This window comes from Mucilaginibacter sp. P25 (assembly GCF_050859465.1).
GTDB classification, from domain to species: Bacteria; Bacteroidota; Bacteroidia; order Sphingobacteriales; family Sphingobacteriaceae; genus Mucilaginibacter; species Mucilaginibacter gossypii.
The window spans coordinates 2,585,025-2,642,695 of sequence record NZ_CP193937.1 but is presented as its reverse complement, the minus strand read 5'-3'; the positions used below and the strand labels follow the sequence as shown (position 1 = coordinate 2,642,695).

General features: G+C 42.8%; 41 protein-coding genes, 2 tRNA genes, 3 rRNA genes and 3 pseudogenes (2 of these 49 cut by a window edge). 13 read left to right on the top strand and 36 right to left on the bottom strand.

Annotated features, from left to right (window positions below):
- A protein-coding gene (locus ACRQ5D_RS13725) for a transposase (protein WP_091162066.1) crosses the window boundary here: on the top strand, positions 1–1,253 show its 3' portion. It extends 142 nt beyond the left edge of the window; the window shows 1,253 of its 1,395 coding nt (coding positions 143–1,395); its start codon lies off the left edge, out of view; its stop codon occupies positions 1,251–1,253.
- Between the two features lie 221 nt (positions 1,254–1,474).
- On the opposite strand, the gene ACRQ5D_RS13720 is transcribed toward ACRQ5D_RS13725, so the two are convergent.
- From ACRQ5D_RS13720 to ACRQ5D_RS13690, 7 genes are all read right to left on the bottom strand, one after another.
- Entirely contained in the window at positions 1,475–2,542 is a 1,068-nt protein-coding gene (locus tag ACRQ5D_RS13720; protein WP_432329229.1) for an AAA family ATPase, read from the bottom strand.
- A gap of 446 nt (positions 2,543–2,988) precedes the next feature.
- Positions 2,989–3,228 (bottom strand): hypothetical protein, encoded by a 240-nt coding sequence (locus tag ACRQ5D_RS13715; protein WP_090535008.1) that lies wholly within the window; start codon positions 3,226–3,228, stop codon positions 2,989–2,991.
- 206 nt (positions 3,229–3,434) lie between these two features.
- Positions 3,435–3,546, bottom strand: a 5S ribosomal RNA gene (rrf, locus tag ACRQ5D_RS13710).
- 233 nt (positions 3,547–3,779) lie between these two features.
- Positions 3,780–6,659: ribosomal RNA gene (locus tag ACRQ5D_RS13705) — 23S ribosomal RNA — on the bottom strand.
- Between the two features lie 225 nt (positions 6,660–6,884).
- Positions 6,885–6,961, bottom strand: a tRNA-Ala gene (locus tag ACRQ5D_RS13700).
- Positions 6,962–7,046: 85 nt separating this feature from the next.
- Positions 7,047–7,121 (bottom strand) — tRNA-Ile (locus tag ACRQ5D_RS13695).
- Between the two features lie 212 nt (positions 7,122–7,333).
- A 16S ribosomal RNA gene (locus ACRQ5D_RS13690) occupies positions 7,334–8,854 on the bottom strand.
- Together the 16S, 23S and 5S rRNA genes with 2 tRNA genes alongside form the textbook arrangement of a ribosomal RNA operon.
- 1,606 nt (positions 8,855–10,460) lie before the next feature.
- On the opposite strand from ACRQ5D_RS13690, the gene ACRQ5D_RS13685 reads away from it, so the two are divergent.
- From ACRQ5D_RS13685 to ACRQ5D_RS13670, 4 genes are all read left to right on the top strand, one after another.
- Positions 10,461–11,387 carry an outer membrane protein assembly factor BamD gene (locus ACRQ5D_RS13685; RefSeq protein ID WP_091173668.1) on the top strand — a complete coding sequence of 309 codons (927 nt, stop codon included), beginning with the start codon at positions 10,461–10,463 and terminating at the stop codon, positions 11,385–11,387.
- Between the two features lie 31 nt (positions 11,388–11,418).
- Complete coding sequence (locus ACRQ5D_RS13680) at positions 11,419–11,751, top strand: DNA-directed RNA polymerase subunit omega (RefSeq protein ID WP_090529735.1); 333 nt, start codon at positions 11,419–11,421, stop codon at positions 11,749–11,751.
- Positions 11,752–11,872: 121 nt separating this feature from the next.
- Positions 11,873–13,072: a bifunctional phosphopantothenoylcysteine decarboxylase/phosphopantothenate--cysteine ligase CoaBC gene (gene coaBC / locus ACRQ5D_RS13675; protein ID WP_431199815.1), complete on the top strand. Its 1,200-nt coding sequence runs from the start codon at positions 11,873–11,875 to the stop codon at positions 13,070–13,072.
- On the top strand, positions 13,069–13,962 hold the full coding sequence (locus ACRQ5D_RS13670) for a DUF4835 family protein (protein ID WP_091173673.1): 894 nt from the start codon (positions 13,069–13,071) through the stop codon (positions 13,960–13,962). Before coaBC ends, ACRQ5D_RS13670 begins: the two co-directional genes overlap by 4 nt.
- A 354-nt stretch (positions 13,963–14,316) precedes the next feature.
- On the opposite strand, the gene ACRQ5D_RS13665 is transcribed toward ACRQ5D_RS13670, so the two are convergent.
- Together ACRQ5D_RS13665 and ACRQ5D_RS13660 are read right to left on the bottom strand one after the other, a co-directional pair.
- Positions 14,317–14,844 carry an adenine phosphoribosyltransferase gene (locus ACRQ5D_RS13665; protein ID WP_091173675.1) on the bottom strand — a complete coding sequence of 176 codons (528 nt, stop codon included), beginning with the start codon at positions 14,842–14,844 and terminating at the stop codon, positions 14,317–14,319.
- Positions 14,841–15,710 carry a helix-hairpin-helix domain-containing protein gene (locus tag ACRQ5D_RS13660; protein ID WP_091173678.1) on the bottom strand — a complete coding sequence of 290 codons (870 nt, stop codon included), beginning with the start codon at positions 15,708–15,710 and terminating at the stop codon, positions 14,841–14,843. Before ACRQ5D_RS13660 ends, ACRQ5D_RS13665 begins: the two co-directional genes overlap by 4 nt.
- Before the next feature lie 77 nt (positions 15,711–15,787).
- Between ACRQ5D_RS13660 and ACRQ5D_RS13655 the strand changes: the two are divergent.
- A pseudogene (locus ACRQ5D_RS13655) lies at positions 15,788–17,540 on the top strand (lysophospholipid acyltransferase family protein).
- A 136-nt stretch (positions 17,541–17,676) separates the two neighbouring features.
- Here the strand turns inward: ACRQ5D_RS13655 and ACRQ5D_RS13650 are convergent.
- The 8 genes and pseudogenes from ACRQ5D_RS13650 to rpsT all read right to left on the bottom strand — a co-directional run bounded on the left by ACRQ5D_RS13650 (position 17,677) and on the right by rpsT (position 28,074).
- Complete coding sequence (locus tag ACRQ5D_RS13650; protein WP_091173683.1) at positions 17,677–20,991, bottom strand: TonB-dependent receptor; 3,315 nt, start codon at positions 20,989–20,991, stop codon at positions 17,677–17,679.
- A 310-nt stretch (positions 20,992–21,301) separates the two neighbouring features.
- Positions 21,302–21,847: an Mpo1-like protein gene (locus ACRQ5D_RS13645; protein ID WP_091173688.1), complete on the bottom strand. Its 546-nt coding sequence runs from the start codon at positions 21,845–21,847 to the stop codon at positions 21,302–21,304.
- A 63-nt stretch (positions 21,848–21,910) separates the two neighbouring features.
- A complete protein-coding gene (gene rny, locus ACRQ5D_RS13640) occupies positions 21,911–23,476 on the bottom strand; it encodes a ribonuclease Y (protein ID WP_091173692.1) in 1,566 nt (521 codons plus the stop codon).
- 242 nt (positions 23,477–23,718) lie between these two features.
- Entirely contained in the window at positions 23,719–24,009 is a 291-nt protein-coding gene (locus ACRQ5D_RS13635) for a cell division protein ZapA (RefSeq protein ID WP_090529762.1), read from the bottom strand.
- A 21-nt stretch (positions 24,010–24,030) separates the two neighbouring features.
- Positions 24,031–24,321: a hypothetical protein gene (locus ACRQ5D_RS13630; RefSeq protein ID WP_091173696.1), complete on the bottom strand. Its 291-nt coding sequence runs from the start codon at positions 24,319–24,321 to the stop codon at positions 24,031–24,033.
- 80 nt (positions 24,322–24,401) lie between these two features.
- Positions 24,402–26,802: pseudogene (gene pheT, locus ACRQ5D_RS13625) on the bottom strand (phenylalanine--tRNA ligase subunit beta).
- Positions 26,803–27,037: 235 nt separating this feature from the next.
- A complete protein-coding gene (gene radC / locus ACRQ5D_RS13620) occupies positions 27,038–27,736 on the bottom strand; it encodes a RadC family protein (protein WP_091173703.1) in 699 nt (232 codons plus the stop codon).
- 83 nt (positions 27,737–27,819) lie between these two features.
- A complete protein-coding gene (rpsT, locus tag ACRQ5D_RS13615) occupies positions 27,820–28,074 on the bottom strand; it encodes a 30S ribosomal protein S20 (RefSeq protein ID WP_090529771.1) in 255 nt (84 codons plus the stop codon).
- Positions 28,075–28,320: 246 nt separating this feature from the next.
- Here rpsT and ACRQ5D_RS13610 point away from each other — a divergent pair, with 246 nt between their 5' ends.
- The 3 genes from ACRQ5D_RS13610 to ACRQ5D_RS13600 are packed head-to-tail and all read left to right on the top strand — an operon-like array spanning position 28,321 to position 31,335.
- Positions 28,321–28,638, top strand: coding sequence for a hypothetical protein (locus ACRQ5D_RS13610; protein ID WP_143020859.1), 318 nt, complete (start codon positions 28,321–28,323; stop codon positions 28,636–28,638).
- 37 nt (positions 28,639–28,675) lie between these two features.
- Positions 28,676–30,379: a MutS-related protein gene (locus ACRQ5D_RS13605; RefSeq protein ID WP_432329223.1), complete on the top strand. Its 1,704-nt coding sequence runs from the start codon at positions 28,676–28,678 to the stop codon at positions 30,377–30,379.
- Positions 30,376–31,335 carry a zinc dependent phospholipase C family protein gene (locus ACRQ5D_RS13600; RefSeq protein WP_432329221.1) on the top strand — a complete coding sequence of 320 codons (960 nt, stop codon included), beginning with the start codon at positions 30,376–30,378 and terminating at the stop codon, positions 31,333–31,335. Before ACRQ5D_RS13605 ends, ACRQ5D_RS13600 begins: the two co-directional genes overlap by 4 nt.
- A gap of 36 nt (positions 31,336–31,371) precedes the next feature.
- Here the strand turns inward: ACRQ5D_RS13600 and ACRQ5D_RS13595 are convergent, their stop codons facing one another.
- The gene (locus ACRQ5D_RS13595; RefSeq protein ID WP_431199808.1) at positions 31,372–31,539 is read right to left on the bottom strand and encodes a hypothetical protein; all 168 of its coding nucleotides are present in this window, start codon (positions 31,537–31,539) and stop codon (positions 31,372–31,374) included.
- 187 nt (positions 31,540–31,726) lie between these two features.
- On the opposite strand from ACRQ5D_RS13595, the gene ACRQ5D_RS13590 reads away from it, so the two are divergent.
- Positions 31,727–33,838 carry a LamG domain-containing protein gene (locus ACRQ5D_RS13590; RefSeq protein WP_091173714.1) on the top strand — a complete coding sequence of 704 codons (2,112 nt, stop codon included), beginning with the start codon at positions 31,727–31,729 and terminating at the stop codon, positions 33,836–33,838.
- Positions 33,839–33,842: 4 nt separating this feature from the next.
- Positions 33,843–35,204 carry a vWA domain-containing protein gene (locus ACRQ5D_RS13585; RefSeq protein WP_176844554.1) on the top strand — a complete coding sequence of 454 codons (1,362 nt, stop codon included), beginning with the start codon at positions 33,843–33,845 and terminating at the stop codon, positions 35,202–35,204.
- A 92-nt stretch (positions 35,205–35,296) separates the two neighbouring features.
- On the opposite strand, the gene ACRQ5D_RS13580 is transcribed toward ACRQ5D_RS13585, so the two are convergent.
- From ACRQ5D_RS13580 to ACRQ5D_RS13520, 13 genes and pseudogenes are all read right to left on the bottom strand, one after another.
- Positions 35,297–35,554: a hypothetical protein gene (locus ACRQ5D_RS13580; protein ID WP_432329219.1), complete on the bottom strand. Its 258-nt coding sequence runs from the start codon at positions 35,552–35,554 to the stop codon at positions 35,297–35,299.
- A gap of 14 nt (positions 35,555–35,568) precedes the next feature.
- Positions 35,569–35,871, bottom strand: a complete 303-nt coding sequence (locus ACRQ5D_RS13575) for a DedA family protein (protein ID WP_432329217.1) — start codon at positions 35,869–35,871, stop codon at positions 35,569–35,571.
- 125 nt (positions 35,872–35,996) lie between these two features.
- Positions 35,997–36,602: a DUF4397 domain-containing protein gene (locus ACRQ5D_RS13570; RefSeq protein WP_431200786.1), complete on the bottom strand. Its 606-nt coding sequence runs from the start codon at positions 36,600–36,602 to the stop codon at positions 35,997–35,999.
- Between the two features lie 142 nt (positions 36,603–36,744).
- Entirely contained in the window at positions 36,745–37,380 is a 636-nt protein-coding gene (locus ACRQ5D_RS13565) for a DUF4397 domain-containing protein (RefSeq protein ID WP_432329215.1), read from the bottom strand.
- A gap of 170 nt (positions 37,381–37,550) precedes the next feature.
- Positions 37,551–38,676: pseudogene (gene dnaN / locus ACRQ5D_RS13560) on the bottom strand (DNA polymerase III subunit beta).
- Positions 38,677–38,709: 33 nt separating this feature from the next.
- Positions 38,710–41,157 carry a gliding motility-associated ABC transporter substrate-binding protein GldG gene (gene gldG, locus ACRQ5D_RS13555; protein ID WP_091173733.1) on the bottom strand — a complete coding sequence of 816 codons (2,448 nt, stop codon included), beginning with the start codon at positions 41,155–41,157 and terminating at the stop codon, positions 38,710–38,712.
- Between the two features lie 356 nt (positions 41,158–41,513).
- A complete protein-coding gene (locus ACRQ5D_RS13550; protein ID WP_091173736.1) occupies positions 41,514–42,116 on the bottom strand; it encodes a hypothetical protein in 603 nt (200 codons plus the stop codon).
- Between the two features lie 71 nt (positions 42,117–42,187).
- A complete protein-coding gene (locus tag ACRQ5D_RS13545) occupies positions 42,188–42,697 on the bottom strand; it encodes a hypothetical protein (RefSeq protein WP_091173739.1) in 510 nt (169 codons plus the stop codon).
- A gap of 65 nt (positions 42,698–42,762) precedes the next feature.
- Complete coding sequence (locus ACRQ5D_RS13540; RefSeq protein WP_091173742.1) at positions 42,763–43,269, bottom strand: hypothetical protein; 507 nt, start codon at positions 43,267–43,269, stop codon at positions 42,763–42,765.
- Positions 43,270–43,290: 21 nt separating this feature from the next.
- On the bottom strand, positions 43,291–43,998 hold the full coding sequence (locus ACRQ5D_RS13535) for an ATP-binding cassette domain-containing protein (protein WP_091173745.1): 708 nt from the start codon (positions 43,996–43,998) through the stop codon (positions 43,291–43,293).
- Between the two features lie 120 nt (positions 43,999–44,118).
- Positions 44,119–44,688, bottom strand: a complete 570-nt coding sequence (locus ACRQ5D_RS13530; protein WP_091173748.1) for a DUF4276 family protein — start codon at positions 44,686–44,688, stop codon at positions 44,119–44,121.
- On the bottom strand, positions 44,685–45,875 hold the full coding sequence (locus ACRQ5D_RS13525) for an AAA family ATPase (RefSeq protein ID WP_091173752.1): 1,191 nt from the start codon (positions 45,873–45,875) through the stop codon (positions 44,685–44,687). The genes ACRQ5D_RS13530 and ACRQ5D_RS13525 overlap by 4 nt, the downstream gene beginning before the upstream one ends.
- Before the next feature lie 465 nt (positions 45,876–46,340).
- Positions 46,341–47,006 carry an FAD-binding oxidoreductase gene (locus tag ACRQ5D_RS13520; protein WP_091173756.1) on the bottom strand — a complete coding sequence of 222 codons (666 nt, stop codon included), beginning with the start codon at positions 47,004–47,006 and terminating at the stop codon, positions 46,341–46,343.
- Positions 47,007–47,390: 384 nt separating this feature from the next.
- Here ACRQ5D_RS13520 and ACRQ5D_RS13515 point away from each other — a divergent pair, with 384 nt between their 5' ends.
- Together ACRQ5D_RS13515 and ACRQ5D_RS13510 are read left to right on the top strand one after the other, a co-directional pair.
- Positions 47,391–48,872, top strand: coding sequence for a glycine--tRNA ligase (locus tag ACRQ5D_RS13515; protein WP_091173759.1), 1,482 nt, complete (start codon positions 47,391–47,393; stop codon positions 48,870–48,872).
- 199 nt (positions 48,873–49,071) lie between these two features.
- The gene (locus tag ACRQ5D_RS13510) at positions 49,072–50,193 is read left to right on the top strand and encodes an AI-2E family transporter (RefSeq protein WP_091173764.1); all 1,122 of its coding nucleotides are present in this window, start codon (positions 49,072–49,074) and stop codon (positions 50,191–50,193) included.
- Positions 50,194–50,286: 93 nt separating this feature from the next.
- On the opposite strand, the gene ACRQ5D_RS13505 is transcribed toward ACRQ5D_RS13510, so the two are convergent.
- The 5 genes from ACRQ5D_RS13505 to ACRQ5D_RS13485 all read right to left on the bottom strand — a co-directional run.
- Complete coding sequence (locus ACRQ5D_RS13505; RefSeq protein WP_091173768.1) at positions 50,287–51,618, bottom strand: M16 family metallopeptidase; 1,332 nt, start codon at positions 51,616–51,618, stop codon at positions 50,287–50,289.
- Between the two features lie 17 nt (positions 51,619–51,635).
- On the bottom strand, positions 51,636–53,015 hold the full coding sequence (locus ACRQ5D_RS13500; protein ID WP_091173772.1) for a M16 family metallopeptidase: 1,380 nt from the start codon (positions 53,013–53,015) through the stop codon (positions 51,636–51,638).
- 133 nt (positions 53,016–53,148) lie between these two features.
- Entirely contained in the window at positions 53,149–53,781 is a 633-nt protein-coding gene (locus tag ACRQ5D_RS13495; RefSeq protein WP_431199803.1) for a hypothetical protein, read from the bottom strand.
- Between the two features lie 218 nt (positions 53,782–53,999).
- Positions 54,000–55,973 (bottom strand): gliding motility-associated C-terminal domain-containing protein, encoded by a 1,974-nt coding sequence (locus tag ACRQ5D_RS13490; RefSeq protein WP_091173778.1) that lies wholly within the window; start codon positions 55,971–55,973, stop codon positions 54,000–54,002.
- 70 nt (positions 55,974–56,043) lie between these two features.
- Positions 56,044–57,671: the 3' portion of a DUF5686 and carboxypeptidase regulatory-like domain-containing protein gene (locus ACRQ5D_RS13485; protein WP_091173781.1), read on the bottom strand. The gene runs 823 nt beyond the window's last position; the window shows 1,628 of its 2,451 coding nt (coding positions 824–2,451); the start codon falls outside the window, past its right edge — the gene reads right to left on this strand; it ends in the stop codon at positions 56,044–56,046.

Below are 57,671 nucleotides of genomic sequence, written 5' to 3'. Positions count from 1 at the left end.
GAAAAGACGGACAAAAAAGTATTGACCCGGTTGTTTTCTTTAAGTTATTACTCGTAGGCTATTTGGAGAATCAGCCAAGTGATAGGCGCATCATTAACATATCATCCATGCGCCTTGATATTCTTTATTTTATTGGTTACGATATCGACGAAGAATTGCCTTGGCATTCTACTTTAAGTCGTACCCGTCAGCTTTATGATGAAGACATATTTAACCAATTATTTAAACAAGTATTAAAGCAGTGCATAGACAAAGGAATGTTAACCGGCAAAAGACAGGCAGTTGATAGTGTGTTTGTAAAAGCGAATGCATCAATGAGTAGTGTTGAGGATATTTTAGAGGATGGACAGGTGTTCACAGACCAGTTAAAAGAAGGTCAGGCAACTGAAGGAGATGATCACTTATCCGATAAATCAGAAAGGCAAAAAACACAAAAGCGCAGTAATGCTAACCGGGCAAGTGCTACTGATCCGGATGCGAGAATGTCTGTAAAACCGGGCAAGGTAACTAAGTTAAATTATCTCAGTCAGCTTAGCGTAGATACATCCAGCTATGTGATTACAAGCATTGGAGCCTGCCATGCAGACAAAAAGGACAACCAATGTCTTGATACAGTGCTTGATAAAGTTTGTGCCAATCTCGGAGATCATGGTTTGGAGGTAAAGGAAGTAATTGCGGATGCTAATTATAGCAGTTCAACTGTATTGCAAAGCCTTGTTTCAAGAGGAATTACCGGATATATCCCCAACACAGGCACTTACAAGTCAGAACGGCAGGGTTTTACATATAATGCTGAAAATGATACATACCAATGTAGTCAGGGTAATAGCTTAAAATTTATTGGTTATAAGGATCATCACGGCGTTTCTAAAGAATATATGAGTAAACGATCCGATTGTGCGGTATGTTCTGTTCGCAAACAGTGCCTCAAAAAATCAACCTATAAAACAATTACAAATTCGCTTTCTAAGCCGCTGTTTGACGACATGCACAAACGATTAAACGAGGCCTATGGCAAACAAATGATGGTCATAAGAAAAAGCACAGTGGAGCCTGTCATTGGAACGCTGGTTGAGTACCTGGGAATGAGAAAAGTAAATACAATTGGAATAGAATTAGCCAATAAATGCATGTTGATGGCAGGAATCGCTTACAATCTTAAAAAGTTAATTAAATATGAAGGAAAGTCGTTCTTGCAGGTAATAATGAGCCTTTTAGAAGCATTTAAAAGCTCCCGTTTTTACTACACCTAATCAGGTTTTTCAGGAAAGTGATTAGATAACGAATACTTATTTGTTGTCTAAGTATTCGTTGTGCAACGGCCACGTGTTGCGTGTGCTTCGCATGCTATATCTAATCATCACAAAACTTATAATCTTTTATTCGGATAATCATTCAGCCATAAAGAGCAGGCAACTCCAATAAGACACACGCGACACGCGTGCGCCAGCCGAAAGTTATTTACAGCGCCGATTTACAACTGGCTATTCAACATCCTGTTCACACTCCCCACGCTCAGGCCAAGCCGCTCCGCCACCTGCCGCTGGCTTAAACCTTCATCGCTTAATTTATTAGCCTCGCGGTGCATCCGTTCGCGTTCTTGCCTGGAGGCGTCGCGCAGGTGGTTTTTCTCGCAGTCATTGCCCGTAAAAACAAACTTTAAAAAGCCGTGATGCCGTTCCAGTTGGGCAAGGCATATATTGTCGGCACCATAAGTTTCGGCGGTGCTGCGCTGCTTAATCTGCTTTAAATAGCGCTGGCCGAGTACAGAGTGGCTTTCGCCCATGGCAAAAGCACTGTCGCAAAAATTGATGAGCATCTTACTGCCCTGCAAATCATTGCGGCTCAGCGGCAGCCGCGGGTTACGCTTAGGCGTATGGGCCAATACCAGGATACTCACGCCATGGCGGGTTTTAAGCTTTTTCAGTTCCTTCATCAGCAACAGGGCAGCCCCGGCGCTCTCGGTTCCGTTGCGCAGGCAGGTAATATTATCAATGATGAGCACTCGGGCGTCGGTACGCTTAATGCCCCGAGTTAAAGCTTCAATCACATACCTGTCCAGCTTTTGATAATGCGAGCTTGCGCGGTTAAACTGGTTGTATTCGCCGCGGTAAAATTCGGTGGCAAACTGATAACGGTTTTGGCCGTCGGTATAGCGTTGTTCAAACTGCTTGCCGGTAAGTTCAAAATCAATATACAACACCGGCGAGGCCTCGGCCCCAAGCGTAAAGGGAGCAATGGGTTCGCCCCGGGTAATGCTGTCGGCCAGTTGCACGGCCAGCAGGCTTTTGCCCATATTGGTATCGGCAAACAGGATGCACAGCTCGCCCTCCAGCCAGAAGTTGCCAAACAGCATTTGGGGCGTTTCGTGTTCAGTTTCCATAGCCATCCACTCATTGGCCGGGTAAATATCAAACAACTCAACCACGGCATCCGGGTCGGAGATCACCACCTCCCCCTTGCGCCCAAGCTTAGCCGCCGCTTCCCGCACCTCATTTTGAATCATTTGAATAACCAGGGGTTTTTCTGCAGTATGGTCCATAATTTGTCGCGCCCCTGTCCGGCCGCTCAAAAGCCCGAAACATCCATCGTTATTTGCCGCCAACCTGCCGGCAATCATGAAAGGCACTCAAATTTACCCACTAAAAAGCCCCCCAATGGTGGCAGCATTTTGTCAGTGTTCAATTTTTAAAAACCGGGTGTTCAACGTTCAAAAACCAATTTACATAACCAACTGATTATCAAATACAAGTTGTTCAAATCGCGATTTTGAACAGATTTACTAATCTATAAAACACTGATTATCAGGCGTTCAATTTTACAATAAAACACCAGGTGTTTACACTTTCAAAAATTGAACAGTACAATACAGGTAAGCGCCAATGCTCCGAAACCATCATTGCCCCCCACACAACCAGACACCCCAACAAACAAAAAGGCCCGCCAAACCCTGGCAGACCTTTTAAATTCTTCTACAAAATCAATCCCTTATTCCCTGCTCTTCTTCTTAGCAGGTTCAACATACTTTTCGCCAAGGGCTTCGAGGGCGGCGATGAGTTTTTTGCGTTCTACGGCATTATCAGGCACGGTAGCCAGCTTCTCGCGGCGGGCTTCCTCCACCTTGCGGATCTTCTCGTCAAAAGCCCTGTTGATTTTATCAAGCTCGGGCGTGGTATCCAGTTTTGCTATTTCTGCTTTAATTTGGGCTGCTAATTTTTCAAATTCCATGGGGCTATTTTTGGAAGCGCAAACATAAAAAAATCATCGTAAGTTATTGTTACCGCAATAAAAAGTATGCGTGTTAACTTGTAATTTTTTGTTGCCGCTGAAGCGCGCTATGGAGAGTATGACAGGCCTATGAAACGGCCAATAACGCAAAAAGCCTTAGTTATTAGCTAAGGCTTTTGCGATATTGCACCATTGAAAGTGATAAAGGGTGGCACCGACCTACTCTCCCACGTTTTACCGCAGTACCATCGGCTCTGGCGGGCTTGACTTCTCTGTTCGGAATGGGAAGAGGTAGACACCGCCGATATAGGCACCTGAATTTCTTTTGTTGAGGTGAAAGCTGAAAGGTAAAAGGTCAAAGGTTTTCTTACCTTTTGCCTCTATCCTTTGGCCTTTCGCCTGAACAATGACATATTATTGAAAGAAGTGATTGAATGTAAGAGAAAACAACAGCATTGTTGTTTTTGTTGTCACCGGCTCACTTATTCCTCATTCTACGATATTGCTACCAATGAACTACTGAACAAATGAACCAGTGAACGTTTTTCTATCTGAAGAAAGCTTCGGGCAATTAGTATTACTCGGCTATGATGTCACCACCTTTATACCTGTAACCTATCAACGTAGTAGTCTCCTACGACCCTCAATGGAAGTCTCATCTTGTGGCTAGTTTCGCACTTAGATGCTTTCAGCGCTTATCTATTCCCAACGTAGCTACTCTGCAGTACACCTGGCGGCATAACAGATTCACCAGAGGTTAGTCCAACCCGGTCCTCTCGTACTAAGGTCAGCCCCACTCAAACTTCCTACGCCCACAACAGATAGGGACCGAACTGTCTCGCGACGTTCTGAACCCAGCTCGCGTGCCACTTTAATGAGCGAACAGCTCAACCCTTGGGACCTTCTCCAGCCCCAGGATGTGACGAGCCGACATCGAGGTGCCAAACCTCCCCGTCGATATGAGCTCTTGGGGGAGATCAGCCTGTTATCCCCAGCGTACCTTTTATCCTTTGAGCGATGGCCCTTCCATGCAGAACCACCGGATCACTATATCCGTCTTTCGACCCAGCTCGACTTGTCTGTCTCACTGTCAAGCAAGCTTTTGCTATTGCACTCCACGTACGGTTACCAAGCGTACTGAGCTTACCTTTGAAAGCCTCCGTTACCTTTTTGGAGGCGACCACCCCAGTCAAACTACCCGCCAAACAATGTTCTCCACTTTGTAGAGTTAGACACCAAATACAGAAAGGGTGGTATTTCAACGTTGACTAACCAACTCCTAGCGAAGCTGGATCACAGTCTCCCACCTATCCTACACATCCTGTATCCGATATCAATGTTAAGCTATAGTGAAGGTGCATGGGGTCTTTCCGTCCCGTTGCGGGTAACCGGCGTCTTCACCGATACCACAATTTCACCGAGCTCATGGCTGAGACAGCGCCCAGATCGTTACACCATTCGTGCAGGTCGGAACTTACCCGACAAGGAATTTCGCTACCTTAGGACCGTTATAGTTACGGCCGCCGTTTACTGGGGCTTCGATTCAATGCTTCGCCTTGCGACTAACATCCCCTCTTAACCTTCCAGCACCGGGCAGGTGTCAGGCCTTATACGTCATCTTGCGATTTTGCAAAGCCATGTGTTTTTGTTAAACAGTCGCCTGGGCCTTTTCACTGCGGCTGACATTGCTACCAGCGCCCCTTCTCCCGAAGTTACAGGGCCATTTTGCCGAGTTCCTTAGCCATGATTCACTCGAGCACCTTAGGATTCTCTCCTCGACTACCTGTGTCGGTTTACGGTACGGGTTTTTATTACCTGAAGCTTAGCGGGTTTTCTTGGAAGTCTGATTACCTGAACTATCACCTTGTCCGAAGATTTGGTGTACTATCAGCTTTCAGCAAAGTCTGCGTACTTAACTACAAACTCTATACCTACAGCCTTTAACGAACTATTCCGTCAGTTCGCGTCAGTGTCACTACTCCGTCACCGCATCGCAGTAATAAAAAGTACTGGAATATTAACCAGTTGTCCATCGGCTACGCCTGTCGGCTTCACCTTAGGCCCCGACTAACCCTGATCCGATTAGCGTTGATCAGGAAACCTTAGTCTTTCGGTGGGCGGGTTTCTCTCCCGCCTTATCGTTACTTATGCCTACATTTGCTTTTCTATTCCCTCCACAGTCAGTTACCTTCCTGCTTCGCCGGATAATAGAATGCTCCCCTACCAGTCATATTAATATGAATCCATAGCTTCGGTATACTGCTTGATGCCCGTTTATTATCCATGCCCGATCGCTCGACTAGTGAGCTGTTACGCACTCTTTAAATGAATGGCTGCTTCCAAGCCAACATCCTAGCTGTCTGTGCAATCGGACCTCGTTAGTTCAACTTAGCAATAATTTAGGGACCTTAGCTGATGGTCTGGGTTCTTTCCCTCTCGGCCATGGACCTTAGCACCCATAGCCTCACTCCAGCGTATATTATAAAGCATTCGGAGTTTATCTGGATTTGGTAGGATTTGACTCCCCCGCACCCAATTAGTAGCTCTACCTCTTTATAACTCAACCGCCAGGCTGTTCCTAAAAACATTTCGGGGAGTACGAGCTATTTCCCAGTTTGATTAGCCTTTCACCCCTACCCACAAGTCATCCGGAAACTTTTCAACGTTTATCGGTTCGGTCCTCCAGTACCTGTTACGGCACCTTCAACCTGCCCATGGGTAGATCACAAGGTTTCGCGTCTACCTCCCCTGACTATACGCCCTTTTCAGACTCGCTTTCGCTTCGGATCCGTGTCTTAAACACTTAACCTTGCCAGGGAAGAGTAACTCGTAGGCTCATTATGCAAAAGGCACGCCGTCACCCGTTGCCAGGCTCCGACCGCTTGTAAGTACACGGTTTCAGGTTCTATTTCACTCCCCTGTTCGGGGTTCTTTTCACCTTTCCCTCACGGTACTGGTTCACTATCGGTCTCTCAGGAGTATTTAGCCTTACCGGATGGTGCCGGCAAATTCCCACAAGGCGTCTCCGACCTCGCGGTACTCAGGATACCACTATCCTATTATCTATTACCCGTACGCAGCTCTCATGCTCTATGGCCGGGTTTCCCACCCCGTTCCGGTTCTATTTAATATTCATGTTGTGGTCCTACAACCCCTGCTATGCCGTAACATAACAGGTTTGGGCTTCTTCCATTTCGCTCGCCACTACTCTGGAAATCACTATTGTTTTCTCTTCCTCTGCTTACTTAGATGTTTCAGTTCGGCAGGTTAGCGCATTTATGCAGTTATTCTTCAAATAACTAGGTTTCCCCATTCGGAAATCTGCGGATTAATTCATATTTGCTAATCCCCGCAGCTTATCGCAGCTTATCACGTCCTTCTTCGCCTCTGAGAGCCAAGGCATCCCCCGTGTACCCTTTCTTACTTTCTTCTACTCTTGCGCCTTTTGCGCCGCAAGGTATGTCTTTATTTTAGATCAGTCATTAAGTCATTATTTCATTGAGTCATTGCATTGCTGCTTTGTCTCTTTGTAGTATTGAACCTAACAACGTCTCTATCTGTTGTTTTCTCTTGTTTTCAATTACTTCTTCCAATATGTCAAAGAACGTTAGTTTTCATCTGTAGCGTAACCTATATTATAGTTACTGTAGAATACTTGGTGGAGAATAACGGATTCGAACCGTTGACCCCCTGCGTGCAAGGCAGGTGCTCTAGCCAGCTGAGCTAATCCCCCGTTAGATGAGGTGAAAACTGAAAGGTTAAAGCTGAAAGGTTTTCTTACCTTTTGCCTTTATCCTTTTCCCTTTCTTCCTTTTTTGTAGTCCCGAGCAGATTTGAACTGCTGACCCCTACATTATCAGTGTAGTGCTCTAACCAAGCTGAGCTACAGGACTATTTGTTTTTAGTTGCAGTTATCAGTTGCAGTTTGCAGGACTTTTCTGCCTACTGCTGCTGCCACTGCTTACTGCCACTTGTCCTGTACTTACTTGCGTTTGCACATTCCACAGATGGCTTCATCTTCTGGGTTTCCTTTTGTCTTTTTGTTTGTGTTTTAAGAAATATCATGTAGGTAACAGTTCCGAATTACTCAGAGATCCTGCTCCAGAAAGGAGGTATTCCAGCCACACCTTCCGGTACGGCTACCTTGTTACGACTTAGCCCCAGTTACCGACTTTACCCTAGGACGCTCCTTGCGGTTACGCACTTCAGGCACTTCCAGCTTCCATGGCTTGACGGGCGGTGTGTACAAGGCCCGGGAACGTATTCACCGCGTCATTGCTGATACGCGATTACTAGCGAATCCAACTTCACGGGGTCGAGTTGCAGACCCCGATCCGAACTGTGAATGGCTTTAAGAGATTGGCATCCTGTTGCCAGGTAGCTGCCCTCTGTACCATCCATTGTAGCACGTGTGTAGCCCCGGACGTAAGGGCCATGATGACTTGACGTCGTCCCCTCCTTCCTCTCTATTTGCATAGGCAGTCTGTTTAGAGTCCCCACCTTAAATGCTGGCAACTAAACATAGGGGTTGCGCTCGTTGCGGGACTTAACCCAACACCTCACGGCACGAGCTGACGACAGCCATGCAGCACCTAGTTTCGTGTTCCGAAGAACTGTGACGTCTCTGTCACATTCACTAACTTTCAAGCCCGGGTAAGGTTCCTCGCGTATCATCGAATTAAACCACATGCTCCTCCGCTTGTGCGGGCCCCCGTCAATTCCTTTGAGTTTCACCCTTGCGGGCGTACTCCCCAGGTGGAACACTTAACGCTTTCGCTTAGACGCTGACCGTATATCGCCAACATCGAGTGTTCATCGTTTAGGGCGTGGACTACCAGGGTATCTAATCCTGTTTGATCCCCACGCTTTCGTGCCTCAGCGTCAATCATACTTTAGTAAGCTGCCTTCGCAATTGGTGTTCTGTGACATATCTATGCATTTCACCGCTACTTGTCACATTCCGCCTACCTCAAGTACATTCAAGCTCTTCAGTATCAAGGGCACTGCGATAGTTGAGCTACCGTCTTTCACCCCTGACTTAAAAAGCCGCCTACGCACCCTTTAAACCCAATAAATCCGGATAACGCTTGGATCCTCCGTATTACCGCGGCTGCTGGCACGGAGTTAGCCGATCCTTATTCTCAAGGTACATTCAACTCGATACACGTATCGAGGTTTATTCCCCTGCAAAAGCAGTTTACAACCCGTAGGGCCGTCTTCCTGCACGCGGCATGGCTGGTTCAGACTTCCGTCCATTGACCAATATTCCTTACTGCTGCCTCCCGTAGGAGTCTGGTCCGTGTCTCAGTACCAGTGTGGGGGGTCATCCTCTCAGATCCCCTAAACATCGTCGCCTTGGTATGCCGTTACCACACCAACTAGCTAATGTTGCGCATGCCCATCTTGATCCTATAAATATTTGATTATAATACGATGCCATATCATAATGTTATGCGGTCTTAATCTCTCTTTCGAGAGGCTATCCCCCTGATCAAGGTAGGTTACATACGTGTTACGCACCCGTGCGCCACTCTCAAGGAAAGCAAGCTCTCCTATCCCGTCCGACTTGCATGTATTAGGCCTGCCGCTAGCGTTCATCCTGAGCCAGGATCAAACTCTCCATTGTAAAATGTTTTGTTTAACCACTGACCCTATTATTAATTAATAGAATCTGTATTATTATATCTTTATACAGCCTCTCTTCTTTTTGTAACTCTTCAATCTTCCTCAGCCTTAGCCTTGGTTAATCTCCCGTTACGCTACATGATTTCCATTTCTTAAAAGAACTTGCTCGCTTCATCATCCGAATCAGCTATTATGTCGTCGCAATTTTCATCGCTTAACTTGTCAGTTTGTTTCCCCGAAAATCGCTTTCGGCTCTTTTGTTTTACTCATTAACTATTGTTAACTTTCTTCCTTCTCTTATTGACTGAACTCGCTCAGCCTCAACTTCTTTCGCTCTTTCAAGCTCCCTTCCGTTTGGGTCTGCAAAGGTAGAAAACCTTTTCTTATTTCCAAAACTTTTTTATTTTTTATTTTTCAAAGTTTCAGACCCGCTTCGCTCTCTCCTTTTCCTCTTTTGCGGGCTGCAAAGGTGTGGATTTTTTTTCATTCCCACAAAAAGATTTTAATCTTTTTTTCCTTTACTTTTCTATCCTTTTAATGTACTAACCCGGCTAACTCACTTCCTCGTTTGCGGGCTGCAAAGGTAGCCACTTTTACGCCTTCTCCAAATTATTCTTTACTATTTTTCTTAATGTTCCCTTAACTAACTATACATCAACGAGAAAAAGTTTATACTCTCGTTTAAAAACTTTACTACGCTCTTTATTTCTACTCCCAGCCGCTTCCAAACTATCGTTTACCATTTGTTTATACTATATATAATAAGCCACTCCGAGCCAAAAACAACTCTAATACGTATACCCTATCTTTCTATTATTACATAGTGCAACGCTTTTATACTAATAATACACGCTCAAACTATGGATACACTGACATTGGAGCTCCATTACTATATATACATTATTAGTTTGGGTTAGAGGGGAAGTAAATATTAACGAAAGCGCGTTACTAATGTAGTATCCACGTTATGGATTGAAGCGGATACCGGCCAATGAGCGTAATGCCCGCAGGTGTATGAGCCCGGCCAAAGGCAACGCCCAAATCTTATTTAATAGTAAAGCTGAAATCAAGCAACATTCACTACCACCAGCATGATGCTTAACCAAACTGCAGTTGTATGCCGCCGGCGCACCAAAATATTTTTTCCGCTGCAACCCTTTTGCACCTCTGGTGCAGCCGGCCGATTCTTTAATTTATATACTTTTATTTTCTGTTATTTACTAAATCTGGCCATATCATCATCCAATGTCATTATCAAATTACTTAGAGAGATTTATAAGTAAAACCTTTTGTTCTGTATATGGCCCGCTGTCGCCATTTAACATTATTGAAACACGAAGCACTCGCAATCAATCTCACTGAATACATCATTAACATCGCCCACACCGTATGGCTTTCCACTTTAATGAACTTTCAAAAAACCGACCTTCATCATATAAGAAACAACCATTTTAATCCTATTAGTTTAGCAAGCATACCACATCAAAACCCGCAATAGTTAAAAGATGTTAAATACGCTTTATATATAGGCATTGAGCCAAAGCGTCGTTATATATTAGCAGCTAAATAAAAATTGATTGATTTATATTATTAACTATCTTTGCAGAATGTTTAAAAAGCAACTAACGTTATTAGCCAGTGTTTTAGCTATCGTAATTATTACGTTTGGCAGTTGTAAAAGCAAATACGAAAAGTTAAAAGCCAGTAACGATTACGCTAAAAAATACCAGGAAGCTATTAAGTATTATAATAAAAAGGATTACAACAAAGCTTTAGGTTTATTTGAGGTACTGGTGGAGCGATACCGTGGCCGTGAAGGTGCAGAAGATCTTTTTTATTACTACGCATTTACGTATTACAAACAAAAAGACTATACATCGGCAAGATATCATTTTAAAACATTCGCCGATACTTATCCTTCAAGCCCAAGAGCTGAGGAATGCCGCTTTTTCTCTGCTTATTGCTACTACCTTGATTCGCCGATATATTCGCTTGACCAGGATAATACGTTAAAAGCTATCGACGCTTTGCAGTTGTTTATTAACCTTTATCCAAAAAGCGACCGTGTGGCCGAGGCCAGCAAGCTGATACAAAATCTGCGCGATAAATTAGAAACCAAAGCTTACGCCAACGCCAAACTTTATTTAACCATCAGCGATTATCAATCGGCAGTGATTGCGTTCAACAATGCACTGCGCGACTATCCTGATACCAAATACGGCGAGGAAATGGAATACCTTATTGTTAAAGCGCAATATCAGTATGCTTACCATAGCTTTGAAACCAAACAGGAAGATCGTTTTAACCAGGCTATAGCTTATGCCGATCAATTTGCCGAAAAATATCCGAACAGCAAATACCTGCATGAAACTCAGGCATATGTAAAAGACAGCCAGCAGGGCATAAAACAGGCGCAGCGTTTAATTGCCGAAGCAATGAGCAATGAAAAAACCGCAAAGAAACTTTTAAAGAAAGATACCGTAACAACAACATCGCCATCTGAAAAAAATCAGCCGCAAAAAATACCATATTAATTAAGATATATTAAAGAGTTTAAATTAAGATATGACAGCTAACAACAGTAATAAACCAGCAGCAGCCAGCAGCACTGTAACCCGCGATTTACGCGAGCTGGATACCAAAACAGAGAACATCTATGAGTCGCTTGTGATTATGTCAAAAAGGGCAAACCAGATCTCGAACAACATTAAAGAAGAGCTTCACCAGAAACTTTCTGAATTTGCATCATCAAATGATAACCTGGAAGAAGTATTTGAAAACCGTGAGCAAATTGAAATTTCAAAATACTACGAAAAATTACCTAAACCGTCATTAGTTGCCGTTCAGGAATTTTTAGATGGTAAAGTATACTACCGTAACCCAACTAAAGAAGTTTAGTCTCCCGGCTCCTAAAAAAGCAGCTTCGGAAATTTATTTATATCGTGAAAAACTCCCCTATCGGGAGTTTTTTCTATTTTAGCCTATATTTATCCTTTCGCCTATTGGCGGATCTGAGCTTATGCTTAAAGACAAAAACATTATTTTAGGAGTTTGCGGCAGTATTGCAGCCTACAAATCGGCACTGTTGGTTAGGCTGCTGGTTAAAGCCGGCGCTAACGTTAAAGTAGTGATGACTGCCGATGCCACTAACTTTATTACACCGCTTACACTATCAACGCTTTCAAAAAACCCGGCGCTGGTTGATTATTTTAAGGTCGATACCGGCGAATGGAACAACCATGTTGAACTTGGGCTTTGGGCCGATATGATGGTTATTGCCCCCGCCACGGCCAACACCCTTGCTAAAATGGCTAACGGCCTTTGCGATAACCTGCTTAGCGCGGTATATCTTTCGGCCAAGTGCCCTGTTTATTTTGCTCCGGCTATGGACCTGGATATGTGGCTGCACCCGGCTACCCGCCAAAACGTAAGCAGGCTGCAATCATTTGATAACATCATGATTCCGCCCGGTAACGGCGAACTTGCCAGCGGTTTGCATGGTGAAGGCCGGATGGCCGAACCTGAAGAAATTGTTGCTTTCCTGGAAGCTGAATCAAAAAAACTCCGTTTAGCCGGTCATAAAATACTGGTAACCGCCGGGCCAACTTATGAAGCTATAGACCCTGTACGGTTTATCGGCAACCATTCGTCGGGCAAAATGGGTTTTGCTATCGCGGATGAACTGGCTTTGATGGGGGCCGATGTTACTTTAGTGACCGGGCCTACTGCACAGATCAGCAAGCAGCAAAATATAAAACGGGTTAATGTTATTTCGGCGGCACAAATGTTAGAGGCGTGCTTAACCGCTTATGGCGATGCGAAGGCTTGCATTATGAGCGCTGCCGTTGCCGATTATACCCCGGCTGATGTAGCAACTCAAAAGATCAAGAAAAAAGACGACGATCTCAGTATCGAACTGAAGAAAACCACTGATATATTAAAAACGCTCGGCGAGGCCAAACGGGAAGGACAAATTTTGGTTGGTTTTGCTTTAGAGACCAACGACGAGGAAATGAACGCGATAACCAAGCTGCAAAAGAAAAACCTTGACTTTATTGTACTAAATTCGCTTAATGACGCGGGTGCCGGTTTTGCAGGCGATACCAATAAGATAACCATTATTGATCGTGAGCTTAAGAAAACTACCTTCGAGCTGAAAAGCAAGGAAGCAGTAGCCCGCGATATTTGCAATAAAGTTGCCCAACTGATAAACGGATGAAAAGACTGCTGCTTTATACTTTGCTGATGTTTCTTTGCTGCCGAACTGTAGCCCAGGACCTGAATGCACGTATACAAGTGTTATCGCCCAAGATACAGGTTGCGAATAAGCGCGTTTTTCAAACGTTGGAAACTGCCATGAAGGATTTCCTGAACGGCCGCAAATGGAGTGCTGATCCAATTTTGCCGCAGGAGAGAATAGATTGCAATTTTGTGCTGAACATTACCAACTGGGATGGCAGCAGTAATTTTACCGGCGAACTGCAGGTACAATCATCCCGGCCGGTTTATGGCACATCATACACCTCCACCCTATTAAATCTTAATGATAAAGATATTAGCTTTAGTTATACCGAGGGCCAGACTATTGATTATACCGATCAAAATTTTCAGGGAAATTTAAGTTCGATCATGGCTTTTTATGCCAACATTATTATCGGTCTTGATTATGACACGTTTTCAAAATTTGGCGGCACGCCATATTTTTTAGCTGCACAGACCATCGTAACCAATGCGCAAACATCATCATATGGTGGCTGGAAAGCGTTTGATGGTAATGTAAACCGTTACTGGTTATCCGAAAACCTGAATAATAAACTATATAATCCGCTGCGCAGCTTTTTGTATGATTATCACCGCAACGGCCTCGATCTGATGGCCGATAATGTGAGCAAAGGCCGCAAAGCTATTGATGCCCTGCTACCTTTACTACAGCAAATAGACCGGCAACGTGTGGGCGCGATGCTTCCGCTTATATTTTACACAGCAAAAAGTGATGAACTGGTTTCCATTTACAGCAAAGCCGATAACCAGGAACGGTTAACCGCCATGAACCTGTTTTTAAAGCTCGATCCTGCGAATGGGAATAAATATCAAACGTTGCAGAAATAATCCTTACTGTTAGTTTGAAAACAAATAAAGAAGTTGAGGAACGGCAAAGTAATCCCTACTTACAAGAGCAGGCTTTTTAGTTTGGCTTATTGATAATTACAATTTGTAAGTTAAAGATTATTTCCATTTCGATCAGCTTTATAATATGGGCGTTGCCTGCGGCCCGGACTGTACGTTACAAGTCCTCGCGTTCCCCATTGCAAAGTCATTCGCACGCTGCGGGCTTTACACTTCCATCCCTAACGCGGCCCCGCACAGGCCCGCAATTACCAACCAAACTGTAAGCAGGACAAGCGTTGTCCATACCCTCCGACAAAAAAATCAACAAAATGGATAGCCCATTTTGTTACGGGCTTAATAATCCGCCAGTATTATCAGCTTATCACAAATAGGCATAATCCTTTCTTTACCATTCAAAAAACCAAGCCCGACTACAAAGGAAAAACCGGCAACTATACCGCCCATTTCCTTAATAAGTTCGCTGGCTGCAGTCACCGTACCACCGGTAGCCAGCAAGTCGTCATGTAATAATATATGCTGGCCGGGTTCAAAGGCATCTGTGTGTAATTCAATAGTAGCGGTACCGTACTCCAGCTTATAAGCTTTTTGTTTTATAGTGAAAGGCAGCTTACCCGCTTTACGCACGGGTACAAACGGCACCCCTAATTTGGTTGCCAGTGTGAGCCCAAACAGGAAGCCCCTGCTTTCGATACCGGCCACCGCGTCAATACGGGTTCCCTGCAATTGCTCAACAAAAGCATCGATGATGCTTTCGCATAATCCGGGGTCTTTCAATATGGGCGTGATATCTTTAAAAACAATTCCAGGTTTCGGAAAATCGGGAATATCCCTTATGGCTGCTTTAATTTGCTGGGCTATCATTTGAAAACTAAATAAGGTCCAATTTTACGCAAAATTCCGTCATTAAGTATGGCAATATTTTTCAGCTCGGTCAAATCATTGTAGTTACCATGCTCATCGCGGTAAGCTACAATGGCATCCATTTGTTTGTAGCTGAGATAGGGGAAGCGCTTAAGTTCATTAAAGGTAGCCGTATTGATGTTCACCTTAATGATATGTTTGCCATCAACCGCAATACCGGTTTCAATCTGGCCGTACTTTTCCTTATCAATGCCATAAACCTCTTTCAACTGTTCTTTATTGTAAAACCCGCCTATCCGCTCCCGGTAACGGACAATACGCCGGGCAAATGCGGGGCCTATTCCCCTGATCATGGTAAGCCTCGCCGAATCCGCCGTGTTGATCTCTATCACTTCGCCTGGTTTGGCTTTATTTGTGTAATAAGCAGGACCATCCGGCAGATTAATATATGGCTCAAGGCGTTTGTACGTTGCCGGGCTAACGCTGTACATTTTTTGCACATCGCCTTTGGTAAAAAACCGACCACCTTTTTCTTCGTAATGTTTAATTACGTGCGCCTGATGGTCGGTAAGGCCAAGTTTTAGCCAGTCTGCAACCGGCAAATTGTTGGGATTAAATTTAAAGAGATTGACGGGCAAAGTCGTTTCATTAGCCGTAGAAGTATTATCATCAGCTATAATGCTGCCTGTTTTATCGGTTTCGGTTATCGCTTTATCAAAAGCCTTAAAATTTATTATATTATCTTTGTGGTTTGCCTGAAACATATGGGGGGCCAGCAAAACTATTGCAATTAAAATAATCAACACTACCATTCCGTTCCACTCTTTTTTTGTGACAGACAGGTAGTTTTTAATTTGCGGCCTCATTTATGATATGTTCCAGGCGTTAAATTAAATAAAAATTTAGGATATTTATTTGTTAAAACATACTGCTATTAAAAACAATGAAAGTTATAACCACCGAAGAGTTTGCCAAAGCCACCAAACTGGATAAGTTGAAAATGCCGGGCCTGGCCGCTTTATTGATGGAACTAATGAAAATAAACCAGGTTAACGACCTGTTTGCCCAGGCACAGCCCAAGCAAGGCCCCGACTTTGTTGATGCCATATTAGAAGGTTGTGGTATTGATGTTGAGTTTGATGAACGTGAGTTGCGCAACATCCCTAAAGACGGGGCATTTATCGCTATAGCCAATCACCCATACGGTGGTATTGAGGGTATGGTGTTATTAAAAATCCTGTGCATGGCCCGCCCCGATTCAAAACTGATGGCCAACTTCCTGCTTAAAAAAATCCCCAACCTTGCCGACTATTTTATAGCGGTAAACCCTTTTGAAAATGTTGAACATTCATCAAGCATAAGCGGCCTAAAAAACACCCTTGAGCTATTGAAACAGGGCACCCCAATAGGTATTTTCCCCGCTGGCGAGGTATCAACCTTTAAAGTTGAGCAAAAACAGGTGACCGACCGTATGTGGCACCCGGTTGTAGGTAAGATCATTGCTAAAGCCAAAGTGCCGGTGGTTCCTATTTATTTTCATGGTAACAACGGCCTGTTGTTTAATCTGCTCAGCTTATTGCACCCTGCCCTACGCACAGCCAAGCTACCGTCAGAGTTGTTTAATAAACACGGGCATACCATTAAACTACGGATAGGTAAGCCCATTAACGTAACGGAGATTCCGGAGTATACCAATACCACTAAGCTCCTTAACTTTTTGCGCGCACGTACCTATGCTTTAGGTACCGGCCTGGAAGAGGAAAAAAATCTTCAGCCCTCGAAACCTGTTTAAGATCAAACGCGAGGCCGAAGAGGTTTCTCCTGAAATAGATAGTGCCATTCTTGAAAAAGAAATTGAGCCGCTTCGCGAAACCTATAAGGTTTGGACTGAGAAGAACTACGAGGTATTCATCGTTCCGACGGCAACCATCCCTAATGTGATACGGGAAATAGGCAGGCTGCGCGAGATCACTTTCCGCGAAGTTGGTGAAGGTACAAACAAAGCTATCGACCTTGATGAGTACGATATTTATTATCATCACCTTTTTATTTGGGATTTTGAGGCTAAACGCATAGTTGGAGCTTATCGAATTGGCCTGGGCGACGAGATATTTTACAGTGTCGGCAAAAAAGGTTTCTACGTAAACGAGCTGTTTAAGCTTAAAACCCAGTTTATACCTGTACTACGCCGCAGCCTTGAACTTGGCCGTTCATGGATCCGCAAAGAATACCAGACCAAACCACTCCCCCTTTTCCTGCTCTGGAAAGGGATCCTGAAATTCCTGATCGATAATCCACGCTACCGCTACCTGATAGGCCCGGTAAGCATCAGTAACTCCTTTTCTAAGTTTTCCAAATCGCTTATTGTCGATTATATTAACCGCAATCACTTTGATCATGAAATGGCGCAGTATGTTAAACCGCGCAAAAAGTTTAAGGTTGATTTTGCTAAAATTGATACCGACCTGCTCATGGCCGGTGAAGACAGCTTTAAAGGTCTCGACAACCTGATATCAGAGGTGGAAACCCGGAACATGAAAGTACCGGTATTGCTCCGTCAGTACATTGCCCTAAACGCTAAGATCATCAGCTTCAACATCGACCCTAAATTTGCCGACTGCCTGGACGGTTTCCTGGTACTCGATCTTGAAAAAGTACCGCAGGATATACTGGATAAGCTTGGTAAAAACTTGTAGTAAATCTTCAATCCATAGAAACAAAGAGACACCGGCTGGCCGGCTCTTTTTTATAGCGATATTAAATCATTACCCAAAGCAAAACGCCCCCAATATTTATCGGGGGCGTTTTTATTAACTATATGTTGTTTTACAATTACCAGCTGTAGCGTACACCAAACTGCATTTGCCAGCGTGAAGCGAACAAATCAACAGAATATGGTATACCAGGGTTAGTGAAGTTGTAAGTTGGGTATGATGCAACATTACCGTTTTTAACAAAAGCAGGGCCGCCGGATGCTCCAGGCAGTTTGCTTACTGGTGTTAAACCAACACTTGCTGAAGAGTTGAATGTGTTTGCTGAGAAGTAATATTGTCCCCAGCTCTTATTCAATAAATTGGTAAGATTGATGATGTCATAAGTAAATGTGATCATCTGCTTGTGTTTACCATTACCAAATTTAAAGTCTTGAGTAAAGCGGAAGTCTAATTGATTATTCCAAGGTGTAAAAGCAGCATTACGTTCAGTAAACTGACCACGACGTGAACTTAAATATTTGTCAGCATCAACATACGCATTAAACGCAGCTAACTGTTGTGCAGCAGTTTGTACTACCACACCATTTTTCACCTGATCAACAATCATCTTAGCTGCCTCATCTCTGGTTGGAATATAAGCCAAGCTTAATTGCTGACCTGTTCCGTCGATAGCGTTTGGATAGGTATCCCAGGTATATGGGTTACCACTTTGCGCGCTAAAGAAGAAAGTAAAGTTAGCTGTATAGTTGTGCCCGGCATCCCAATCATGTTTAAAGTTCACGTTTGATACGATACGGTGACGGATATCAAAGTTTGAATTGGCTAAACCCGGATTATTAGGGTTCAAAGCCTGGTTCAATTGCCAGTTAGACTCCATTGAGTTACGGATACCATTGGTAACATCTTTTGAATGACCATAGGTATAGGCAACTGAGAAGTTTAATGCACTCTGCTGATCAAACTGGGTGAATTTTGCTACCTGTACAGTGGCGCTGTAACGGTAACCTTCGCTTGTGTTTGATAACAAATAAGCATTGGTATATTTTGAGTTGATTCCCTTGTTAATAAATATAGGCTGCTGGTGCTGGGTATCATAAGGATAATAAGTTACGCTATCCTTAGTATTTACCTGCTGAAATTTCAAGTCATGAATAACTTTGGTATAAATACCTTCGGCAGTAAATTTCCACTGGTTGTCCGTTGTATAATCAACAGCTAAACTGCTTCTCCATACCTGTGGCATTTTGAAGTTGTTATCAATCATATCCACCTGGGTAGAACCGGTAGAACCAGTATTAAAGTTACCTTGTTGATTAACAAAGTTTAAACCACCATTAGATGGCGCTTGCACGGGGTTAGTACCGGCTGTAAACGGACCTGCAGATGATTTTTTATCATAAGCACCGTAAGTAGCACCGTTGTTATAAAACGCATAACCAAACCATGCAAACGGAACACGACCAGTAAAGAAGCCGCTACCACCGCGCAAAATAACACTTTGATCACCGTTTGCATCATAGTTAAATGATACGCGTGGGTTCCACTCTATATTACCCAGGTAATTTTGTTTGATATCTTTAGGTTTGGTATAGGTGTAGGTAGTGCCGTAGTTTGGATCAACCGGAGCGTTGGTTGTTTTATCACTCAATGGCTGTTTGTTTGGTACACCAGCATAATCAGCACGTAAAGCTACTGTCAATTTGAAATTATCAGTTAACTGAATATCATCCTGACCATATAAGCTCAACAGGTTAACTTTAAACTGAGCTGAAGGGTGCGCTAAGATATAATCGCGTGTGTTATCAGTATAGTTAAAGTTGGCACGTACACGTGCTGGAGCATTATTAATAAAATCTTCAATACTGTTATAAGCAATACGACCATTCCACGAATTCACAAAGTTATAAGTGATGTTGTAAAACTCATTGTGCGTACCAAATGTAAACGTGTGCTTTCCTTTTGTCCAGGTTAAGTTATCAGTAAACTCAGCTGTTTTCTGGTGCATATCAAATATAGCAGCCTCGCGGTCGGTACCCATGAATATAGTTGTACCAGGAGTACGGCCGGTGATTTCGATTTGCGGTAAAGCAGGGTTTGAGTTAGGATCACGGTAATCGTGAACAGCTGAATAGCCAAGAACCAGGCTATTGCTCAGGTTACCGTTAAATCTTGATTTTAACTCGGCAACGGTTGAAGTTGAGTTATTATGTGAAGTGTAATCAATACCACTGAAACGGAAGTTTTGCTGATCGCGCTCTAAGTTAGTAGCCTTTGAGCTGATGGTATTGTTACGGATAGTTAACTGGTTATGATCATCGATATTCCAATCCAAACGGTTAAAGAATTTGTTTGAGTTTGAGAAAATCGTGGTATTGTTATATGTACCCGGATCCAAACCGCCTGTAAATGTTTTAAAAGCAGTAACTAATTTATCACCATCGGCCTGACTTAGTATATTAGACGCGCCGTTGTGATCAAGACCACGGATAACAGGATCCTGCCTGCGGGCAATTTCTTCGTTGGTAAAGAAGAATAATTTATTTTTAATAATAGGGAAGCCTAAACGGATACCGCCCTGATAATCATGAAAATCGTTCAGTTTTGAACCATCGCCACCTAAAGCAGCTTTGGCATTGTTAGCGCCAACCATGAATGAGCCACGACCGTAACCATAAACAGCGCCACTAAAATCGTTTGTACCGCTACGGGTTACAGCGTTTATACTACCACCTAATACGTTACCGATTTTGATATCGTAAGGGGCAACATAAACCTGGATATCCTGGATAGCATCAAGAGAGATAGGGCTCGTACGGGTACTGCTGCCTACCTGGCCTGAAGCATTGTTCTGACCACCTAATGAAGGGCTAAAACCAATCGCGTCGTTATTGATAGCACCGTCAAGCGTTACGTTGTTATAACGGTAGTTGGTACCCTGAAACGAGTTATTGTTACTTTGAGGGGTGTTTCTTGTTAAATCCTGTAAGCTGCGGTTAATTGACGGAGCAGTACGGATCTGGTTTTGACCTATACGGGTACTTGCACCTGTTTTAGCTGGACCAGCAGATGCTTTTACTTTAACTTCCTGCAAGGTTGTCGTTTCATCCTGCAGTATAAAGTTTAAAGTAGCATTACCCAACTGGAGAGTAAGGTCGCTTTTTTCGTCTTTTTTGTAACCGATAAAAGTAGCAGTTACGGTGTAAGGACCACCCGGGTTAATGTTATTAACCGAGAAACGGCCCTCGCCGTTGGTTTGTGCACCATACCTGGTACCTGTGCTGGTATTAAGTACAGTAATGGTTACACCCGGAAGAGTGGTACCTTTTTGATCTGTAACTTTACCGGTAAGTACCGAGGTGGTGATCTGAGCGTTTGCAACGCCCCCAACCCCAATAATTATTAGTGTTAAAATAATAAAGTAGAGCTTTTTCATTTGTGAATTTTTATTGCACAAAATTGCCCTACCAATGTTAATTCTACATTAACATCAGATTATTATATTAACAACTACTTAATGATTTCTTCTTTACCTGATACAGGCCCCTGAAAACCAATAAAAAAATACTGATTATCAATAAAATACAAAATAAATACCCCAAAGTATTAAGCTTTTATATATCGCCTATAGGAGATAAATTACACAATTATGTTCGTCACAGCTAAAAAATGCCCCTATTATATAGTATTTAAAGGGCAACGGTAACGAGCATTTTAACAAATACTTAATACGCAAATAATTAAAATCAATTTTTGATTCTCAACTTATTGAGCAATTGATTCAGCAAGTATACGGGCGCTACGGCTAATGATTTAATGTTGAGTCCGTTTGCTGCAAACTGCGGCTCACGGCTATTGCCGATAAGTAACGCGCTTGCAGAGGGAATAAACGCAGAAACACATAATAGCCACATAACGGGCCCTCCCGTTTGCTGCCAGGTTACAAGCTCCATTATACCGTAACTAAATCCTAATAAAATAAACAGGATAAAGTAAGATATAATTGGCGACAGCTTTAAATAGTAATAAATAGCAATAGCTATAACAAATGAAGCCCAATTAAAATAGCCATTGTAGGCTCCTAAAAAGCCCAAATGAGGAAAAGGAATAGCCCAGATCAATCCAAAGAGACTAAATGCCAAAGTTGGGATACAGATATAGTGTATAATTTTGTTAACCCTATCCTGGTGAGCATCTTCATATTCCCTGAAATAACGATCCACGGGGCGTTCATCAATATTTGCAGTAGTTTTAACTGCTGCCTTCTGTTTGGTATTTGCTTTTGCTGCCACGCTGTAAAAATAAAAAACCCCTTCGGTTTTGTGCCGAAAGGGTTTCGTTTAATTTTATAATGATTACTTGGCAAATGCTACCGAACGGGTTTCCCTGATAACGGTAACTTTAATTTGACCAGGATAAGTCATTTCTGTCTGGATCCGGTTTGAAATATCAGCAGCCAAAACTTCTGATTGCGCGTCGCTGATCTTTTCACTTTCAACAACCACACGTAACTCCCGGCCCGCCTGTATCGCAAATGTTTTCTCAACACCAGGATATGACAATGCCAGTTCTTCAAGTTCTTTCAAACGTTTAATGTAGCTTTCAACAACCTCGCGGCGTGCACCCGGACGTGCACCTGATATAGCATCACAAGCCTGGATTATCGGCGATAACATTGAGGTCATCTCAATTTCATCATGGTGGGCACCGATAGCGTTGCAAACTTCAGGATGTTCCTTGTATTTTTCGGCCAGTTGCATACCCAAAATAGCGTGAGGCAGTTCAGGATTATCATCAGGTACTTTACCAATATCATGAAGTAAGCCGGCACGTTTTGCCATTTTAACATTCAAGCCAAGTTCGGCAGCCATGGTGGCACAGAAATTGGCAACCTCACGTGAGTGCTGCAACAGGTTTTGCCCATATGATGACCGGTAACGCATACGGCCAACCATCCGGATCAGTTCGGGGTGTAAACCATGAATACCCAAATCAATTACAGTACGCTCACCTATCTCAACAATTTCTTCTTCTATCTGCTTTTTGGTTTTGGCAACTACCTCTTCAATACGTGCCGGGTGGATACGTCCGTCGGTAACCAAACGGTGCATTGCCAAACGGGCTATCTCGCGCCTTACCGGGTCAAAACCCGAAAGGATGATAGCCTCGGGGGTATCGTCAACAATGATTTCGATACCTGTTGCGGCTTCAAGTGCACGGATATTACGCCCTTCACGGCCAATGATCCGTCCTTTGATCTCGTCGTTTTCAATATTGAAAATAGACACTGTGTTTTCGATAGCGCTTTCGGTAGCAGTACGCTGAATAGTTTGAATAACTATTTTCTTAGCCTCTTTAGTAGCAGTAAGCTTAGCCTCGTCAACAATATCCTTGATCTGGATCATCGCTTTGGTACGGGCTTCCTCGCGCAGGGTATCAACCAATTGGTTTTTGGCATCATCGGCCGATAGGCCGGCAATAGTTTCCAACTGTTGAATGTGCTGATTTTTAAGATGCTCTACCTCGTCTTGCTTTTTAACAACTATCTCGGTTTGTTTTTCAAGATTTTTACGGGTGTTATCAAGTTCGCTCTCCTTGCGGTTAACATTTTCCAGGCGCTGATTTAATGATTGCTCTTTTTGTTTAACACTATTTTCGCGCTGGTTAACAGCATTGTTTTTATTGTTTACTTCCTGTTCATGTTCAGCTTTCATTTGTAAAAACTTCTCTTTGGCTTCAAGCAGTTTGTTTTTCTTAAGGATCTCGGCATTATTTTCAGCGTCTTTTAAGATCTTTTTCACTTTATTCTGAGCCGATGTTTCCTGGTCTTTAAAAAGCTTTAATAATAGGAAGCGACCTATGAGCACGCCAATGATGGCGCCTGCCAGCAGGCCGATGATGACGTATAGTAATATGTCCATTTTAGGTTTGGTGGTGTTATATATGTATGTAAATAAAAAAACCGCAACTAATTTTTAAGTATCATGTATTTAAAACCTCATTTCGGATATTGGGGACCATGGGTTGGTTAACGTTAATCGCAACTAACGCATGCCTCTTGATCCGCTTAATATTGAAGCGTTAAGTTTTTAATAGTGAAACCTAAAATTTAACTGCGGTTAAATCTTAATGTGCTCTTGTATATTTATGTAAAGAACGTTTATTACTTCGAAAAAAATTCGGTCAACAAATGATCTAAATGATAAACTTTTTCAGTCACCTCTGTATCCTCAACGGTAACTTTCTTTTCCGCCTTCAATGATGATGTTGCGTAATGCAGCACACACATTGAAAGTAAATCCTGCTTATCCCTAACCGCATAATTTTCCTGATACTCTTTTATCCGGTCGTTGATCAGCTTAGCCGCCCTGCGTATTATTTCTTCTTCCTCCATGTTAACCTTTAAGGGGTAAACACGGTCAGCAATATTTATTTTTATTGAGATTTCTCCCATTTGAGCTTTTCACTTTTTGTACTATTTTTTCAATAATACAATACACTTATCTATTTCCTGCACAAAGTCGTTAATTTTTTGCTTAATGTCAACACTTTTTTCATTTGTTTCAGAAAAAGACTTGGCAACTTTAACAACTTTTAATTTTTCTTCCAGTTCTTTTGTCTTGGCCTTACTGGCGTTAAGAGCTACCGTAAGTGCCTCACTTTCCAGTTTTAAAAGGTCATTTTCTTCCTGCAAAGCAGCGCACAGTTCAATCAGGCGCTCGGTTTTATCTACAATTTTATTTAACTGCTCTGCTAATGAAGGCATCTTCAATTACTGAATTATTGATTTATTGAATTACTGAATTTTAATTTCTAAATCCGAAATCGAAATTCCGAAATCCGAAATTACTTCCTGATCTCCGCTCCGGCTTCTTTTCCTAAATTATAAATTAATTTCTGCATAATAGAATCAATTGCCTTATCTGTTAACGTTTTTTCCAGATCCTGGATGATAAAGCTTAAAGCATATGACTTTTTACCGGCAGGCAGCTTATCGCCCTGGTAAACATCAAACACATCAACTTCCTTCAGCAATTTACGCTCGGTGCGCAGTGCAATTTGCTTTAACTGACCGAATGATACGCTTTGATCTATCAGCATAGAAAGATCGCGCCTAACAGCCGGGAATTTTGAAACCTCCTGGTAAACAATCTTATTTTTACGGATAGCTGCCAGCACAAGGTCGAAATTAAAATCAGCATAAAATACCTCTTTGTCAACATCTGCCTTTTTTAAAGAAGCTGAAGCTACCGACCCAAATTTCACCAATTGCTTACCATTCAACATGTATTGAATGCCAAACGACATTTTTTTGCAGGTTGCATCCTCAACTGTAAAGTTACTGATGTTCAGGCGCTGCAAAATACCATCAACCACAGCCTTGATATTATAGAATGATACAGGTTTTGATTTCTGGTTCCATTGTTCGGCAGTATTAGCCCCGGTGATGAAAATACTGAAACGTTGTGTTTCGATGTACTTATCATTTTCCAGCTTGTATACCTTACCAAACTCGTAAAATTTCAAATCCGGGCTACGGCGGTTCTGATTATAGGTTATGGCTTCCAAACCAGAGTACAGCAACGTTTGGCGCATTACATCCAGATCGCTGCTCAGTGGGTTCAGAATCTTAACAGCAGTATCCAGGTTATCCGAATAGGCGGATTTGGTAAGCGAGTTGGCCAGGATCTCGTTAAACCCATTTGCGCTCAGCAAATCAGATAACTGATTTTGAACAGTATCTTTCTCCGGACGAGATGGAGTTATTTAGGGATGCCCTAATCTGTGTAGGGATTTCGATGTTGTTATAACCATAGATCCTCAGGATCTCTTCAACCACATCCACATCGCGGGTAACATCCACACGATATGGAGGCACTTGTAATGATAATGAATCCGCAGTTTCATTCACTATCTTAATATCAAGCGCCGTGATAATACCTTTGATCTCATCATGGCCAATCTTTTTACCAATCAGCTTATCAATGGTATTATAAGTGATTTCCACAGCAAACGGCGCAACCGGGGCTGGGTAATGATCAGAAATCTCTGACGACACCTCGCCACCCGCAACCTGCTGAATCAATAATGCCGCACGTTTCAAAGCAAAAACGGTCATGTCCGGATCGGTACCACGCTCAAACCTGAATGAAGCATCAGTTTTCAAACCATGCCTTTTTGAAGTTTTACGAACAGATACGGAATTGAAATAAGCACTCTCCAGAAAAATATTTTTAGTTGATTCTTTAACACCTGATTTAGCACCGCCAAATACACCTGCTATGCACATTGGCTCTTCGGCATTGCCAATCATCAGGTCATCGGCAGATAGTTTCCTGTCAACATCATCCAAAGTTTTAAATATAGTGCCTTCAGCATAGTTTTTCACCAACACTTTACCACCGGCTATTTCATCGGCATCAAAAGCATGTAAGGGCTGACCAAGCTCATGCAGTACATAATTGGTAACGTCCACAATGTTATTGATAGCCCGCACGCCAATAACAGCCAAACGCTCCTTTAACCATTGCGGCGATTCCTTAACTTCAACACCGCTGATGGTTAAGCCCGAGTAACGCGGCGATGCCTGCTCATTCTCTACAATAACCTTAATAGTACGACTGGTGTTATTAACTTTAAATGCGCTTACATCCGGCTTATTGATGCCCATTTTCAGGAAAGCGGCAATATCCCTTGCTGTACCCAAATGCGAGGCCGCATCGGCACGGTTAGGGGTTAAGCCTATCTCGTACATGTAATCGTCGTTCAGTTTAAAGTATTCTTTAGCAGGAGTACCCACAGGCGCATCCTCCGGCAATACCATAATACCAGCATGGCTGGTTCCTAAACCTATCTCGTCCTCAGCACAGATCATTCCATGAGATTCTTCGCCCCTGATCTTTGATTTTTTGATAGCAAAAGGCTCGCCGCCGGTTGGGTAAACAGTAGTACCTACTACAGCAACTACCACTTTTTGCCCGGCAGCTACGTTAGCAGCGCCGCAAACAATCTGCAGGTCTTCCGCTCCACCAACATTAACTTTGGTAACGTGAAGATGATCAGAATTGGCATGGTCAGTACATTCCTTTACATAGCCAATCACCAGGCCTTCCAGTCCGCCGGGAACAGCCTGCACCTTTTCCAGACTTTCAACTTCCAAACCGGTACCGGTAAGGATGATGGAAATCTCCTGGGGCGTTTTATCAGTATCAATAAATTCTTTAAGCCAGTTATAAGATATTTTCATTATTCCGAAATGATAATCGGCAAAGATATAAAGATTTCGGATGTTGGGATTGGTTGATTTCGGATTTCGAATGTTCGATTTCGGATTTATTTGAATTTCAATTTCAGAATTTTGAATTGGGATTGTTTTAATCAAATCCGATCAGGCACTTCACTCAGCTTTAACAAGTCCGAAATAGCAAATTCATATAATTCCTAAAATCCGAAATCGAACATTCGAAATCCCAAATTAAAAACTACATCAACCCTTCATCGGCCAAACTTAAGTAGCCGGCATCGGTAATGATTAAATGATCAAACACACCCATGTCCAGCATCCGGCCGGCGGCGCTTATTTTTTTGGTGAGCTGGATGTCTTCGTTACTGGGTTTCAGATTACCCGATGGGTGGTTATGCACCAGTATGAGGCCGCTGGCCTGGTATTGCAGGGCTGAGTAAAAAATGATCTTCGGGTCGCATACCGTAGCCGACAAACCTCCTTTACTGATCAGCTCCTTCCCTAATACTTTGTTGGAACGGCCTAATAGTATGATCCAGAATTCCTCGTGGTTCAGGTCCATCAAATGACGGCGCATAATATTGTAACCATCCCTGCTTGACGTGATCACCTCAATGGCACCCGATTCAAATTCATTACGGCGGCGACCGATTTCCAGCGCGGCAATAATAGATATAGCTTTGGCTTCTCCTATCCCTTTAAACTTGGATAATTCGGCTATGGAAGCCTTACCAAGCTTGTTCAGGTCGTTATCATAATGGCGCAGGATGCGTTTACTCAGTTCAACCGCACTTTCGGTGCGGCTGCCCGAGCCGATAAGGATGGCGATCAGCTCGGCGTCGGTAAGGGCGCGGCGCCCTTGTCCGCTAAGTTTTTCACGCGGGCGGTCTTCCTCAGCCCATGATTTAATACTGATCTTGCTTTCGTAGTTTTCCACGGCATTAAAGTATGAAAAAGCGCCAAACAAAAAAGGGACAGCGTTGGTACACTATCCCCTTTGGTATATTTTAAAAGCTGAGATTAGCTTAAGCCGTTAACAAATTTAGTAAGCTTTGATTTATTGTTCGAAGCTTTGTTTTTGTGAATAACGTTCTTTTTAGCTAAACGGTCAAGCATTGAAATCACTTTACCCAACAGTGCAGAAGCATCAGCTTTGGTAGTAGTGTTTCTTAATTTCTTAATAGCGTTCCTGGTTGTTTTAGCCTGGTACCTGTTGCGCAGACGCTTCGCAGCGTTTGCCCTGATTCTTTTTAATGATGATTTATGATTTGCCATCTCGTATAGCTTGTTATTCTTTTCTACTTATTTTAAGGACTGCAAATATAGAGTGATTAAATTTAATATGCAAGTGGTTTTTTGATTTATATTTCCGGATGATTAGATTGATAATGTGATTGATTACCTGAACCCTTAAGACGTGAAGACCTCTCAAATTAACAAGCTGTTAACCCCGCATTCACGAAGTGTTCATACAACACAATGATTTTTGCTGCGTTACTATTAATTAAAACTATTGCGTTTATGGTCACCAACAGCACCACCAGGTTCAGCAACCGGGTTGAAGATTATGTAAAATACCGTCCCGGCTACCCCGACGAACTTGTTAAGTTTTTACATGACGCTTACGGCTTAACACAGGATAAGCTCATTGCCGATATTGGTGCAGGTACAGGGATCTCCACCGCATTGTTCCTGAAAAAAGGCTACCGGGTAATTGCCATTGAACCAAATTTGGAGATGCGCGAAAAAGCTATCGAGTTACTCGGTTCATATAACGGCTTTATCCCCCGAAACGGCACTTTCGTATCGGTGAAACAATTGCACCCTGGTATTATCTAAAAAGCAAACACCATGACTTAATTAATACTACTTAAACATGATATACTGGATCATTATTATAATACTGCTGCCTTTTATATTTATTTTAATAAGCCATTTAAAAAGCAAAGCCCAACAAAAAAAGAAACTTACCGAAATAAAAGAACGCTGGGGCAAACCCATAATTGCAAGCAGAAATTTCAAACCGGTCAGCACCTACCTTACAGCTTATGGTAGCGTAAGCGAGATCTCTGCCGATACGGCCACCGACCTTGACATCGACAGCGTATTTGAATTTATTGACCGTACCAATTCAAAACCCGGGCAACAATACCTATATAAGCAATTACACTCCCCGCAAATTTCAGAAGAGTATTTTGAAACGCTTGAACAGCGGATCGGCAATGTCAACGCCGATAAAGAATTGAGAGAGGCAGCCGAGCTTAAATTATCTGAGTTAGGGAACAATGATGCCTACTACTTACCAGAGCTTTTTAAGAAACCGCATCATTCCATGTTTCCGGCAATTGGCAATTTTTATATCAGCATAGCGCCGTTTTTGATCATTGGAGTGGCATTTAGCCTTTTTATTGTTCCCAACCAGTTTATGCTTTTGCTATTGCTGGTATTAATGATAGCCAATGTAGTTATTCATTACAGTAATAAAACCCAGATGCTGAACTACACACATTCGCTACCGCAGTTGTTGGTTTTATTTAAGGTATCAAATTGGCTTAAGAACCACACTCTGCTCAGGGATGATGAAAGTACCCGCCTCAGTATGGCTAATATGGACAAACTCAAAAAGTCGTTAAATTATATCACCCTGCAAAATAAAGCCGCTATTGACCCTACCGATATTTACTACCTGGTTACCGAATGGTTAAAAATGTTCCTGCTTATTGAGCCGCTGGTATTTATAAAATCCATCACCAAGGTAAACAAATACCTTAGTGACATTAAAGTTGTTTATGAAGCGGTGGCTGAGGTTGATGTTGCCATTTCCATCCAATCGGTACGTGATGGCGCAGCTCATTATTGCAAACCTCAACTTACAACCGGCGATACCCATATCATTATTAAAGATCTTTATCACCCGCTTATTGAAAACTGCGTGTCAAATTCTATCGCTATAGATAATACACAAGGCATTTTGGTAACAGGTTCCAACATGTCGGGTAAAACCACTTTTATCAGGGCTATTGCTATAAATGCTTTGCTATCGCAAACCATTAACACCAGTTTTGCTACAGTATACCAGGCTCCTCCGCTCAAAATATTTACCAGCATTGATATGACCGACGATTTGGGCGATAATAAAAGCTATTTCCAGGCCGAAGCTTTTGCCGTTAAAAATATAGTAGCACAAACCATAGCCAGCAAACCCATAAACAGCCTTGTAATCATTGATGAAATTTTCAGGGGTACAAATACCATTGAACGGATAGCCGCCGCGAAAGCCGTACTAAGCTACTTTATTCACAATCAAAGCTTCGTTTTTGTATCTACACACGATCTGGAACTGGCCGAATTATTAGGCAGCGATTACAAAGTTTTCTCTTTTGAGGAAGTGATTGGCGATGACCGCTTGGTATTTGATTATAAAATTAAAGAGGGATTGCTCAAAAACCGAAATGGCATCGCGGTTTTAAAAGGCGTCGGTTTCCCGGAGAGTATTATTGATGAAGCCAATAAGGTAAGCAGCCAATTAAGGGAGAAGTATAATTTAAAACTCCCCTTTAATTGCATCTTTGCCTCATGAACCGCCGCATAATTTTAAGCATAACTGGTACCTGTTTAATCATGTTATGCTCATCATGGGGATTCTTTGCACATTATCGTATTAACCGGCTGGCAGTTTTCACATTACCGAAGGCCATGTCTGGTTTTTACAGGTCCAATATCGATTATATAACCGAACATGCCGTAAGTGCCGACAAACGCCGCTATGTTGACTCATCAGAAGCGCCGCGCCATTTCTTTGATGCTGACCGTTATGGCAAAAAACCCTTTGAGGCTATGCCTAAAAAATGGAAGGATGCCGTTGCCAAATACTCAAAAGATACCATCATTAAATACGGCACTGTTCCCTGGACCATTCAGTACCAGTATTACAGGCTGGTACGCGCTTTCAAAGCCCATGATACAACGTCTATCCTCAATGCATCTGCCTATTTAGGGCATTATATTGCCGATGCGCACGTACCGCTGCACCTAACCCAAAACTACAACGGCCAGCTTACGGGGCAAACCGGCATCCATGCCCTTTGGGAAAGCCGCCTGCCTGAGTTATTTGCCGATCATTATAATTACTACGTTGGCAAGGCCCGGTATATTGAAAACCCATTGAATGAAGCATTCCGTATATGCAAGGCTACTTACAAAACCGTTGATACAGTTTTACGTTTTGAGCGCATCCTGAACAAAACCTACCCGCAGGACAAAAAGTACGCGTTGGTACAGCATGGCAAAAAGCAAATTACCGATTACTCCGTGGCCTATAGCCTGACTTATCACAAAATGCTGAAGGGGATGGTGGCAAGGCAAATGCGGGCATCTATTCTTTCCGTGGGTAGTTTCTGGTACTCGGCCTGGGTTGATGCAGGGCAGCCGGACCTGAGCAAGCTTATCGCACAGCCTTTAAGCATCGAACAAAAGGCAAAGCTTCGGCAAGAAGAAATGCTTTACCGATCAGGCAAAGCATTAATAATAAAATAGTTAACAATCAAACCCGGCAGCCTTCCCCTGCCTTCTTTATATTCTCCGCATCAGCTCCACGAAAACAGCGAAAGGGATAACGCCGGCTATCACCTTTCTTATCTGAAACAATTGTAACATGGCAGCATAATCAATCATTAAAAATATTCCTGCCTCATCTGCTTCATTTCCCGTTATCATGGTATTTATACGCAATTTTTCCATTAGGTATTTATACGCTATTACCCGGTTTACAACCCTCCTAACTTAGTTAAATCAATCAGGAAGTTGATTTGACCTCCCCTTTTAGCCACAAGCCCTAAACCTAATAGAGAATTAAATAAATAGGAGGCCATATCGAGTGACTGGCGTTTTATATCACTGAATATTTACATCTATAAACTATCATCTTATGGCAAATTTAACTTTAGCACCACGATGGGCATCAAGTGTGCTGCAACTCGGAAACACCGCTTATGTAGATTGCGGTACACCAACCGTACTAAACAATTTAACCTCCTTTACCCTGGAGGCCTGGGTAAACGTGTCGAGCCTTAACGGATTTCAATCCGTAGTTGGCAATGTTGATAATGCGGTTGGCGGACAATACCAATTATTTCTTGAATCCGGTTATGTTTACGCCTATGTAGGCATCGCACCGTATCTGATCAAATCGACTTTACCCATCACTGTCGACGAATGGCACCACCTGGCCTCTGTATTTGATGGTACAACTTCCAGTTTATCGCTTTATGTTGATGGCGTGGCTGTTGCGCAAAGCACCTTTTCGGGAACGCTGCCTGCAAGCGGTACCAATATGCTGCTGGGCGCTGTAATGCAGCAGAGTAGCCCGATCTGGTACCTACAGGGCCAACTTGGAAGGATTATGATCTGGAATAGCGTGCGCGACGCTGAAGATATCCTTAATGATTCGGTACAAGTAAATAATTATAGCGCTGTCCAAAATCCCAACCTTATATTTTACAGCGACTTTTCGGAAATGCCGGGGGTAGACAGTTCCGGAAATAATATAGCCCTTAATTTCAAAAACAATGTACAATACGCGTTCAATGTTCCATCTGTTGTACTGGGAGCGGATGGTTATGTTGATTGCGGCTCCTTTCCCGAATACAGCATTCCCGGAAACGCCCCTTATACCATTGAAGGCTGGTTCTTCCCGGGCAGCAGCAGCAACGGTATCCTGTTAAGTTATGGTTTGAACGGCGCATGGGAATACAAAGTAAGCTATCAAAACAACCAGGTTATAGGCCAGCGTAACAGCGACAGTATTTCTTTAGCATCAACAGCCTCGGTTTTGCCGCTAAGCTATTATCATTTTGCACTAAGTTATGATAGCGATGTTAAAGCCCTTAGCTTGTACGTAAACGGCAACCTTCAGGCTATCGATTATTTTCCTTCGCCGGTTACCGCGGTTCCAAACGGGCATGTACTCGTAGGCGCCCAATATGATTCGAACGGCAATATCATCGACAACTTCGGCGGTTCTATCCAAAACCTGCGCATCTGGAATGTATGTTTGGAACAATCAGAAATTGTTCAATGGATGTACAATGACGTAATAACCGATAACCGTTTAATTTCAAATTTTGATTTCACCGTTAACCCGCCGATAGATACAACCGACAAATCAACCCTTGAACTGGATAATGGTGCCGTGCAGCAGCTCCAAACCGTAAACGTTTTAACTACCGAGCAGATTGCGCTTTTGGGCATCCCACAATCCATCAACGCTATTTATCTCAATCAAAACGTGGAAACGCCTGTACCGCCACCTACAGACATACTATTTGCCAGCCAGCCCAAAGTTTTTACCGAAGATCATAAAGAGGAAAGCTGGTCACAATTTAAAGATTGGTTCGGCAGTAAAAACGGAGGCCCGGCAACAGAAGGCTTTCGCCAGCAGTTTGATAACGCTTATGAAAAAGCCCGGCAAATGTTCGACGAAAATGCCAATCTGTCCCGTGTTTTTACCCGCACGGATACCAATGGCATAACCCGTATTATTTACCATGGTGTAAAAGCAGACATGCTCGTTTACGAAGGGGCTATAGGCGCCGAATCAGACTGTACGCTCTGGTGGATCCAATTCATCTTTGCGCTTACTGTAGGTTTCCTTCAGGCTGTGGGGCTGGCACCTACCACCGGCAATATCGCCACGCGTATTTATAACCTGCTCCGTGCAAATCAAACGGTAATGAATGCCATGAGCTCAATGGCCGGAAAAGCAATCAGCGCCACAGCCGCTATTGGTTTTGTAGGTGTAATATATCAGCAGGGACTGATGTGGACCATTATCAAGTTTGTGCTGACATCCGCAGGATGGTATGCCTTATTCTGGATCCTTCGTAAAGTAATAGCCATAGTAACAGGCCTGGAAGCAGCCGCCATACTTGCCGGCTTTATTGTATGGGCTACTCAGCTTACTATACTTTCACTTAAATACAATACCGCATGCGGTCAGCTTCTCCAATCAACCAATGTTTCACCTTCTTTTAATTCATAAAGCCATGCCAACTTCAACACCTGTTGTAGCTATACCTGTGGTAGACACTTCATATAGCATGACATCTTCAAATTATGTCGCAATCACAGTCATCGATACCAAAGCTTTCCTGAACAATGCGCTCCCTGGCGATTATATTGGCGTGGCATCCTACGACACCAACGGAAGAGTAACCTATAACCTGACACAGGTTGATCAAAACCTTACCGTACCGGTTACAGCAGCTGCAGCTGTACAAAACCTAAGTTTCACCGGAAGCTGCACCAATATGGGAGGAGGGCTTCAAACCGCTGTAAATATGCTTTCAAGTGCTCCTGCCGGTGTAAATAAAGGCCTTGTGCTGCTTTCTGACGGTTATCAAAACTGCGGCACCAATCCCCTGCCATTACCAGCCGGCACCCCTCCCGTATATTCATGTGCAATGGGGCCGGCGTCTGACCAAAACTTAATGCAGCAAATTGCAACCCAGAGCGGCGGCCAGTATTATTATGCCCCCTATGTTTTCAACATGATGCAAATTTACAACCAGATCAGGGCACAAACTCCTGCTGCACAATTACTTGCAAACGGATACAAAGTAGCCCAGGCCTATGATTACCTGTTGATTCCGGCCACCGTATCAGCAGGCAACGACCTTGGACAGTTTTCGGTTGTATGGAGTGATCCTAATTATACGTTCACAAATGGCCAGCCCGGACTTAATCAATTAAGTGTAACACTTGTAACGCCGGCCGGCGTGGTAATTACACCAATGCCTACCTTACAGGGAGGGGCCTATGTAGTATTTAACATTCCTAACCCGGCGGTAGGCCTATGGTATATCCAGATCATGTATGGTGGTACAACCCCGCAGGGCCTGACAGGCGGTGCCTTTGAATATGCACCTTCAGGCAATGCCGCTCCGCTTCAGCTTACAGTTGATGCAACCTCTGTTGTGCGCAAAGGACAGCCTATTACTTATCACGCACATTTAACGGATGATGGAAAGCCGATAACCGGACAACAAATACGTGCTTTGGTTACCCGTCCCAAACTAAGTCAGCATAGTGCAATTAAAGCTTATGCATCAGACCTTAAAAACATAAAGCTGCCTGAAGAAACAATGGACACTATACAACATCCCGATTTGGCAAAGCTCGATCTGCTTTACAGGCAGCGGTTGACGGAGGAGGACCTTTTGCCGCACATAAAGGGCGGGAGTATCCTGTCAGCGGCAAAGCAAGGTGGGTACGCCGGTACTATACATGAAACGCACGAGGCCGGAAGTTATACCGTAGAGCTGGAAGTAACCGGATTTTCAGATAAATCTAAAACGCCGTTTTCCAGAAGTCGTCGCTTTAATGTAGTGGTTACCGATGGCGATTGAATAAACCACCATCCTGTTTAATAAACAAAAAGCCTGTGCTGGGAATTATATCCTGCACAGGCTTTTGATATTTGAAATGTTGAAAAAGCTTTTTATTGCCCCTCAGAAACCTTGGCGCTACGGCCTTTTATAGCGGCAAAGATGGGCGGCAATATCGAGATGAGGATGATGATTACCCCTACCAGCGAAAAGTTTTTAGCTATCACCGGTACCTGCCCTAATTTGTAACCCGCAAACAGGAACACAATGATCCATGATGCACCGCCGACGATGTTATAAAGGCTATACTTTAAAAAAGGCATCCTGCCAACACCGGCCACAAAAGGTGCGATAGTGCGGATAATAGGCATAAAACGGCTAAAAATCACCGCCTTACCGCCATGTTTATCAAAAAAGCTTTGGTTTTAAGATAGTATTCGAGCTTGAGGATCTTATTTTCCTCTTTAAAAACTTTAGGGCCTAAATAGTTGCCTAAAAGATAATTCACCGTATTACCGATAAAGGCAGCGGCAATTAATATGATGCCCAGCAGCCAGATATCCAAACCCGAACTACCACCGGCTATTAACGCGCCAGCTGCAAACAGCAGTGAATCGCCGGGTAAAAAGGAGTTACTACAAAACCTGTTTCGGCAAATATGATCAGGAAAAGGATCAGATAAGTCCATCCCTGGTAAGCGCTGGTTATTTGTACCAGGTGCTTGTCAATATGCAGTATAAAGTCGATTATGCTTTTTATTACTTCCACAGGCTAAAATTTTGCCCAAAAATATAAATATTAAACAAAACGCAGCTACTGAAGTGTCTTACTAAGCAGATTATTAGTAAGTACCCCCGCTCCAAAGGCCAATGAGTCGGCGCTGCCAACAATACCTTTGGTATAAATGGTGTAGGCGCGGCCGTCCTGTATAGTTACATTTTGCAGGGTTGTTTCTATTGTCGTGGGCGTTCGGGTCGTGGTAATGGTAAAGTTATAATTACCGGCAGTAAGTTCAACGTATTTAGATACCTTGTTAAAGGTAGTACCTCTAACCACAAGGGTGTCATTAGCCCGCAGATCTAGGGCTGAGGTATTGGGTGAAGTATGCACAAACCTTACTTTTCCTTTACCTATGGCTGGCAAACCGGTACTATCAGATAGTATAAATGAACTAACAAACGAACTATCCTTTCTGAAGCCGGTTATAAACATAGTGTATTTCCTGTTGGCTTTAAGCGTAGTATCAAATTGCAGCAAAATAACCGGCGCCGCGGTGGCTGTACGTAACTGTAACGGCGGTTCAAGTGTTGAAAGGTAAAAATATCCCGAACTGTTTGGATAAGTATAGGTAGTGGTATTATACCTGATAAAATGCTGATAAAGGTATACCGGCTGGATATCGGGACTTAAATTAACGATTTGAAACTGGGTATTGAGGCCTACTGATGATGCATTGCCCCCTTACCGCACGAAGAAACAGCACAGATGAAAAGTCCGCATAGCACAACTATAAAAAACGAAACCAGTACCTTGCTTTTATTTTTATTAGCCATTAATGTAATTATTGATTGATGAACAGGCCGGTTGCCAGGCCTGTGCTTTTATTACCAAAACCGTAGTAGGTATACACCTTTCCTCCTACAAGCTGCACTGTATCCCTTACAATAGTGCCCGAAAACGCCGCCGAATGCAGCGCCATATTGTGCTCTCCGGGCGTTACCAAATAAAACGTCGAGGTACCTTTAAAAGCAAGGTCCTTTACCTTTTCGGTATCTAAGGCAGCAGTTGTACCTTCAAAATGCACGCTTATATTCCCGGCATCCGGCGAAGCATTTACAAACCTTATTTTAGCAGAGGGTACCTTATTTGTATCTGCAGCTATGATGTCGGTAGTTTTAAAAACCTGATCTGTTGAATTGCCGGCTATGTAAAATGAATACACCGAATCCTTACTTAAGGTTAGGGGTAGGCTAAACAGCGGATTGGGATTATTAGGCCCATCCAACTTAACCGAATAGTTTTGTGTACCCGCTTTAACAGTAATATATCCAAGCGTACCTCCCGGATAAAAAGTTGTTGTATTGTTTACCCTTGTGCCATTAAGATAAACGTTAACATTGTTGAAAGTAGCATTAATAACATTTAACGATGATGTTGACGAATCAACCACATCGGGTTTATCGTTGTTTTTTTGCACGTTGCAAAGCAACCTGCCGCGGCTATCAACAATAAAACTTTAACCTTTATATTCATATACAATTATAAGCTATAACTGCTTACTGTAATTTTTGGTATTGGGTGTTGAACAAAAAAAGTCCGGTTTTATGTTACCGGACTTAGTTTTGGATTTATAATTTAAGTTTACACTTAAGCATAGCTATTGAGCATCACCGGCATAACCAGCATCAGCACATCTTCATTCTCATCTCCGCCTTGTGGCAGCAATAAGCCGGCACGGTTTGGAGTCGACATTTCCAAAGATACTTCTTCGCAACTTAAATTCTTCAACATTTCTATTAAAAATCTTGCATTGAAGCCAATTTCCATGTCTTCGCCCTCATATTGGCAGCTTAAACGCTCGTGGGCCTCGTTAGCAAAGTCAATATCTTCTGACGAAATATTTAACTCGCTGCCATTTATTTTAAGCCTTACCTGGTGCGTGGTTTTGTTAGCATAAATAGCCACACGGTTTAACGAACCCAGGAAAGTAAGCCTGTCGATATTTAATTTATTAGGATTATTTTGAGGAATAACCGCCTCGTAATCAGGGTAACGCTCGTCAATTAAACGACACACCAGGTTAATATTGCCAAACTTGAAGAAAGCACTGGTGGAATTATACTCAACAGATACATTTACATCATCGCTTGGTAATGATGATTTAAGCAGGGTTAAAGCTTTTTTAGGCAGTATGAATGATGTAGTGCTTGCAGCCTTTGCATCTTTACGTCGGTAACGAACCAGCTTGTGCGCATCGGTAGCAACAAATGTAAGTGCCGATGTTGTAAGCTGACAGTAAACACCTGTCATAGCCGGGCGCAATCTCGTCATTACTTACCGCGAAAATGGTTTTGTTGATAGCTTCGGCCAAAACTGAAGCAGGCAGGTTTACTGATGAAGCGTTTTCAACAACAGGGATCTTTGGAAAATCCTCGCCGTTTTCGCCGCTCAGTTTGTATTTACCATCGCCGGCATTAATTTCAATGGCGAAGGTTTTATCATCAACCGAAAAAGCTACAGGCTGCTCGGGTAATGACTTCAGGGTCTCTAACAATATACGCGACGGGATAGCAATCCTGCCGTTCTCTTTAGCCTCAACTGGCAAAGAGGTGGTCATGCTGGTTTGCAGGTCGGTAGCAGAAATGGTCAAGTTCCCATCCTTTATCTCGAACAAAAAGTTTTCCAGTATCGGCAGCACAGTACTGCTGCTTAACGCACCACTTACCGATTGCAGTTGTTTGAGTAATGTTGAGGTAGAAACAATAAATCTCATATGGTTGTAATTAATCTATCAAAAATAGAAAATTTAACGGGCATACTTTTGCCTGCGTAAATAATGTTGAAAAATAGCACATATTAACACTAAAACCAGCGGCGCAATGGTATTAACCAGTTGCCAATACATTTTTTCGTTTATAGCAATTCTAATATTGAATTTATCATATTGGAAAAGCACCTTCTCGCCCCTTATTCTTGCCCTATCCAGCAGGCGGATCTTAATTTCCTTGGTACGCAGGGCTATCAGTCCCGAATCATCGGTCATGTAATCGGCTATGTTAAGCAGCAGGTTTTTATTTCCGTATGTTTGGTGCGTATAATGATCGTAACCTAATGGGTAAGGTGAGCCATCGCTGCCTACCTGATTCTTTAAAACATCACCATCGCTAATCACTATCATTTTGGTAGGCTCGCTTTGTTGCTTTATGGCAACCTGCTCTTTAAGCCCTTCGGGCAGCGGGCGATTTTGCCAGTCGCTTACAAAACTGCCTTCCAATAATACACCAGTTATTTTAGATGTGCTTTGAAACTCCTTAGGGTTTGGCTCCTGCTCCAAAGCCTGCAACGATAATATGTGCGGGGCGGTGAGCTTTTTGTTATAAGGCGATGAGGTTAGCAGCACCGTTTTGTTTACATTTTTGGTATCGAGGATATCGATAGTACTTGCAAACTCGCTGCTGATACCATCCAAATTTTTCACCACCGGGTGTTTGCTTAGCGGGATAAATACCGGGTAATACAGCCATGGCAGCATCTGGATCTGCGCCTGCCCGCCAACATTGCCGGTACTGATGGGAATTTGCGAGCAGTTCATATCAGCAATCAGATCATAATTGATACGGATCCCATAACGGAAAAGCTGATCATCGAGATTAAGCTGCTTGGGGAAAGCCAGCTGCTCGCCGCCATGCCCTCGAAGGCTATCGAGTTCGGCGCTTACCTGGTCTATTGTCCATAGCACCTGGCCTCCGTGCATGATGTACTGGTCGAGTTTGAATTTCTCTACCTCGCTGAATTTCTGATCGGGCTTGGCTATCACCAGCAATTTGATCTTTTGCAGATCGGCAAAGGAGATGGCATTCAAATCAACCCGGCCTACCTGGAAACCATCGGCAAGGGTTTTCATGGCATCGTTCAGTTGTAAATCGGTTAGCTCATGATGGCCTTCGGTAAAGCCGATTTGCGGCCTGCCCCCGTTGACCGCCTTTTTTATGGCCGATGAAAAGGCATATTCCAGGTTTTGGATAGAGTTGTTCAATACTTCATCGGGCGAGAGGCCTATCCTGCTCAGCAATAACTTTACCGGGATATCCTTACCATCTGCCGATACCAGCGCCGACGGAAAAATGAGCTTTTGCGTTACACCGTTATCTGTTTTAACGCTCAGGTTGGTTGGTTCAACACCTTCGGCAGCCATGTTTTGGATCACCTCGTTTTGCTGATCGTTGTTTAAACCCTTCAGCGGGTCGCGAAACTCAAACTGGATTTTGCCGTGACTGTAAGCCTGTAAATCGCTCAGCATATCACGCGTGGCACTTTGCAGGCGTTTAAAACCGCCGGGGAGGTTATCGCCCTGTAAATAAACTACCACTTTTACCTTTTTCGGAAGCTTATCCATAATCTGCCTGCTAATGGGCGATATGGTATAGCGCTTTTCGGCAGTAAAATCAAAACGGGTAAAAGTGAATGAGGATAGTATCCCCAGAAAAACCAGAACTCCTAACACACTGATCATCAAAATATCGCCCAACCCTTTTTGACGTTGCTTTGCAAGCACAAACAGCGTAAGCCATATAAAAATGCCTGTGGTGATGATGAAGTAAGTCAGATCGCGGGTATCCAGCACACCGCGGCTTACCGATTGATAATGCTGGGTTATGCCTAAACTCTGCAATCCCAGGTCCTGCAGGGATAACAGCTGACTGATAGAATCGAATCCGCTGTAAAAAAAGAAACACAGGAAAACGGATATAGTAAAGGCAATGATCTGATTTCTGGTAATGGATGAGGTAAACAAACCTATACCCACAAATACAGCACCTAATAAAAACAACCCGATGTATGAGCCTATTACAGCCCCCGTATCAATATTGCCTTGCGGCATGCCCAATGCACTTACCGAATAGTAATAAACCAGCGTGGGCAGCAAGGCAAAAAGCACGATGAGCAAACAGGCAAAGTATTTGCCCATTACTATCTCCCAATCTTTTAATGGTCGGGTGAACAGCAGCTCAAAAGTGCCTTCCTTACGTTCTTCGGCAAGGGAACGCATCGTAATTGCCGGGATGAGGAACATGAACAGGTAGGGCGCAGTGCTAAAAAGGCTTTCGAGCCCGGCATAACCATATTCCAGGATACTTGAATCGGGAAATACCCATAAAAATAAGCCAAGCACCAGTAAAAACACACCGATAGTAACATAGGCTACCAGCGAACTGAGGTAGGATATTATTTCTTTTTTAAGGATGCTCAGCACGTTATAAAATATTGTATTGAGCGCCGAAATTACAACAATATTGCGCTAAAGCAAAGAAGCAGTTTGATATCGAATTTCGGAATTTCGATTTCGGATTTAGTTATATGGCAAATTTAAGTGTCCTCCGCTTGAACCTTAAATAAGGCAAGCGTCCACACCTACGTTAAACCGGAAAGCGTGGACGTTCCTGTTAAAGCGTAGTTTAAGCGAGGGACGCTTGAACTTGTGGGGAGTAATCTCAGGCTTTTATAGAGCAACACTACTGCAACTGCCACTAAATATCTGCTACTAAAGCCTCTGTCCGTCCGTTTCCAGAACCGGCCATCTGTGGCCAGAAGCCGGACAACTACAAAATCCTAAAACCTATACTTATATGCAACATTTAAACCCAGCTGACTGACAGGGCGATCGTGATCAACATTTTTATAACCTCTTTCAAACTGCAACCCAAAGTCAAGTCCATGATGTGGGCCAATTGGCACAACAGCCCCTGCCCCTCCTGCATAAATAAACGAGGTACGTGCGCTGTTATTGATGCTGAAAGCGCTGCCGGCTTCGGCATTTACATAAAAGTATTTTGCCCAGTAATATTTAAATCCGGCAGTTAATGGCAAATAAGCGTAAAGGCTATGAAAGCTGTCGTCGTAAAAAGCGTTTGAGCTGTTGCTTGAATAACCCTGATTAACATTAAAATATAAATAACGCGGGTCTGATTCGGTAAACACCAAACCCGTACTTACTGTAAAATGAAGGGCAGAAGTTATCGGCTTTTCCAGCTTTAAATTTATGCCTAAACCTGTTTGAGGACAAAAGTCAGACCCCACATAACTGTCGCGTATCGGTATAATAGCTTCGGTGCCTACGCTTAACGATGTTTGTTTGCCCTGCTGTGCTTTGGCGGCAAATGAAAGTACAATAAATAATATAATTAATGTGATGCAGATAGGTTTATTAGTCATGTGATAAAAAGTTTAGCAGTGCTATATAACGATAATACGCCCTTTAGTAATATATCGCTGCATAAAATATATTATCTCCCAAACCGATACGCAAACCTGATAGCTGTTTGCTGCAAGGTATGGGCCGACCAGCTTTCATACCTCAAGCCCAATTCAAAATTACGGTTATCGGTACCGGTAGGGATCATGATTGCCGGGCCAAGGGAAAAAGCAAACAGCTTGCGCTCATCATAATTAAGTTCGATAGCGCTGCCTGCTTCAGCTTCCAAAAACACGCCTGAGCCAACATTATACCTTACCCCGGCTTTTAAGGGTACAAAGATATCGCCGCCCGAATGGCCATTATTAAAAGGCGAATCCTTACGAAAAAAACTGCTGAACCCCGCTGTGAGCGTAAGGCTTGCCGGGTTTACTACCGGCTGCTCTAGCTTAAGCGAAGCACCAACACCTACATTGTACAAACTGCGCGAGGGAATACCAAACTCCACCCCGGCACTAAAAGCAGTTGAGGGTTTCGGTGTGTCCTGGGCAAAGGTTTTAAAAGCAGGGAAGATAAGGAGCAGCAATAACAGTTTTTTCATATCGGGCCGAAAATACAATATTGCCCGGCTAATAATTATGAAGAAAATATAAAATAAGCAATAGGTTAATATTGATTTCTGTCGAAATAAACTCTGATAGTATCTACGCTTTGGCTATTGCATTTTTTAGCTTCAAGAAACGCTATTAATTGTTTAATGAATGAAGTACGTTGACTATAAGAGAGATAATATATTTTATGGCCCACCAATATTGCATTACTTATGTTATTGAGACTGGCCTTGGATTTGTAAGCAATAGAACTGTATTGTTTGATAAAATCAATACTCATTTCAAAAGTTCTGCTATCTATAATCAATGATTTCCAAAAACCGTTTGATAATTTCCATGAATCCGGCTCCTGCGACTGGCGAGGCTGTTTTTTACCATTTATTTTTACAATGTTCATTGCCGATTCGGCGGTAATCTTTTTATCACTTATAAAAACAGTTTTAACAGGCTTGTCCTCCCACCCTATATGTACAATTTCAATAAAATCTACCTCGTTGTTTTTGTGATCGTAAAAACTATTTGCCAGCAAAATAGAGATAATTAAAGCAAACTTAATTCTCATAACCTGCCTTCTGCCACAACCTTAATTGTTGGTAAGACTGATAAACACCTCCTCTAGCGATTTGCCGCCGTTGTTTTTCCGGAGTTGCTGGAGGGTATCATTGGCTACGATAGTTCCTTTATTAATGATAATCACCTGGCTGCACACGGCCTCTACTTCCTGCATAATGTGGGTTGAAAGTACGATGGTTTTGGTTTTACCAAGGTCGAGGATTAACTGGCGGATCCCTATCAGTTGGTTTGGATCGAGGCCGGAAGTTGGCTCATCCAGTATCAGCACTTCAGGGTTATGCAGCATAGCCTGTGCCAAGCCTACCCTTTGGCGGTAACCTTTTGAAAGCTGCCCTATCTTTTTATGCTGCTCGGGGCCGAGGCCTGTTTGCTCAATAATATCAGCAATACGTTTGGCAGGCTCATGAATTTTATGGATGCCGGCAACAAAGCCCAACGACTCCTTCACATACATATCCGTATACAGCGGGTTGCTTTCGGGCAGGTAGCCGATGCGGCGCTTAACCTCAAGCGGCTGTTTGGCTACATCAAACCCACATACCGATGCCGTACCCGATGTTTGCGGAATAAAGCCGGTAAGGATTTTCATGGTTGTTGATTTACCTGCGCCATTAGGGCCTAAAAAGCCCAGTACACCGGGCTGGGCAGTAAAGCTAATGCCATCAACAGCTTTTTGTACGCCGTAAACCTTTGTTAATGCCTCGACACTGATACTCATGGCTGTAAAAATATGCTTTAGATATGAGATTTGAGACGGGAGATTTGAGAATTTGGTGTACGTCCGTCCGTTTAGGTGTAACACAATGTTGATGGACGAGAAGGTGGACAGGAAATGCTATTAATTTAGTTTTTCATTAAACTCAGCGATGAATTTTTTAAAGCAGCTGCAGTTTCTCTCTACTTTATCAATACTTAATTGCTTGAAGATATCGGGGCAGTGAGACTCTTTAAATTGCTTTCTATTTTTGGATGTTATATCTATTAGCACCTTTTTTGGATCTCTTACAAACATAGGATTACCTGGTTTATGACTAACATTATACATTTTATTAAACGTTTCAATATCGCCAAGTATTAACGCTTCAAGTTCCCAGATATTGAGCATAAGAATACCATCGCTGTTGACATGATCATTTAAATCTTTGAACCATTTAATCCTTTCGGAGAGTTTTTCTTTATGCGATTCTAACTCATCCAAATCTCTTACATAAACTATAAATGAACAATTAGAATCGTCAAACTTCTTTTTAAGTACCCTTTTAAATTTACCTAACGAATCCAAATTGGCTCCGGTAGAGTTTTTAGTCAACTCTTTAAACTGAACCTTGCCATTATAGCGTTGCTCTAACAGATTTTTTATAGATGAGGTGTCATTCGGATCTTCCCCAACAAGCCCCACTTTTATCATTCTTCTAAATCTGAATACATCCAGTAATCGCTTACATAACCAACTTCTTTGGCATATTCCTGAGCCTTAGCTTGCTCATCATCGGTAAGATGCCTTAGCTGCGTACCATTCTTTTGATCATAATTAACAAGAACGATACTATTTAGCTCATCAAGATTAAGATGATCTAAAGCTTTTGGCGCATGCGTAGATATGATTATTTGTTTATGTTCTGATTGCTCTTTCAGGAAATTCATCAACAGATGGAATTGGTGAGGGTGTACACCAAGTTCGGGCTCTTCGAGTAATACTAAGGCTTGAGTATTAGTTATTTCTGAAACTATGTAAAACAAACGCCTTGTACCATCTGATAATTGTGACCAAGGAAGCCAATTTCCATTTATTTTAAAATCAAGCTTAACATTTTCGACTACTACTGTACTCTCCAGATGATATATATTGATGTTATTATTCACCCTAACATCTTCAATTGGAGTAAAAAGCTTTAAGTTATAAATTATATTATCGTTGATTTTTAATTTTTCAGTAATGTCCAATGAAGTAATTTCCCTTAGTGAAGTATTATCTGTTCCGTATTGCAACTCAAAAGCAAAAAAAACATCATCTAAGAATCTTAACGTTTTAGGAAACTCCCACTCCCAATAATCTTTATCTACTTCCACAATATTGATCACACCTGGAGATTCGATACACCCAAGTTCCGTCGGCAAATCAAATTTAAGATACAGGTTATTGTAGAAACTATATCCTAATTGATATAATAAGTGTGGGACGTTTCTGTAATAGATTCGCTTTCCGCCATAATAAAATCGTATAGATTCATTTTTTGAATTATCGAATAGGATGTCATTATCGAAACTGAAAGTTTCTAAAACACCCGTTCCATCAACCAAATATCCTTCTTCTGTTTTGGCTGGAACCTCACGTTCAAGTTCAACAGCGAAATTATGATCATCAATGGATTTATATTCCAACCTTGAAGATCTAAACGGAAGTTTTACATTTCGTTTAAAACCAATAGCTAAGTTAATCATCTCCAAAAAATTCGATTTCCCCGCTCCATTCTTCCCAATCAGTATATTCAACCCCTTTTGAAAATCGATGGTTACATCCTCAATAGATTTATATCCTTTAAGATGTACCTTATTTAAATAAACTCTCGGGCGCTCCTCGTTATTTGTTGGCATAATTTAATTACCAGTGTGTTTTATACAAATGTATTTGTTTTTGCAAACATATTTGAAAAGGGTATAATTAAACGCCTTATTGAAGGAAACATCCGGATGTGTCCGTCCGTCTGGGTGAACAGAGTTAGCAGCAAACAGGCAGGATAGCAATTTATAGCACAACCTTAGGAGATTGTTAGTACCACGAGCTCAATAAAATTCATATGAATGTCATTCTGACAATTTTTTGCCGCGATTGGGCAACATGTAGTTTGTAAAAAACGTATTACATTCCGTAGCTGATAAAATCTGTCTGCTTTCGTCCGCCGAAGTGTGATTCCCCTTGACGGAAGGACGACTTTACAGCTTTACAATGCTGCTTAATAAAAGGTGTTTTGCAGAGGCGCACCACATGTGTCTGTAATATGCAGGGATAACATGCAAGACAAAGCATAGAAGACCGCACGTGATGCGTCTCCGCATAAACTACCTTTCAAATACCACGGAGTCACTATTGGCTCCGAGTTGCCCTAATATGTCACTGAGCTCAGTAACCATCGCGTCAGGGCCACATATATAAAAATGCTTTGAGAAATCTTTTATTTCAGCTTTCAGAAATTCGGCATCTATGCGCCGCTGATCATACATACTGTCCTTTTGGCCGGTAATAGTAAAGTGCGCATTTGCACCAAGGATGCTTTTCAGTTCATCCCTCAAAATGATATCCTTATCAGTTTTATTGGAAAAGAAAAGCTTATTACCGGCTATTGAACCATCTTTATTTAATTGCCTTAGTATAGCCAAAAAAGGGGTAATACCCGCACCACCTGCAATAAAGTAACCGGCACCTTTATATTCAATAGCGCCCCAAACATCACGAATGATAAGCTCATCACCTTCATTGACCTTGCTTAGCCTGTTGGTAACACCATCATGGTCGGTATAGGTTTTTATAGTAAACTCAAGGTAATCATCGTCGTTAAGGCAGGTAAAGGTGAAAGGGCGTGTTTCATCCCGCCAACCTTCAATATTGATAGATAATTCAGTAGCCTGACCCGGTATAAAGCTGTAACCGGCAGGTTTTTCAAGCCTGAATTGCCTCACATTGTGGGTAACATATTTTGCGGAAAGTATTTTTACGATTTGTTCCATTTGTGATCGGTATCGTAGGCTTAACACAATAATAATGCAAAACAGCCAATAGTTTATAACTATTGACAATAATTGTAGATGGTTTACAAATTATGAGAAATGGCTGACTGAATATGCGGAATACATGGAGGTAAGGGTTCTCAAAATTAACAACCCTTAACGCATCGTTTGATAACAAACAATGAATGCAATCCGGTTTACTGGACTGGTTTGTATAGTTATGAATGCTTTCTCAACACAGGTTCAGGAAAGAAAGTACGGCCAAATAAGGTTTTATTAGCAGCAGCTTTTAAGAAAACGACGTTTTTAGGTAACACCTGTCTCAAAGTAAATCCGAAATCGAAATTCCCAAATCCGAAATCAAAAATTATCTTTGCAGCTATTATGAGCAAATCAACCGACGAACTTTTTAAAAATGTTATATCGCACGCCAAGGAATATGGCTTTGTTTTCCCTTCCAGCGAGATTTATGATGGCTTAAGCGCAGTTTATGATTATGGCCAAAATGGCGCCGAACTCAAAAACAACATCAAAACCTACTGGTGGAAAGCCATGGTACAAATGAATGATAACATTGTAGGCATTGATTCGGCCATATTTATGCACCCTAAGATCTGGAAAGCAAGCGGTCACGTTGATGGCTTCAGCGACCCAATGATCGACAACAAAGACTCCAAAAAACGCTACCGCGCCGACCAATTGCTGGAAGACAAGATAGCTAAATACGACAGCGAAGGCAAAACCGATAAAGCTGAACAACTACAGCATGACATGGATGAGGCCCTGAAAGCCGAAGACCTGACCCGGCTGCGCGATCTGATCATTGAGCATGAAATTGCCTGCCCGGTAAGCGGTACCCGCAACTGGACAGATGTACGCCAATTTAACCTGATGTTCAGCACCCAGATGGGGGCTGTTGCTGACGATGCTGATACCATTTACCTTCGCCCGGAAACCGCGCAGGGCATCTTTGTAAACTACCTTAACGTACAAAAATCGGGCAGGATGAAAATACCTTTCGGTATTGCGCAAATTGGTAAGGCTTTCCGTAATGAAGTGATTGCCCGTCAGTTCATTATCCGCATGCGCGAGTTTGAACAAATGGAAATGCAGTTTTTTGTTCGCCCCGGCACACAAAAAGAATGGTTCGACCAGTGGAAGGCAGCCCGCCTAAAATGGCACCTTGCTTTGGGGACCGATGCTGCCAAATACCGTTACCATGAGCACACCAAGCTGGCCCACTACGCTGATGCTGCTTATGACATTGAGTTTGAGTTTCCGTTTGGATTTAAAGAGGTTGAAGGGATCCACAGCCGTACCAATTTCGATTTAAGTCAGCACGAGAAATTCTCCGGCAAAAAGCTTCAATACTTTGACCCTGAAGTTGATCCTAAAACAGGAAAGCCGTATGGTAATTACGTGCCTTATGTAATTGAAACTTCTATCGGTTTAGACAGGATGTTCCTACTTACCATGATCAACGCTTACGAAGAGGAAGACCTAAGCACCGAAGATAAGCAGGACAGTCGCACGGTGTTACACCTGCCCCCTTGCCTGGCACCGGTTAAAGCCGCTATTTTCCCGCTTACCAAAAAAGATGGCCTGCCCGAAAAAGCACGCGAAATCATGGATAAACTAAAACTCGACTTCAATATCCAGTACGAAGAGAAAGATGCTATCGGTAAACGTTACCGCAGGCAGGATGCTATCGGCACGCCATTCTGCATTACGGTAGATCATCAAACCTTAGAAGATAACACCGTAACTATCCGCCACCGCGACAGCATGGCCCAGGAACGCGTTCCTGCCGATCAGTTGGACAAGATCATCGGCGATTTGGTTAGCTGGCGGAATGTATTGAGTTAGTAGGGTTAATAGATTAACAAGTCATTATAATATGTCCAAAGCCTGCATTAACCGTGCAGGCTTTTTTGCAATTCCCGACAGGCTATTTCGTTCACAAAACGGACGCACACTACACCAACCCGATCAGCATCCCCCGGCTAATTATCGGCGAAGCAAACAATTGTTTGTCTTGTTCCTTTCAGTGTAAAATCCTGCGTCTATGCCTGCTGTTAAAGAATACCCCTTTTACCTTAAAAGTACTGTTATACTTTTTGGATTGATATTATTGGTTTACGTGTTTGCCCAACTGGCAGATGTGATGATCCCGCTTGCCTTTTCGGCTTTTATTGCCATTTTGCTTAACCCTGTTAGCAACTGGCTGCAGGAACATAAAGCGCCCAAAATTTTGTCTATATGCCTGGCTATGCTGCTTGGCGCTATTTTACTGACAGGGTTGTTCTATTTTCTTTCTACCCAGATCATTCAGTTTGGAGATTCGCTGCCCACGCTTAAAAAGAAGTTTGGTGAAATGTTCGTCACCTTTAAAGACTGGGTAGCCGCCACTTTCAACTACTCTGTTCAAAAGCAGGATAAGCTTATCAAAGACGCTATGGATAACAGCCAGGCGCTGGTAGGCCGCACACTTGGCAATGTGTTAAGCACGTTTGGGTTGATATTTGTGGTACCCGTATATGTTTTCCTGGTATTGTTTTACAAAACCCTGCTCCTCAATTTTATTTACGAAGTATTTTCTGAAGAAAACTCCAAACAGGTTGCCGATGTTTTGAAAGAAACCAAATCGGCCATCCAAAGCTATATCCAGGGTTTATTGATTGAGATGGTAATAGTTGCTGCCATGAATTCGCTGGCCCTGATATTACTCGGTGTTAAGTATGGCATCCTGATAGGTGTAATAGGCGCTATCCTTAACCTGCTGCCCTACCTGGGCGGCATTATAGCCATCTCTCTTCCTGTACTGATGGCTACGGTTACCAAAGATGGTTACACAACGCAGTTAGGGGTGATCATAGCTTATCTTGTTATCCAGTTTATTGATAATAATATCCTGGTACCGCGCATTGTATCATCAAAAGTGCAGATCAACGCGCTTATCTCCATTGTGGTTGTGTTGTTAGGCAATTTACTTTGGGGCTTATCGGGCATGTTCCTTTCCATTCCATTTGTAGCAGTCCTCAAAATCATCTTCGACAGGATTGACACCCTCAAACCATGGGGCAAACTCCTGGGCGATACCATACCCACCAGACCTAAAGGGGCCGGCTGGACTAAAACCAGGAAAAAAGCGGTGCTGCCGGAGGATGAGGTGAAAGGTAAAAGCTGAAAGGCGAAAGGCCAAAAACAAAAAAGGCGAAAGGTTAAAGATGAGCACAGATGCAGCTACCTTTAACCTTTCGCCTTTAACCTTTTACCTAAATTAGTGCATCACCGGATTATCTCCTTTATGCAGTGTACCGTTAATGTACAGCAATTGGTTTACTTTTTTAGGATCGCCCTGGTATACCCATACAATATTGTTGATATACTTACGGAATGCGTTGCTCACATCATCGGGAGTGAGTTTCTTTACATCATCAACCAGGGTTAATGAACGTTTCCAGTTATCATGTAATACTTCATTTGCTGCTATTGATGATGCCTGGGCGCTGTTGGTTTCGTTTTTATAGTAAAAACCGGTAAGGTAAGTAACCTTCATATCGGCTACATCTTCGGGTTTAAAACCTTCGCGTTTAATTTTATCAACCAGCTTATCAAACACAGCTATGTATTTATCAGGCTCGGTTGTTGAAACAGAGAACTTGGCAGTTGAGGTTTGACCCGCGCTAAACCAGGCCTGTGGGGCATATGACAAACCGTTATTGGTACGTACCTCTAAAAAGTGCATGTTCGAGAAGATGCGCATGGCTACATTAAAAGCGTTAAAATCGGGCGTACCGGCGGCAGGACCACTGGCGATACCTTCCACATAATTGGTAGCCAAATCACGTTTTTCAACATTGATGCTGTTTTTGTCGGCTCTGAAAGTTGATTTTTTAAACGCGAAAGCCGGCCCTTGTTTAATACCGCTCAGCATACCCTTTACTTTAGCTTCAATAGCAGCCTGGTCAAGATCGGCAACCACAACAATTACCATGCGGGATTTGGTCAGTATGGACTGATAATAAGCCTTTGTTTCGGCAGGGGTTAGGGCTGTAACAATAGCTACGGTTCCACTCGGGTCTTTGGCATAGTTGGTGCCGGCAAAGGCAACCTTATCGGCATATTTATCAATGGCATTATCAGGCTGTGAATCTTCCTGTTTAATATTATTGATGGCATCCTGTTTAATGCGGGCAAACTCTTTTTCGTCAAACTTAGGCTGGGTTATAGCCTCAACGTATAAAGGCCAAACCACGTCAAAGTCGCCCTTAATACAGTTCATGCGCACTACCGAGTAGTTTTTGTTGCTGCTGCCGTAAACAGTGGCGCTTACCTTATCAAGTTCATCTTTAAAGCTGTTTTTATCGTGCTTTAAAGTACCGCACTCGGTAAGGGCGCTCATCGCCAGTGATTCGATACCTGCCTTTGTAGCCGGGTAGTTTTGCACACCGCCTTTTATAATGGTTTGCACTTCAACAATATCGTTGCCGCTTGGCTGTACTATAACCTTTACGCCATCTACCGTGGTTTCATAGGCCTGTTTTTGCGCCTTAGCGGTATTTCCTATAGCCGCTGCTACCAGCAGGGCAATTATATATTTTTTCATCATAATGAGGTAGTTTTAAATTACTTGGCTGCAAAAAATGAAGCCGCGTTTACTGTTTTATTTAACTCAGGCGCTATGATCAACCCGGCAGCGTAGGGCTTGCCAATTACGTAAGTATCCAGGTATTTTTTAATATCGGCACGGGTAACCTTTTGGTAGTTGGCATCCAGGTCGGTATAAAAGTTAAACGAGGTGCTGCACCACTGGTAGCTGATCTGACTTGGCAATGATGACGGCTTTTCTTTAGCATGAATATCGTTCCGGTGCAGGATAGCTTTAGCAGTGGCCATTTGTTCGTCGGTAAAATAGTCGTCCTTATTCCACATGCTTACCTGGTTCATTAACTCGGTATAGCATTCTTTAAGCTTGTTAGGGTTAGGCACCACGAAAATATCAATAGGGCCTACATAACGGCTGGTAGTATAATTTACGTAAACACCGCTGGCCAAACCTTTATCAACCAATGCCTGCTGCAATTTTGATGAGTTTAAGCCCACAATGGTCGAAAACACATCGGCAGCAACAGTTGAAGCTGAATCCGTTGGATATGAAGGCCCCTGCCAGGTAAACTCCATATAAGGTGTTTGTGCAATGGTTGCTTCCTTAACAAAATACTCAGGTTTGGTTAAAGGCTTAAATGCGGGGATAGGAAATTTGGTTTGCGGATCGAAACCGCTGTTGGCCCAGTCGCCAAAAATGCTTTCGGCCAGGGCAAAGGCATTATCATGCTTAACATCGCCGCAAATAGTCAGCAAGCTATTATTAGGGAAATAATATTTATCCTTAATGATCATCATTTTTTCGGGCGTAGCCGTGTTGATCACTTCATGCACTCCGATAGGGTTTTTGCGGGTAATGAGATCACCCCAAAGCTTTTGCTGCATGCCATACCAAAGCTGGAAACCCGGATCACTTTCGGCACGCTGAAATTCACCGTCAACCACCGGGCGCTCTTTTTTCATATCCTCCTCGCGGTAAATTGGGAAACGGATAGCCGCGTTCATGAACTTTAAACCCGCTTTAAGGCTGTCCCTGTCAAAAGTGAAGTAGTAATTTACGCGCTCGGTATTGGTGGTGCCATTCCAGATAGCGCCGAGCTCCTGCGTACGTTTCAAAAACTTCTCCTGGGTTGGATAATCTTTATTGGCTTTGAAAAACATGTGCTCAAACAGGTGCGACAAACCGCTGAACTCCGGGCCTTCGGTATAAGCGCCGTTTTTAACAGCTATTTCAATGGTGGTTAAAGGTACTTTGCTGTTTTCAATCACCAGCACATCCAGGCCGTTTGGCAATGTTTTAAGGAAGTAGCCTTCCGGCAACCTCACCTGGGCATTAGCAATGCCGGCGCTAAAAACCGCGGCCACGCCTAATGCAAAAATTTTGATAAAATTTCGGTTCATATATTTACAATATTTTTAACACTATAAATATATCGGTATAATCTTAAACAAGTGAATGATTTAACCGCTTATCCCTGATTTTTCAAGACGAAATTAAGCCTGTGGTGATTTTGGCATATTTACAAACCAGCAATTAAATACCGGCTTTAATACTATTATAAGGCAAACCCATGTCATGAGCGGCGTATTGGGTAAGCACACTGTCTTTTATGGTAATATAGTCGCCAGCCTGGCTAACATGCAGCTTTTCAACACCATCCCGGTTATCCATGAGGGGAATGGTACGGGATACTACTGTGCCCGTGGTATCAAGCTCAATAATATAAGTTTCTTTTTTACCGCCTGCCATATCAGTAAACGGAATAATAACAGTATGGTTATTATCATCAATAAACCTGCCTATGATATTTTTCCCGTCAAGGTCGGCGGGGCTTAAACCAAGCAGGTATTTTGCTTTTTCGGGCGACAGGCCAAGTATGTTTAGCCTAACGGTATTGCCATCAGCATCTTTAGTGGTATCCTGCATGGTAACTTTATCTCCTTGCGGATAGCGGGCTACGGCGTAAAAGGTATTAGCACCGGTACTTTTATCATTATGACCAGGAAGCAAAAAGTTAAGCTGCAGGTTGCTCAGCTTAGCACTGTCGGCTTTAATTTGTGAGGTGATACTCAGCAGTTCGCCCCATTTAAGCCTGCCATCTATTTTAACGGTTAACTGGGTGGCTGTATCTGATTTGGTAACCCTTGATATGGTGTAATGCGGCACATTTTTTTAGTACAGCCAAAAGCCACAAGCATGATTATTAAGCAAGCGAAGATATTCTTGATCATGTGGCAAAGTTAAACCGTTGGTTTGAATTTGATGACGTTGATTTCGCTGATTTTTTTGCCCCGGTTATAATATCCATTTACAGCAACACTGATCATGGAAAAACAGGCTAAGCCGGTCATTTAGCTCGCCTATTGTAAACAAACACATTTAAGCTACCTCAGCAAGGTTACATACCCTTTTTTAACCTCAACCTGTCCATCGCCCATGGTATAGTTGCACAACCAGTAGTAAACACCTGTAGGCACAGGTTTCCCGTTATAATTGCCATTCCAACCATCATATATACTTTCCGACTCAAATAACCGCTGGCCCAGGCGGTTAAAAACCTTGAGTTTATACGCTATGGGATTACTGCTTTGATTAGGCCTGAATAAGTCGTTTACGCCATCGCCGTTGGGTGTAAAAGTGTTAAAAAACGTAACCGGCTCACATGAATCCTGCGTTATCATAATATCCAATTCCGTAATGATGCAACCCTGCTTATCCAGCAGGACAAAGTGGTTGGTGCCGGCGCTGAGGCCCCTTATTGTTTCATCGGGTGTATAACTTTGGCCGCCATGCTTGATAGCGCCGATAGCTACCCCTTCTACATAGGTGTTAAACTTTATCTGCCCCGCTAACGTACAAATCGCGTTTTTAGCGGTATATGATACATAGGGTTTGGTCAAAGTAAAATCGGGTACGGTAACTTGTTTTTCAGCCTGGGATCCGCCAGATGAAATGATTACTAATTGATAGGTACCCGGTAGCATCCTGTTAAAAACGCCGGTAGTGTTGCTTATACCGTTTAAGCTATATGTATAATTATCCGGATGAGCTGCTGTGAGCACGGTAACATTTGCTTCGCCGTAAAAGTCGCATTCGGGTTTGATGACAATATCATTTACAACAATTGGCGGACATACTTCCTGTACGAGGGTACAATCTTTTTCGTAAAGCAAACAGCCGTTTGGTGTTATAATTGAAAAGTGATAAACACCCGGGATTAAATCTGCGAAAACATGGTCAATGGGGTAAACCGCGTTGTTATATTTTATCCGGTACAACGCTTTATCGGCGTTTATTTCCAATTTAATCGACCCCGCGATATCACAAATCGGATCCGTTTTATTAAAAGTTACAACGGGGTCTTGTAGTGAAAAATCAGGAATAGTGAATGGAGATGTTTTAGGCTCCTCACCACCATTTGAGGTAATAGTAACCTGGTAATTACCAGGAAGCAGGTTATCAAAAAAACCCGTTGTGTTACTTTCTCCGGTATTAAGTTTGTAAGTGTATTGATTTCCGTGCGGGGCACAAATAATTTCGGCCCGCCCTTTATTCACCACATTGCACTCCCGGGTTACGTCGATGCGTTGAAGCGTAATTACCGGTATTTCACCTGTTTCAACAGTACTGCCAGCATCATAAACGGAATAAGGCAGCGAACCAGCCGTACCTTTTAATAGCATATTTTTCAGGTCGAGTTCGATAAGCTCCGACCTTCCCCCTTGATCGTCAATAGCGTATACCCTTACAGCCCCATTGGAAACTACCGATGTTAAACCCAATATATACCGGTCTGTAATAGGTATTACTAATTTACTTTGAGACGGATCATCGAGGGAGACTTCAACAATGCCACTATAGCTTGCCATGTATAGCTTGTCGTCATAAAACACGAGGTCGCCTGAAGCCCCGTACGGCATAATTCCCAGGTTAACAAGCACAGGATTTTTAGGATCGAGTTTGTACAGCGAGTTCCCACCAGCCATGTACAGGATCCCGTTCTTATCAACTGTCATTGAATTTACAGGGGGTATCGACGCCAAATACTGGCAATTAGTTACCTGGGGTGTATTACCTCCGGTTATATCGGCTACATTCAATCCAGCGAAAAATTGGGTAATATAGATATAATAGATCTTATTACCCCACAGCGCAATTGAAAAATAACCCGACCCGCAACCGTTAACATTTTTTGAAACCGGGCCATTAGGGGTAATGGTTACCTGTTGTAAAATTCCCTGGTCGGTAGCGGCATAAAACTGCTGTGCGTACCCTTTAACAAAAGTTAAAAGTATAACACTAAACAGCAATGCAGCTCTTTTTAGTAAAAGGTTTAAGTTAATGATATGTTCAGGCACAATAGTATGACCCAAATATACAGTATTACTAATATCTACACCGTATTAAGTGCAATTAATAATTAGCATATTACAAGCTTATCCCAAGCCTTATTGCCGATTTTGCCTCAGTACCTCCATTGTATGATACGCCATACATCAAACGGATATTAAGATATTGTAAACCAAAACCCAGTTCGGTATAGTTTTTAAGCGTGGGCGTATAAAAGTAATTTACATCGACAATTTCCTGTAGTTTAAACTTGCGAATCAGCGGGATCTTATTGGTGATGAAACCCGAAAAGTTGTGTTCAAAATGCCCTTCAAGATATTTATCAGGCGTACTGAAATCGTAGTAATCCAGCAAGAGAAATCGGTTTAACCTCGGCTTGTATGAAAGCACCTCGTTGCCTGCAAAGTGGAAATAATCGGGGAAGAATACGCTCTTAGCATTCAGGAATTTACCGGCTCCTATAAAAAATGAGCTGCTGCCATAAAAACCCATACTAATATCTGCCTTTGAAATCTCGGCGCTGATTTTATCATAATTAACATCCGAACCTAATACATTGCTGATACCTTTAGTGTAGTTTAAACTGATGGTTGGATATTTGGATGGCAGATAGCGCCTGCCCGAAGGATAGGTTTCGTATTTATTGCTGAAATCATAACTGGCCTGCAGGTTTACGGTGAGCGACTGATTTTCGGCGAACAACAGCGTATTATGATCAGGATCCAACGGGTTATTGGATGTAAACTGATGCGAGTGTGGATCAAATACACTAAATGAAGCTGTATTTAACAGTGCCTTACGGTTAGCCCATTCAACGGAGGCGCTGCCGCGCAGCCCTCCTGTTATCCTGCCCGAAAGTGAAGCCAAAGCAAACTGCTTTTGATATAGTTTTTTAAAGTTTTGTTGCGAAAGCAGACTGTGAACCGTATTCACAAAGGTTGACATAGGCGCCTGGCTATTTAGATCGACTACATCCGAACCTCCGCTTAAACTCAATGTAAAACGCTGCATTACTGGTAAGGCAACACCTCCCGAGCCATTTAACAGGTGATTGGAAAAGCCATACCGCACTTTGCCATTCAGCATAAAATAGCGGTTGTTTACGGTATCAATCAACTTGCTGTATGATGCGCCGTAATCAAAAGCCAAACCTTCTACTGTGTTATAAAGCAGGGAGCCGATGATTGGATCGTAATGAAAATATTCTTTTTTGTATCGATTGCGGGTATTGATGCCGGTGAAAAGCAGGTTTACCGGTTTAAATTTATTGTTGGCTTTATCCAGGGAGTCGAGGTACTCTTTTGATTCCCGTTTTTTGGCGAGTTTATCTTTATTGGTATAATCGGTAACCTCTTCGGCGGTAAGCGGGATTGGCCGGGCCTGGTTCCAATAAGTTGAGTCTTTGCTGATGCCTTTGGTGATCCGGAGCACTTCGTTAAAATCGGCTTTGTTCAGCGCAGGGTCGAGGTTGTAGTTTTTATAGATCGAAATAAAGTAACCTCCTAATTTAAATCCGAACAAACCTCCTGTAAATTCAAATTTAACAGAGGATGTCATCCAAATCTTTTCGCTAACAGGGAAAAACTGCTGGTTAATTTTAAGGGTATCAACAAAATTAATATTAGCCCTTTTGGTAATGTAAAGCTGCAGCCCGTAAATGCGCCAGCTATCATCCAAAATATAAATATATCCCTCAAAACATGGGT

Bases quoted from the DNA above. Each gene is read 5' to 3' on its own strand.
- ACRQ5D_RS13720 (WP_432329229.1), bottom strand. From the start codon at position 2,542: ATGGACCATACTGCAGAAAAACCCCTGGTTATTCAAATGATTCAAAAT.
- ACRQ5D_RS13715 (WP_090535008.1), bottom strand. From the start codon at position 3,228: ATGGAATTTGAAAAATTAGCAGCCCAAATTAAAGCAGAAATAGCAAAA.
- ACRQ5D_RS13685 (WP_091173668.1), top strand. From the start codon at position 10,461: ATGTTTAAAAAGCAACTAACGTTATTAGCCAGTGTTTTAGCTATCGTA.
- ACRQ5D_RS13680 (WP_090529735.1), top strand. From the start codon at position 11,419: ATGACAGCTAACAACAGTAATAAACCAGCAGCAGCCAGCAGCACTGTA.
- coaBC (WP_431199815.1), top strand. From the start codon at position 11,873: ATGCTTAAAGACAAAAACATTATTTTAGGAGTTTGCGGCAGTATTGCA.
- ACRQ5D_RS13670 (WP_091173673.1), top strand. From the start codon at position 13,069: ATGAAAAGACTGCTGCTTTATACTTTGCTGATGTTTCTTTGCTGCCGA.
- ACRQ5D_RS13665 (WP_091173675.1), bottom strand. From the start codon at position 14,844: ATGATAGCCCAGCAAATTAAAGCAGCCATAAGGGATATTCCCGATTTT.
- ACRQ5D_RS13660 (WP_091173678.1), bottom strand. From the start codon at position 15,710: ATGAGGCCGCAAATTAAAAACTACCTGTCTGTCACAAAAAAAGAGTGG.
- ACRQ5D_RS13650 (WP_091173683.1), bottom strand. From the start codon at position 20,991: ATGAAAAAGCTCTACTTTATTATTTTAACACTAATAATTATTGGGGTT.
- rny (WP_091173692.1), bottom strand. From the start codon at position 23,476: ATGGACATATTACTATACGTCATCATCGGCCTGCTGGCAGGCGCCATC.
- ACRQ5D_RS13635 (WP_090529762.1), bottom strand. From the start codon at position 24,009: ATGGGAGAAATCTCAATAAAAATAAATATTGCTGACCGTGTTTACCCC.
- ACRQ5D_RS13630 (WP_091173696.1), bottom strand. From the start codon at position 24,321: ATGCCTTCATTAGCAGAGCAGTTAAATAAAATTGTAGATAAAACCGAG.
- rpsT (WP_090529771.1), bottom strand. From the start codon at position 28,074: ATGGCAAATCATAAATCATCATTAAAAAGAATCAGGGCAAACGCTGCG.
- ACRQ5D_RS13610 (WP_143020859.1), top strand. From the start codon at position 28,321: ATGGTCACCAACAGCACCACCAGGTTCAGCAACCGGGTTGAAGATTAT.
- ACRQ5D_RS13605 (WP_432329223.1), top strand. From the start codon at position 28,676: ATGATATACTGGATCATTATTATAATACTGCTGCCTTTTATATTTATT.
- ACRQ5D_RS13600 (WP_432329221.1), top strand. From the start codon at position 30,376: ATGAACCGCCGCATAATTTTAAGCATAACTGGTACCTGTTTAATCATG.
- ACRQ5D_RS13595 (WP_431199808.1), bottom strand. From the start codon at position 31,539: ATGGAAAAATTGCGTATAAATACCATGATAACGGGAAATGAAGCAGAT.
- ACRQ5D_RS13590 (WP_091173714.1), top strand. From the start codon at position 31,727: ATGGCAAATTTAACTTTAGCACCACGATGGGCATCAAGTGTGCTGCAA.
- ACRQ5D_RS13585 (WP_176844554.1), top strand. From the start codon at position 33,843: ATGCCAACTTCAACACCTGTTGTAGCTATACCTGTGGTAGACACTTCA.
- ACRQ5D_RS13580 (WP_432329219.1), bottom strand. From the start codon at position 35,554: ATGCCTATTATCCGCACTATCGCACCTTTTGTGGCCGGTGTTGGCAGG.
- ACRQ5D_RS13575 (WP_432329217.1), bottom strand. From the start codon at position 35,871: ATGGACTTATCTGATCCTTTTCCTGATCATATTTGCCGAAACAGGTTT.
- ACRQ5D_RS13550 (WP_091173736.1), bottom strand. From the start codon at position 42,116: ATGACTAATAAACCTATCTGCATCACATTAATTATATTATTTATTGTA.
- ACRQ5D_RS13545 (WP_091173739.1), bottom strand. From the start codon at position 42,697: ATGAAAAAACTGTTATTGCTGCTCCTTATCTTCCCTGCTTTTAAAACC.
- ACRQ5D_RS13540 (WP_091173742.1), bottom strand. From the start codon at position 43,269: ATGAGAATTAAGTTTGCTTTAATTATCTCTATTTTGCTGGCAAATAGT.
- ACRQ5D_RS13535 (WP_091173745.1), bottom strand. From the start codon at position 43,998: ATGAGTATCAGTGTCGAGGCATTAACAAAGGTTTACGGCGTACAAAAA.
- ACRQ5D_RS13530 (WP_091173748.1), bottom strand. From the start codon at position 44,688: ATGATAAAAGTGGGGCTTGTTGGGGAAGATCCGAATGACACCTCATCT.
- ACRQ5D_RS13525 (WP_091173752.1), bottom strand. From the start codon at position 45,875: ATGCCAACAAATAACGAGGAGCGCCCGAGAGTTTATTTAAATAAGGTA.
- ACRQ5D_RS13520 (WP_091173756.1), bottom strand. From the start codon at position 47,006: ATGGAACAAATCGTAAAAATACTTTCCGCAAAATATGTTACCCACAAT.
- ACRQ5D_RS13515 (WP_091173759.1), top strand. From the start codon at position 47,391: ATGAGCAAATCAACCGACGAACTTTTTAAAAATGTTATATCGCACGCC.
- ACRQ5D_RS13510 (WP_091173764.1), top strand. From the start codon at position 49,072: ATGCCTGCTGTTAAAGAATACCCCTTTTACCTTAAAAGTACTGTTATA.
- ACRQ5D_RS13505 (WP_091173768.1), bottom strand. From the start codon at position 51,618: ATGATGAAAAAATATATAATTGCCCTGCTGGTAGCAGCGGCTATAGGA.
- ACRQ5D_RS13500 (WP_091173772.1), bottom strand. From the start codon at position 53,015: ATGAACCGAAATTTTATCAAAATTTTTGCATTAGGCGTGGCCGCGGTT.